General features: G+C 57.3%; 47 protein-coding genes (1 of these 47 running past the window's edge). 30 read left to right on the top strand and 17 right to left on the bottom strand.

The features are described from left to right. The 3 genes from ABLV17_RS03610 to ABLV17_RS03600 all read right to left on the bottom strand — a co-directional run. On the bottom strand, positions 1 to 17 hold the 5' end (the start) of the coding sequence (locus ABLV17_RS03610) for a hypothetical protein (RefSeq protein WP_087859854.1). The gene continues 280 nt to the left of window position 1, outside the view; 17 of the gene's 297 nt are visible here — the first part of the coding sequence; its start codon is at positions 15 to 17; the stop codon falls past the left edge of the window. A gap of 229 nt (positions 18 to 246) precedes the next feature. Next, the gene (locus ABLV17_RS03605) at positions 247 to 615 is read right to left on the bottom strand and encodes a hypothetical protein (RefSeq protein WP_308957746.1); all 369 of its coding nucleotides are present in this window, start codon (positions 613 to 615) and stop codon (positions 247 to 249) included. Positions 616 to 948: 333 nt separating this feature from the next. Further along, positions 949 to 1,641: a helix-turn-helix domain-containing protein gene (locus ABLV17_RS03600; RefSeq protein WP_308957747.1), complete on the bottom strand. Its 693-nt coding sequence runs from the start codon at positions 1,639 to 1,641 to the stop codon at positions 949 to 951. Positions 1,642 to 1,959: 318 nt separating this feature from the next. Between ABLV17_RS03600 and ABLV17_RS03595 the strand changes: the two genes are divergently transcribed. From ABLV17_RS03595 to ABLV17_RS03560, 8 genes are all read left to right on the top strand, one after another. Next, positions 1,960 to 3,528: an arylsulfatase gene (locus tag ABLV17_RS03595; RefSeq protein WP_087859857.1), complete on the top strand. Its 1,569-nt coding sequence runs from the start codon at positions 1,960 to 1,962 to the stop codon at positions 3,526 to 3,528. Between the two features lie 82 nt (positions 3,529 to 3,610). Beyond that, positions 3,611 to 4,906: an anaerobic sulfatase maturase gene (locus tag ABLV17_RS03590; protein WP_308957748.1), complete on the top strand. Its 1,296-nt coding sequence runs from the start codon at positions 3,611 to 3,613 to the stop codon at positions 4,904 to 4,906. Beyond that, positions 4,903 to 5,901, top strand: a complete 999-nt coding sequence (locus ABLV17_RS03585) for a MoxR family ATPase (RefSeq protein ID WP_308957749.1) — start codon at positions 4,903 to 4,905, stop codon at positions 5,899 to 5,901. The genes ABLV17_RS03590 and ABLV17_RS03585 overlap by 4 nt, the downstream gene beginning before the upstream one ends. After that, positions 5,901 to 6,803: a DUF58 domain-containing protein gene (locus ABLV17_RS03580; protein WP_308957750.1), complete on the top strand. Its 903-nt coding sequence runs from the start codon at positions 5,901 to 5,903 to the stop codon at positions 6,801 to 6,803. Before ABLV17_RS03585 ends, ABLV17_RS03580 begins: the two co-directional genes overlap by 1 nt. Next, complete coding sequence (locus ABLV17_RS03575; RefSeq protein WP_308957751.1) at positions 6,804 to 7,244, top strand: DUF4381 family protein; 441 nt, start codon at positions 6,804 to 6,806, stop codon at positions 7,242 to 7,244. After that, positions 7,237 to 8,214 carry a VWA domain-containing protein gene (locus ABLV17_RS03570; protein WP_308957752.1) on the top strand — a complete coding sequence of 326 codons (978 nt, stop codon included), beginning with the start codon at positions 7,237 to 7,239 and terminating at the stop codon, positions 8,212 to 8,214. Before ABLV17_RS03575 ends, ABLV17_RS03570 begins: the two co-directional genes overlap by 8 nt. Beyond that, complete coding sequence (locus tag ABLV17_RS03565; protein ID WP_308957753.1) at positions 8,211 to 9,734, top strand: VWA domain-containing protein; 1,524 nt, start codon at positions 8,211 to 8,213, stop codon at positions 9,732 to 9,734. The genes ABLV17_RS03570 and ABLV17_RS03565 overlap by 4 nt, the downstream gene beginning before the upstream one ends. Then, positions 9,731 to 10,729 (top strand): oxygen tolerance domain protein, encoded by a 999-nt coding sequence (locus ABLV17_RS03560; protein ID WP_308957754.1) that lies wholly within the window; start codon positions 9,731 to 9,733, stop codon positions 10,727 to 10,729. Before ABLV17_RS03565 ends, ABLV17_RS03560 begins: the two co-directional genes overlap by 4 nt. Positions 10,730 to 10,843: 114 nt before the next feature. Here the strand turns inward: ABLV17_RS03560 and ABLV17_RS03555 are convergent, their stop codons facing one another. From ABLV17_RS03555 to ABLV17_RS03545, 3 genes are all read right to left on the bottom strand, one after another. Next, entirely contained in the window at positions 10,844 to 11,839 is a 996-nt protein-coding gene (locus ABLV17_RS03555; protein ID WP_348854086.1) for an HAD family hydrolase, read from the bottom strand. A 36-nt stretch (positions 11,840 to 11,875) separates the two neighbouring features. Beyond that, positions 11,876 to 13,138 (bottom strand): anaerobic sulfatase maturase, encoded by a 1,263-nt coding sequence (locus tag ABLV17_RS03550; RefSeq protein ID WP_113373101.1) that lies wholly within the window; start codon positions 13,136 to 13,138, stop codon positions 11,876 to 11,878. A 71-nt stretch (positions 13,139 to 13,209) separates the two neighbouring features. After that, complete coding sequence (locus tag ABLV17_RS03545; RefSeq protein WP_308958057.1) at positions 13,210 to 14,898, bottom strand: arylsulfatase; 1,689 nt, start codon at positions 14,896 to 14,898, stop codon at positions 13,210 to 13,212. Between the two features lie 516 nt (positions 14,899 to 15,414). Between ABLV17_RS03545 and ABLV17_RS03540 the strand changes: the two genes are divergently transcribed. Then, positions 15,415 to 16,110: a helix-turn-helix domain-containing protein gene (locus ABLV17_RS03540; RefSeq protein WP_271032089.1), complete on the top strand. Its 696-nt coding sequence runs from the start codon at positions 15,415 to 15,417 to the stop codon at positions 16,108 to 16,110. 10 nt (positions 16,111 to 16,120) lie between these two features. Here ABLV17_RS03540 and dhaR read toward each other — a convergent pair whose 3' ends face one another. Both dhaR and ABLV17_RS03530 read right to left on the bottom strand, forming a co-directional pair. Next, positions 16,121 to 18,052, bottom strand: a complete 1,932-nt coding sequence (gene dhaR / locus ABLV17_RS03535; protein WP_087859867.1) for a dihydroxyacetone kinase operon transcriptional regulator DhaR — start codon at positions 18,050 to 18,052, stop codon at positions 16,121 to 16,123. A 116-nt stretch (positions 18,053 to 18,168) separates the two neighbouring features. Beyond that, a complete protein-coding gene (locus tag ABLV17_RS03530; RefSeq protein WP_007372182.1) occupies positions 18,169 to 19,266 on the bottom strand; it encodes a glycerol dehydrogenase in 1,098 nt (365 codons plus the stop codon). A gap of 556 nt (positions 19,267 to 19,822) precedes the next feature. Between ABLV17_RS03530 and dhaK the strand changes: the two genes are divergently transcribed. The 4 genes from dhaK to ABLV17_RS03510 all read left to right on the top strand — a co-directional run bounded on the left by dhaK (position 19,823) and on the right by ABLV17_RS03510 (position 24,689). Beyond that, positions 19,823 to 20,893 carry a dihydroxyacetone kinase subunit DhaK gene (dhaK, locus tag ABLV17_RS03525; RefSeq protein ID WP_020077889.1) on the top strand — a complete coding sequence of 357 codons (1,071 nt, stop codon included), beginning with the start codon at positions 19,823 to 19,825 and terminating at the stop codon, positions 20,891 to 20,893. 10 nt (positions 20,894 to 20,903) lie between these two features. Then, positions 20,904 to 21,536, top strand: a complete 633-nt coding sequence (gene dhaL, locus ABLV17_RS03520) for a dihydroxyacetone kinase subunit DhaL (RefSeq protein ID WP_007372179.1) — start codon at positions 20,904 to 20,906, stop codon at positions 21,534 to 21,536. Between the two features lie 10 nt (positions 21,537 to 21,546). Further along, on the top strand, positions 21,547 to 22,965 hold the full coding sequence (gene dhaM / locus ABLV17_RS03515; protein ID WP_271032085.1) for a dihydroxyacetone kinase phosphoryl donor subunit DhaM: 1,419 nt from the start codon (positions 21,547 to 21,549) through the stop codon (positions 22,963 to 22,965). A 74-nt stretch (positions 22,966 to 23,039) separates the two neighbouring features. Further along, positions 23,040 to 24,689, top strand: a complete 1,650-nt coding sequence (locus tag ABLV17_RS03510) for a glycerone kinase (protein WP_308958056.1) — start codon at positions 23,040 to 23,042, stop codon at positions 24,687 to 24,689. Positions 24,690 to 24,792: 103 nt separating this feature from the next. Here ABLV17_RS03510 and ABLV17_RS03505 read toward each other — a convergent pair whose 3' ends face one another. Continuing rightward, positions 24,793 to 25,566: a siderophore-interacting protein gene (locus ABLV17_RS03505; RefSeq protein ID WP_308958055.1), complete on the bottom strand. Its 774-nt coding sequence runs from the start codon at positions 25,564 to 25,566 to the stop codon at positions 24,793 to 24,795. A 229-nt stretch (positions 25,567 to 25,795) separates the two neighbouring features. On the opposite strand from ABLV17_RS03505, the gene ABLV17_RS03500 reads away from it, so the two are divergent. Continuing rightward, entirely contained in the window at positions 25,796 to 26,314 is a 519-nt protein-coding gene (locus ABLV17_RS03500) for a PadR family transcriptional regulator (protein ID WP_271032082.1), read from the top strand. A 263-nt stretch (positions 26,315 to 26,577) separates the two neighbouring features. Further along, complete coding sequence (gene ygjG, locus ABLV17_RS03495) at positions 26,578 to 27,957, top strand: putrescine aminotransferase (protein ID WP_113373108.1); 1,380 nt, start codon at positions 26,578 to 26,580, stop codon at positions 27,955 to 27,957. 42 nt (positions 27,958 to 27,999) lie between these two features. Here ygjG and ABLV17_RS03490 read toward each other — a convergent pair whose 3' ends face one another. Continuing rightward, positions 28,000 to 28,332, bottom strand: a complete 333-nt coding sequence (locus ABLV17_RS03490; RefSeq protein ID WP_015369597.1) for a tRNA-binding protein — start codon at positions 28,330 to 28,332, stop codon at positions 28,000 to 28,002. A gap of 207 nt (positions 28,333 to 28,539) precedes the next feature. On the opposite strand from ABLV17_RS03490, the gene ebgR reads away from it, so the two are divergent. The 7 genes from ebgR (at position 28,540) to ygjK (ending at position 40,221) form a co-directional block, all read left to right on the top strand. Beyond that, positions 28,540 to 29,523 carry a transcriptional regulator EbgR gene (ebgR, locus tag ABLV17_RS03485; protein WP_113373109.1) on the top strand — a complete coding sequence of 328 codons (984 nt, stop codon included), beginning with the start codon at positions 28,540 to 28,542 and terminating at the stop codon, positions 29,521 to 29,523. A gap of 528 nt (positions 29,524 to 30,051) precedes the next feature. Then, positions 30,052 to 33,144 (top strand): beta-galactosidase subunit alpha, encoded by a 3,093-nt coding sequence (gene ebgA / locus ABLV17_RS03480; RefSeq protein ID WP_308958054.1) that lies wholly within the window; start codon positions 30,052 to 30,054, stop codon positions 33,142 to 33,144. Further along, on the top strand, positions 33,141 to 33,590 hold the full coding sequence (locus ABLV17_RS03475) for a beta-galactosidase subunit beta (RefSeq protein WP_271032080.1): 450 nt from the start codon (positions 33,141 to 33,143) through the stop codon (positions 33,588 to 33,590). The genes ebgA and ABLV17_RS03475 overlap by 4 nt, the downstream gene beginning before the upstream one ends. A gap of 94 nt (positions 33,591 to 33,684) precedes the next feature. Beyond that, a complete protein-coding gene (locus ABLV17_RS03470; protein WP_009485171.1) occupies positions 33,685 to 35,118 on the top strand; it encodes an amino acid permease in 1,434 nt (477 codons plus the stop codon). Positions 35,119 to 35,347: 229 nt separating this feature from the next. Beyond that, positions 35,348 to 36,781, top strand: a complete 1,434-nt coding sequence (locus tag ABLV17_RS03465; protein WP_308958053.1) for an amino acid permease — start codon at positions 35,348 to 35,350, stop codon at positions 36,779 to 36,781. A gap of 12 nt (positions 36,782 to 36,793) precedes the next feature. After that, positions 36,794 to 37,852 (top strand): protein YgjJ, encoded by a 1,059-nt coding sequence (ygjJ, locus tag ABLV17_RS03460; RefSeq protein WP_045392273.1) that lies wholly within the window; start codon positions 36,794 to 36,796, stop codon positions 37,850 to 37,852. 17 nt (positions 37,853 to 37,869) lie between these two features. Further along, positions 37,870 to 40,221, top strand: coding sequence for an alpha-glucosidase (gene ygjK / locus ABLV17_RS03455; protein ID WP_348854085.1), 2,352 nt, complete (start codon positions 37,870 to 37,872; stop codon positions 40,219 to 40,221). A 101-nt stretch (positions 40,222 to 40,322) separates the two neighbouring features. Here the strand turns inward: ygjK and lsrG are convergent, their stop codons facing one another. The 6 genes from lsrG to lsrA are packed head-to-tail and all read right to left on the bottom strand — an operon-like array spanning position 40,323 to position 46,035. Further along, complete coding sequence (gene lsrG, locus ABLV17_RS03450) at positions 40,323 to 40,619, bottom strand: (4S)-4-hydroxy-5-phosphonooxypentane-2,3-dione isomerase (protein WP_004181386.1); 297 nt, start codon at positions 40,617 to 40,619, stop codon at positions 40,323 to 40,325. Further along, positions 40,616 to 41,503 (bottom strand): 3-hydroxy-5-phosphonooxypentane-2,4-dione thiolase, encoded by an 888-nt coding sequence (gene lsrF / locus ABLV17_RS03445; RefSeq protein ID WP_002917724.1) that lies wholly within the window; start codon positions 41,501 to 41,503, stop codon positions 40,616 to 40,618. The genes lsrG and lsrF overlap by 4 nt, the downstream gene beginning before the upstream one ends. 11 nt (positions 41,504 to 41,514) lie before the next feature. Beyond that, positions 41,515 to 42,516 (bottom strand): autoinducer 2 ABC transporter substrate-binding protein LsrB, encoded by a 1,002-nt coding sequence (lsrB, locus tag ABLV17_RS03440; RefSeq protein WP_004144833.1) that lies wholly within the window; start codon positions 42,514 to 42,516, stop codon positions 41,515 to 41,517. A 1-nt stretch (position 42,517) separates the two neighbouring features. Further along, positions 42,518 to 43,516, bottom strand: a complete 999-nt coding sequence (gene lsrD / locus ABLV17_RS03435) for an autoinducer 2 ABC transporter permease LsrD (protein ID WP_047039109.1) — start codon at positions 43,514 to 43,516, stop codon at positions 42,518 to 42,520. Further along, entirely contained in the window at positions 43,517 to 44,551 is a 1,035-nt protein-coding gene (gene lsrC, locus ABLV17_RS03430) for an autoinducer 2 ABC transporter permease LsrC (protein WP_348854084.1), read from the bottom strand. Further along, positions 44,548 to 46,035, bottom strand: a complete 1,488-nt coding sequence (gene lsrA / locus ABLV17_RS03425; RefSeq protein WP_348854083.1) for an autoinducer 2 ABC transporter ATP-binding protein LsrA — start codon at positions 46,033 to 46,035, stop codon at positions 44,548 to 44,550. Before lsrA ends, lsrC begins: the two co-directional genes overlap by 4 nt. A gap of 218 nt (positions 46,036 to 46,253) precedes the next feature. Between lsrA and lsrR the strand changes: the two genes are divergently transcribed. The 3 genes from lsrR to ABLV17_RS03410 all read left to right on the top strand — a co-directional run bounded on the left by lsrR (position 46,254) and on the right by ABLV17_RS03410 (position 51,064). Next, on the top strand, positions 46,254 to 47,225 hold the full coding sequence (gene lsrR, locus ABLV17_RS03420) for a transcriptional regulator LsrR (protein WP_100680615.1): 972 nt from the start codon (positions 46,254 to 46,256) through the stop codon (positions 47,223 to 47,225). Between the two features lie 37 nt (positions 47,226 to 47,262). Continuing rightward, entirely contained in the window at positions 47,263 to 48,861 is a 1,599-nt protein-coding gene (gene lsrK, locus ABLV17_RS03415) for an autoinducer-2 kinase (RefSeq protein WP_348854082.1), read from the top strand. Between the two features lie 181 nt (positions 48,862 to 49,042). Further along, on the top strand, positions 49,043 to 51,064 hold the full coding sequence (locus ABLV17_RS03410; protein ID WP_348854081.1) for an NADPH-dependent 2,4-dienoyl-CoA reductase: 2,022 nt from the start codon (positions 49,043 to 49,045) through the stop codon (positions 51,062 to 51,064). A 197-nt stretch (positions 51,065 to 51,261) separates the two neighbouring features. On the opposite strand, the gene rlmG is transcribed toward ABLV17_RS03410, so the two are convergent. After that, positions 51,262 to 52,392 (bottom strand): 23S rRNA (guanine(1835)-N(2))-methyltransferase RlmG, encoded by a 1,131-nt coding sequence (gene rlmG, locus ABLV17_RS03405; protein ID WP_348854080.1) that lies wholly within the window; start codon positions 52,390 to 52,392, stop codon positions 51,262 to 51,264. A gap of 70 nt (positions 52,393 to 52,462) precedes the next feature. On the opposite strand from rlmG, the gene ABLV17_RS03400 reads away from it, so the two are divergent. The 5 genes from ABLV17_RS03400 (at position 52,463) to sstT (ending at position 57,612) form a co-directional block, all read left to right on the top strand. Continuing rightward, entirely contained in the window at positions 52,463 to 52,954 is a 492-nt protein-coding gene (locus ABLV17_RS03400; protein ID WP_308958046.1) for a M48 family metallopeptidase, read from the top strand. Between the two features lie 199 nt (positions 52,955 to 53,153). Further along, positions 53,154 to 53,777 carry an ElyC/SanA/YdcF family protein gene (locus ABLV17_RS03395; RefSeq protein ID WP_308958059.1) on the top strand — a complete coding sequence of 208 codons (624 nt, stop codon included), beginning with the start codon at positions 53,154 to 53,156 and terminating at the stop codon, positions 53,775 to 53,777. 93 nt (positions 53,778 to 53,870) lie between these two features. After that, positions 53,871 to 54,860, top strand: coding sequence for a Gfo/Idh/MocA family oxidoreductase (locus ABLV17_RS03390; protein WP_271032076.1), 990 nt, complete (start codon positions 53,871 to 53,873; stop codon positions 54,858 to 54,860). Between the two features lie 268 nt (positions 54,861 to 55,128). Next, the gene (locus ABLV17_RS03385) at positions 55,129 to 56,097 is read left to right on the top strand and encodes a TerC family protein (protein ID WP_020077873.1); all 969 of its coding nucleotides are present in this window, start codon (positions 55,129 to 55,131) and stop codon (positions 56,095 to 56,097) included. 267 nt (positions 56,098 to 56,364) lie between these two features. Then, complete coding sequence (sstT, locus tag ABLV17_RS03380) at positions 56,365 to 57,612, top strand: serine/threonine transporter SstT (RefSeq protein WP_348854079.1); 1,248 nt, start codon at positions 56,365 to 56,367, stop codon at positions 57,610 to 57,612. Positions 57,613 to 57,671: the final 59 nt, after the last annotated feature.

The raw sequence follows: 57,671 nt of genomic DNA, 5'->3' as shown, positions 1-57,671 counted from the left end.
CTGAGTAAATGTTCCATTAATTATCGCTTCCTTTTATTGAGTCTCTATTTTCCCTTAATTATTGCAAAGATATCATTGGAAATAACTATTATTTAATAGGGTTTAATGGTGCTTATTTACTTAAAAATAAATTTTTAATACGAAACTATAATGACTCGCATTTATATCTTATTGATATAAAAAAGCCATTATCCGCTATCTCCGTATCAACATAGCTGAATAATGGCTAATTTCCACAATAACGTCTTATGCGCAATTGGCCGTGAACTCTACCGGCAAGTCGCCATAAAACCAGCCATCGTCCTGTTGGGTGAGATCGACGCGGATAGTCTTCTTCTCGCCAAACAGAAACTGCTTCACCAGTACCTTACGGGTAAAAACGCCGCCGACGTTAATACGCACGCCGTTGTGCTCAACCTTCTTAACCCGAATGGTTCTGCTGGAATAATCTATTTGAATATCAACATGTTCTCCGTGACGAGCAATAAAAGCCGCGATCCTGACATGCCCCCCATTTTTGGAGAAAGAGATAAACGGCTGACTCTTTCTACCGCGCCTTCCCTTTTCTATATTAATGAAGTTGTTTACGTCAGAGCGCGCTGCACCATTGAACACAAAGAAGCCTCCCTTCTCAGCAAAATCGTATCCCTTAAAACGAAAAAACAATGGTTTATTTCACTAGCAGGATGAATTTATGACAGAATAATTGACTGCATTTTAGAGATTTACACAGACAAAATCAAACCCGCTAAATGCCATTGCAGGGCAACTATCTCCCCATTCTCATCGCGGTAAAAGAAACACGACGGGCAAGATCCCGCACGGTAACTGGCTTCGGCGAGACCTTTTCCCCGCCCAGCGTCCAAGCGTAATGAAGAGTAAAGTAATCCCTGGATCTGTTAGACGGTCTCTGCGACCCTGAAATGAAGTTCGTGCAACAACAGAAGGTTAAAATTTCTCCGGCAGATCGTGCACAATATCGACCAGTTCGCCGTTTTCCATTTTGATATATCCTCCCTCCTTTAGCTCGGCAAGGATTTTAAAAAGGTAGCTGCGCGACATTTTGGTTCTTTTCAGAATAAAGCTAGCCAGGCTTCTATCATGCAATACTCCTTCATCCTGCTGTTTTTTGTAACGGTAGATCATCGATTTAATCGTATCGTAGCGTGAAGGTAAATTCTTTTCGTGATGTGCATCAATAATCAACGATAGCTGAAATGCCATGATTTCCATCAGATAAGCAAACCGTTCGCGTTGAATAAAATAGTGTTCAAACGCTTCTTTATCGCAGGTCACTATTTTGACATTTTTCTTTGCGGTATATTTTAGCGATAGCGCCGGACCATAGTTTTCAATAATCCCCAAGATCATACCGCGTATCCCTTTGCCAACCTGCAGCATATCTCGCGTTTTACTCAGGACACCGCGTTTACTCGCGGAGCCAAAGCCCACGTTGTATTCCACTTCTATCGCAATAATGCCTTCCACTACAATGACGACTTCGCCAGGCTCAATTCTGAAAACGCCATTGTCTTTGATGATTCGCGGCTGGTTTGCCGAGATCAGAGGTTGAATCAACTCAAGGTCGCTGGCGACAACATGGTTATATTGATCAATAACGTCGGCATAAGTCGTTTTCATGTTGCCTCATTAATTAGCATTTATTTAATGCATGCAAAAATAGTCTGATAAAGTTAACCCTGTCAATTAAAGATAGCATTTTTAGTTCATCCCGCCATTTATTTCAGTCCGTTTAGAGACTCCTCTCTCGTATCAATCTGGATGCCTGAATAAAATACCAACACCGACGAGAACCCTAACCCGGTTTCGCCCACTGAAGCGTCTAATTTATTTTTAATAATAAACACCCTTGTAATTTAAAAATAAATTAGACGCTTCGTTAACAATCTATTTTTCCAAACCATTTAGAAAGCCGGAAAAATAAAAGGATAGCGAGCTATGTTTAAAAATATTCCCTTTAAGAGAACAATGTTGGCCAGTATGCTGACATTAGCTTCCGGCGCGGTGACCGTTGCTCACGCAGCCGACGCAACAGCGCAGAAGCAGGATGCTAAAAAGCCTAACATCGTAGTTATCTTTGGCGATGATATCGGCTACCTGAACCTGAGCACCTACAATCAGGGTCTGATGGGCTACCAGACGCCAAACATTGACAGCATCGCCGCCCAGGGCGCGAAGTTTACCTCCTACTACGCCGAGCAGAGTTCCACCGCCGGTCGTTCCGCGTTTATTACCGGCCAGATGCCGTTCCGCACCGGGATGAGTAAAGTCGGTATGCCGGGAGCACCACAGGGTCTGCAGAAAGAAGATCCGACCATCGCCAACGTCCTCAAGCAGCTGGGCTACGCCACCGGCCAGTTCGGTAAAAACCACCTTGGCGATCGCGATGAATTCCTGCCGACCGCGCACGGTTTCGATGAATTCCTCGGTAACCTGTATCACCTGAATGCCGAAGAAGAGCCGGAAAACCCGGATTACCCGAAAGATCCCAACTTCCGCAAACAGTTTGGCCCGCGCGGCGTGATTAAGAGCACCGCTGACGGCAAGATCGAAGATACCGGACCGCTGACCGTGAAGCGTATGGGCACCGTAGATGAAGAGACTCTGGCCGCCAACAACGACTTTATGGCGCGCCAGGTGAAAGCCGGTAAGCCATTCTTTACCTGGTTCAACACCACCCGCATGCACAACAAAACCCACCTCAAAGACGACAGCGTTGGCGTCACCGGGCTGGGAACCTATGCCGACGGCATGGTTGAGCACGATAAAATCGTCGGCCAGGTACTACAGAAGATTAAAGACCTCGGTATCGAAGATAACACTATCGTTATCTACACCACCGACAACGGTCCGATGACCGCCACCTGGCCAGACGCAGGCGAAACTCCGTTCCGCGGTGAGAAAAACACCGGCTGGGAAGGCGGCTTCCGCGTACCGGCGATGATCAAGTGGCCAGGCCACATCAAACCGGGCACCGTGGTGAACGATATGTTCGCCAGCTATGACTGGTTCCCGACGCTGGTTGCCGCCGCCGGCGACAGCAACATCAAACAGGAAATGCTGAAAGGGTATAAAACGCCGTCCATCACCTACAAGGTTCACCTTGATGGCTATAACCAGCTCGACTTCCTGCAGGGTAAAGGAAAAGACCAGCGTAATGAATTCTTCTACTGGAGCGATGACGGCGATCTGCTGGCGATGCGTCAGGGCCGCTGGAAGATCCACTTTATGATCCAGGAACACACCGGTCTCGATCTGTGGCGCTATCCGTTCACCAAACTGCGTGCGCCGATGATCTTTGACCTTGCCGTCGATCCACTGGAGAAAGGCGACCAGGGGATGGGCTACCAATCATGGTTCTACGATCGCATGTTCCTGATGGGCGGCGCGCAGAAGTCGGCAAAAGAAATGCTGGCGACGTTTAAAGAATTCCCGCCGCGTCAGAAGCCGGGCTCCTTCACCGTCTCCGATGTCAGCGCGATGCTTGACCAGGGCGCGCACAAATAACCCTGTTATCAACTCCAGGGCGGTCCGCCGCCCTGTTTTTCTCCTCGCTTTACCCTCGACCTGACTAACCCGGGAGTTATTTATGAAACACAGCACTACCGTGCCTGTTAACGCATTACCTTCGGCAGAAAAGTACGCGGGTAACGGCCCCGCCTACCAACGTCGCTTTCATGTGATGGCGAAACCCACCGGCTCCGCCTGTAATCTCGATTGTAGCTACTGCTTTTACCTGCACAAAGAACACTTACTCCAGCAGGAAAAACGCCGCTACATGAGCGATGAAACGCTGGAAAACTTTATCCGCCAGTACATCGACGGACAGGATGGCGAACAGGTGGTCTTCTCCTGGCAGGGCGGCGAACCGACCCTGATGGGGCTGGAGTTTTTCCATAAAATAGTGAAATTCCAGCAGCAATATAAAAAGCCCGGCCAGCGGATCGAAAACGATCTGCAGACCAACGGTATTCTGATTAACGATGCCTGGGCTGAATTCCTCAAAGCGAATCATTTCCTTGTCGGCCTGTCGATTGACGGCCCGCGAGAGTTGCACGACCGTTATCGCATCACCCGCAGCGGCAAACCGACATTTGATAAAGTGATGGCCGGCGTCGACGCCCTGAAACGCCATGGCGTTCCATTCAATGCGCTGGTCACCGTCAACCGCACCAACGCCCGCTTCCCGTTAGAGGTTTACCGCTTTGTTACCCGCGAACTGGGGGCGACCTACGTGCAGTTTAACCCCTGCGTCGAACCGGTGGACTTTACCCAGACCGCGCCTCATTTCTGGCGTGATGACAGTATCCCCACCGTCGGCAGCCGCCGCGCGCGCCCCGGCGATTTAGACGCTATCGTCACCGACTGGTCGGTCGACCCGGACGATTGGGGACGCTTTTTGATAGCAACCTTCGAAGAGTGGGTGAACAACGACCTTGGCCGCGTCCAGGTCAATCTATTCGAAACTGCCGTCGCCCAGATGATGGGTCTGCCGGCGCAAATTTGCACCACCGCGGAGTTTTGCGGCAAAGGGCTCGCGGTCGAGAAAAACGGCGACGTTTTCTCCTGCGACCACTACGTCTATCCGGAGTATCAAATCGGCAATATCGCCGATAACAGCCTGGCGCGAATGGCTTTCTCCGAACGTCAGCAGGCTTTCGGTATGGGTAAATGCGACACGCTGCCCCAGCAGTGCAAGCAGTGCCCTTACCTGAAGCTTTGCCACGGCGAATGCCCGAAAAACCGTCTGGTGCTCACCACCGACGGCGAAGCCGGCTTGAACTATCTCTGCCCGGGCATTAAGGCCTTTTTCAACTATGCCGAGCCGATTCTGGCGGGCATCGTCACGCTGGTGAAACGCGATTTTAAAGGAGTTAGCCGATGAATCTTCGCGATAAAATGCTACGGCTGGAGCAGCGCATGAATGCGCAGGTGCTCGGCCAGGAAAACGTCGTGCGAATGCTGATCATCGCCCTGCTCTGCGATGGGCATATCCTGCTCGAAGGGCTGCCGGGGCTGGCGAAAACCCGCGCCGTCCGCGAGCTGGCGCGGCATATCCTCGGCGAGTTTCGCCGTATCCAGTTCACTCCGGATCTGCTGCCCTCGGATATCACCGGCAGCGAGATTTATCAGCAAAATGCCAGCCGCGAAGAGGAGCAGTTTCGTTTTCGCCCGGGGCCGGTATTCGGCAACGTGATTCTGGCGGACGAAATCAACCGCGCCTCGGCCCGCGTGCAGTCGGCGCTGCTGGAGGCGATGGAAGAGCGCCACGTCACCGTGGCGGGCAAAAGCTGGCCGCTGCCGGGCGTGTTTATGGTGCTGGCGACGCAGAACCCCGTCGACCAGGAAGGAACCTGGCCGCTACCGGAAGCCCAGCTCGACCGCTTTCTGATGAAGGTACAGGTCGACTATCCATCGAAAGAGCATGAGCAGCAGGTGATGCAGCTGGTTCGCGCCGAGCAACAGGCGAAATATGGCGTAGCGGCAAAAACCGCCCCCGCGCCAGAAGTGGAATCGCTGCTATTCAGCCAACAGGAGATCGCCTCCTGCTGGCAGGAGATAAGCGCCATCCACGTCGCGCCGATTATCGAAACCTGGATAGTCGAACTGGTCAACGCCAGCCGCCAGCCGCAGCACATCAGCGAACAATTAGCCAGTTATCTGGCTTACGGCCTGAGCCCGCGCGGCACCTTAGCGCTGGAGCGCTGCGCCCGCGCGCAGGCCTGGCTCGCGGGACGTGACGCGGTTCGCCCGGAAGACGTGCGCTTTATCGCGCCGGCGGTGATGCGCCACCGCTTGATGCTAAGCTATCAGGCCAGCGCCGATGGTTGCAGCGCCGACGATGTGATTACCATGCTGCTCAACGCCGTGGTGATCTGATGAGCGACCTCTGCGTGAATCGCCAGATGCTGCTCGACCTCGCGCCGCAGGCGCGGTTGATGGTTAACCCACCGGGACAGATCCCGCCGGGGGCGTTGTCCGGCGAACGCGCCTCCCGCCAGCAGGGGCGTGGGCTCAACTTCGACAGCCTGCGTCGTTATCAACCCGGCGACGACATACGCATGATCGACTGGCAGACGACCGCCCGTCTACGTACGCCGTGGGTGCGCCAGTACAATGAAGAGCGTGAACGCCCGGTCTTTTTGCTGGTCGACCAGCGATTAGATATGCATTTCGCCACCCGCGGGCAAACTAAAGCCAGCGCCGCGGCCAAAACCGCCGCGCTGCTGGCCTGGCGTAGCCATCACGATGGCGATCGCCTCGGCAGCCTGGTATTTAACGATATCACGTTGGCGCTACACCCGTGCCGCGCCCCGCGTAGCTCTCTACCCGCGCTGCTGGACGATCTGACGCATTACAACCAGTTGCTGGCGCAGCAATATCCTCTCGAGCCGGAGCGTACGCAGACGCTTTCGCAGGCGCTACAGCGCGCGGTCAGCACGATTCCGCGCGGCGCCTGGGTCGCTATCCTCAGCGATTTTCACGATCTCGACGCCCCAGCTCAGGCCATGCTGGCGCATCTGCGCCGTCGCTGCGAGGTCAGCGCATTTGTGCTGTTCGACGACTTACATCTTCGCCTGCCGCGCTCCGGCACGCTGGCCGCCTGCTACGGCGGGCGCAGCGCCAGCGTCACCCTCACCTCCGCGCTCAGCACCGATATTCGTCAACACATCATCGGTCGGCTGGCGCGTCAGCAGCAGCAACTCAACCAGTTGGGTATTCGGGTTAATCATCTGACGGTAACTCAGGACCTGCTGCGCCAGTTACAAAAAGGGCTTTAAATGTTTGAGAAAGGCTATGCGGTGCCGGAGCTACTAACGCCCGCGCTGCCCCCCGCCCCCAGCTGGTTTCCGCTACCAATCGGCTGGCTGATTCTGCTCGCGATTGCCGTAGGCCTGGCGGGGCTGTTCCTGCTTATCCGCTACGCCCGCTGGCGGCGCAACCGCTGGCGACGAGAAGCGCTGCTGGCGCTCAATCATCCGCATACCGTCGATAGCTGGATGCAGCTGATTAAACGCGTGCAGATGGTCCACCAGCCGCGCCAGATGGTTAGCCAAACGCTGGCACCGGAAGCCGTGCTGGCGTCGTTGACGCTGGATGCTGACCTGCGCGACCAGCTCATCGCCCGCTACTGCCGGGCCGACAACGCCCTGAACGACCAGAAGACGGCGCGGCTTCGCGCTCAGTTGGCGCAGTGGCTAAAGGAGCTTCCACATGTCTGAATGGCTCGCCCACATTGATTTCGCCTGGCCCTGGGCCGCGCTACTGCTGGCGCTGCCGCTGCTCACTCGTTTTCTCCCGCTACCGGCAAAAACCACCGACGAGCGCGTGCGGGTACCGTTTTTACCCTCGCTCATTGACGCGCTACAGCTCGATACCCGGCCAAAACGCGGAAATGGGGCCAGCGCCGTGCTGTTCTGGCTTATCTGGTCGCTGCTGGTTTGCGCGCTGGCGCGGCCGGAATACCTGACGCCGCCACAATATATTACCAGGCCGATGCGCGACATCGTGCTGATCCTCGATGTCTCCGGGTCAATGGCGAAAAATGACGTCCAGGGCGGTAATACGCGCCTGCAGGCGGTACAGCAATCGGTGCGCAAGTTTATCGCCGCCCGCCAATCCGACCGCATCGGCATGGTCATCTTCGCCAGCAAAGCATGGCCCTTCGCCCCGATAAGCGAAGATAAACAGGTGCTGCAAACGCGCATCAATCAGCTAGCGCCGGGCATGATTGGCCAGCAAACGGCTATTGGCGATGCGCTGGGCGTGGCGGTTAAGGTGCTGGATAATGGCCCCGATAAGCAGGCCGACAAGCTGGCGATTTTACTCACCGACGGCAATGATACCGCTTCGCAGCTGTCGCCTGAACTGGCGGCAAAGCTTGCCGCCGACCACCACGTCCGGGTACATACCATCGCCTTCGGCGACCTCAGCGATACCAGCGAAGACAAAGTCGATTTGCCGCTACTGCAACGCATCGCGAAAACCACCGGCGGCCAGAGCTGGACCGCCGCGCATTCCGGCAGCGCGCTGGATAGCGTCTGGCAACAAATCGACGCCCTCACTCCGGCGCAGGTCAAAAGCCTCGGCTGGTCCTGGCATCAGGCGCTCTATCCGTGGCCGCTCGCCGTCGCGCTGCTATTGCTACTGCTGGCCGCCTGCGGCCGTGTCCTCAGGGAGAAAATGGCATGAGCGATTTTCACTTTCTCTATCCGTGGCGCTTAACCGCGCTGCTGCTGTGTCTGCTGGTGGCCTGGCTTCCTGGCTACGGCGCCTCCGCCTGGTCCACGCTAATGGATAAACCCTTTCGTGCGTTGATTATTCAACGCCGTCGCAGGCTAACCCGGCTGCTGCCGTGGCTACTCACACTCGGCGTCGTGGCATTGGCGGGCCCGAGCTGGCAGCGTGAACTACCGGCGGCGCTCACCCCGCAAAGCAACGTGATGGTAATACTGCAGCAGGATCTGGCGATGTATGCCCAGGATCTTCCCCCCTCGCGCCATCAGCGCATGCAGCATAAAATCGCCGCGCTGATGCAACGGCAGCCCGGTTCACATTATGGTCTGGTGGTTTACAGTAGCCAGGCCTTTCTCACGACGCCACTGACGCAGGATCCGCAGTTTTATCAGCTGTTTCTCAACGCCCAGTCGCCCTCTTTGCTGCCGGAAGGTAGCGGTTCCGCCCTGCCGCAGGCCGTCGCACTGGCGTTAAAAAATCTGCCTACAGCCAAAGACAGCCCGCGTAGCCTAATCCTCGTTGCCGATACCCTGTCGCCTGCCGATATCACCTGGCTGAAAGGGCAACATCTACCGCTGCAAATTTGGGTCCCCGGCACCGCCGCGGGCGGCACGCTGCCGGATAAGTACGCCAGCCTCGGCATCGATACCCGACTAAACGTCAATCGTTTCCGTCAGCTGCGCGACGCCGGGATCCCGGTGACGCTGGCCAGCGATGATGGCGACGATCTGCCGATCATCGCCAGCCACATTCAACAATCGGTGACTCAGCAAAATAATGCCCGCCAGGATCTGCACTGGAAAAACAGCGGCTACCTGCTGATCGCGCCGATGCTGTTCCTGCTGCTGTTCTGGCGACGCCAGTTACTGATGGTAGCGCTTCTATTTCCCGCGCTGCTGTGGTCGCCGCACAGCGATGCCGCCTGGCTCGATGCCTGGGTTCGCCCGGATATCCTGGGACAGCACGCCTTTAACCGCGGCGACTACGCCGCTGCCGCCGGGCACTATCGCGATCCGTTATGGCAAGGTATCGCCTGGTATCGGGCCGGCGACTATCCTGCCGCCGCCAGCGCGTTTCGCGCCGCGCCGCCAAGCGCGGAAACCTTGCTGTGGCTGGGTAACAGCTATGCTCAGCAAAAGCAGTGGCAACAGGCGCTCGACAGCTACGATCGCGCCCTTTACCTACACCCTGACTGGCCCATGGCGCTGCAAAATCGCGACAAAATCTCGCAGATCGTAATGCGCATTCGTCAGCAGGAGCGAGAGCGCCAACAGGCGCAGGGCGATGCGATGGACGATGGCCCGGATAAGCTGGTCCACGATCTGCAGAAAAATCAGGGCATCAATCAGCAGCAAATCGGCGCTATCGCCGGGGAGAGTCCGCAGGTTAATCAATGGTTTGATGCACTGGAGGTTTCGCCTACCGGGCTACTGAAAAGCCTGTATCGCAACGGCTCAGGAGATACCACGCCATGAACAAAGCGCTACTTTTTCTGCTGGTTGCCGCGCTTCCCGCGCATGCGGCGATGGACATCACCCGTGAACTGGAAGCGCCGACGCAGATCGTCCCCGGCCAGCCGGTTCGGGTGGCGATCACCTGGTGGACCGATAGCTGGTTTAACCCGCCGCCGCAGTGGCCCGAGTTTGCCGTCAAAAACGGCGAACTCCTGAATACTGCGTTGCCTTCACAGCTGGTGACGCGCAAAAAGAACGGGATCGTCTGGAGCGGCATTCGCCTTGAACGTCAGGTCAGCGCCTGGCAGCAAGGCGTGCTACGCCTGCCGGCAATCGACATTACCGCGTCATCCGCCAATCAGGCGCCGGTCACGGTGCATCTTCCGGCGCTGGAACGCCCGGTACACTGGCCTGCCAATACCACTCAGGCGGACCATTTTTTACCGGCCAGCCAGCTGACGCTCAGCCAGCAAATTCAACAGTACCACGCGGGGAAAGACGCCACGCTGCGGGTCGGCGATGCCGTTGACCGTATCGTGACCGTCGAGGCGCGGGATGCGCTGCCGGGGCAAATTCCACCGCTGCTGTACGCCATTAGCGGTAGCGAGAGCCAGCGTCTGGCGCCGGTCAGTGAACCATTAAAAAGCGAGCGCGGCGATGTTATCGGCGCCCACCGGGTGGAGCGACTGCGCTATTTGCCCAGCCATAGCGGCACACTGACGCTACCGCCGATTAGCTTGCGCTGGTGGGATACCATTAATCATCAATGGCGAACGGCGAAGCTGACGGGAGAAACGTTGAACGTCGCCGCGGCGCGACAAGGCGGCGCGGAGCAAGCGCTGCGCGGTACCACGGGAATGGTCTCCTGGCAGAGCCTGATGTGGATAATGATTGCTGCCGCGGCGGCCGGTGGGGGATGGTTTGGCCGCCGCTGGTTTTATCGAACGCTTCTCGGCATCAATCGGCGCTGGCGGCGTTTCTGGCAGCCGCAGCCGTTGCCGCCGCTGGCCCCTTAGGCAATTATCCGTGGCGCCGGGAGCGCACAGAGGGCGGCCCATCGCCACCAGGGATTTTCCCGGAGGCGGCGCGTTGCGCCTTATCCGGGCTACCAGACTGCCCTCCGGCGTTTTTTATTTCGCCTTACACTGCGCCGGGTCGTATACCGTCTTCCAGTCCTGCTGCATATCGACAACCGTCCAGCCCTTCTGTTTCGCCTCGGCCAATCCTTTCACCAGCTTGCCGCTGGCGGAAGGATGGCTGTCGTAGGCATACTCCCGCGCCGCATCGGTATGGTGTACCAGCAGCTCGAAGGTTTTATAGTTTGGGTTGGCGGCGGTGTACTGCAGCATCGCCAGATCGCCATCGCTGTTGCCGAAAGCCGCAACCGGGCGCTGCCCCATAAACAGGTGGATCGCCACCGGCTTGGCCGCGGCGTCATCATTAAATGCGCCTTTCATCGTTTTGCGAAGCTGGGTGCCATTCTCCGTCAGACTAAACTCGCTGAGCGCGAACGAACCGATAACCTGCTCCGGCGGAATACCGTACATTTTCGCCGACACTACGCGCATGAAGTCAATTCCGCCGCCGGAAACGATCCACGTTTTAAAACCATTGGCGCGCAGATAGTCCAGCAACTGGCGCATCGGCTGATATCCCAACTGGTCGTAGCGACAGCCGGTACGTTTATCCTGATGGCTGTCAAACCATGCGCTGACTCGCTGACTAAACTCTTCGGTGGTCATGCCGCTATGGGTTAACGCCAGCAGCTTGAGTAGCCCTTTTTCACCGCCCGCCGCTACCGTTTTCAAATCATTGTTCAGTACCGCCGCCACCAGCGGATCTTTTTGCCACTCCGGATGTTCCGGCGCCAGTCTTTTCACTTCATCCACCGCGAACTGTAGTTGGAAAGTCAGCGGCGCTTCCGGCCACAGGGTGCCGTCGTTATCGAAAACCACATAGCGCTTATCCAGCGGAATAAAGTCCGCCCCGCCTTCACGCGTCGCCCCCTGCACCCATTGCTCAATCGCCTGTTTAGCAGGGGTATCTTTCCATGCCGGCAGCATATCGGTGGCTGCCGCGCTGGTGAAGCTCAATAGCAGCATGCTGAGCAGTACTGTTTTTTTCATTGTTTTTCCTTCTTATTCCACCGCCAAAAACCAGACCTACTTCAGCATGGCGGCAATCTTCTCAAGCGTAGGTTTAACCGTCGCGTAAAAATGGCGAAAGCCAGGACACAAATAATTGAGCCCCTCTTCGCCGTCCGGGGCGCGCACGATGCGGTTTTTCGGGCATTCGCCCCAGCATAAATTCAGATGCGGGCAGCTTTTGCAGTAGGCGGGCAGCGTCTCTTTCTTGCCCATCCCAAACACTTTCTGCCGCTCGGAAAAGACCATATGCGCCAGCTTATGCGCCTTAATATTGCCAAGCTTATATTCCGGGTAGACGTAGTGATCGCAGGAGTAGACGTCGCCGTTTTTCTCAATCGCCAGCGCCTTACCGCAAAACGGCGCGGTGATGCATAACTGGGATGGAAGCCCCATAGTCTGTACCACGGCGGTTTCGAACAAATTCACCTGCACGCGGCCCAGATCGTAGGTCACCCACTCATCAAAAGCTTCGGTCAGAAAATGTCCCCAATCGTCCGGATCCACCGACCAGTCGGTGACGATAGAATCCAGATCGCCCGGTTTCGCCCGGCGGCTGCCGGTGATGGGGATCGTCTCTTCGCGCCAGAACTGCGGCGCGGTAGTTTTAAACTCGGCGGCCTCTACGCAAGGCGTAAACTGGATATAGGTGGCGCCGAGTTCGCGGGTAAGAAAACGATATACCTCGCGCGGGAAACGGGCATTCACCCGGTTAACGACTGCCAGCGCGTTGAACGGCACGCCGTGGCGCTTCAGCGCCGCGACCCCTTCCATGACCTTATCGAAGGTCGGCTTGCCGCTGCGCGTCACGCGGAAGCGATCGTGGATCTCGCGCGGGCCATCGATCGATACCCCGACCAGGAAGTTATGCGCCTTTAAGAAGGCCGCCCATTTATCGTTAATCAGCACGCCATTGGTCTGCAGATCGTTCTCAATGCGCTGGTGCTTCGGCTGATATTTCTTTTGCAGCTCAACGACCTTTTCGAAAAACTCCAGCCCCATCAGGGTTGGCTCGCCGCCCTGCCAGGAGAAAATAATCTCTTCGCCGTCCTGGCTTTGAATGTACTGACGAATGAAATTCTCCAGTACCTCGTCGCTCATTCCTTTGTCGTGCGGCTGATGCAGAAGCTGCTCTTTATGCAGATAAAAACAGTATTGACAGTCCAGGTTGCAGGTGGAGCCGCTGGGTTTCGCCATCATGTGATAGCGACGTTTATAGGCGGGCAGATAGCGCCCCTGGTTCTGTAATGGCGTTAATGGAATGGTGGTGCTTTTTTTCATCGACCAGAACCTATCTCTAGAATGCTCACAACAGCAAAAGGCCCGGACATCTCGCCCGGGCCAACGTCATTTTAATTACCGGTCGGCATCGCCAACTGGAACCCTTCTTTTTGTAACTGCTCGCGGATATTACTAAAGCGTTGGTACTGCGACAGGGTAATCGGCCCACTGTAGGCTTCGCTCTGCGGCTTACGCGGCGGATACTCGACGTAGGTTTTCATCAACTTAGTGATGGCTTCATTGAAGGTCACCAGCGTCCAGGTATGCTCGGTATAGTTGTTCATAAAGATATCGTAGCGTTCCTGCGGATCCTGCCAGAGGTCGAAAATCTGCGGCACCGTTGCGACATAGGACTCCGGCCCTTTCCAGCCGAGGTTGGAATCCACCGCCAGGCCGCCGGTTTTCGCGCCGTTATCGCCGCGCAGGTTAAACACCGCCTTATAGTGGCCGACGCGTGCCGCCCCCGGGGTCAACTCATTTTCAGTGAAGTAGAACCAGGAGGTACGCGGATCTTTACCCGTGCCAAACAGTACCGGTGAAATATCGTAGCTATCGAAGATAATCGGCTGCCCGGCGCGGTCTTTGGTCGGTAATTTAACGCCGGCCACCGAAGCAAAAGTCGCCATCAGATCGAGGCCGCCAACGATATCGTGGTTACGGCTGTGCTCTTTAATCTTGCCCGGCCACCAGGCGATAGCCGGAACGCGGCTGCCGCCTTCGCGGTCAGTGCCTTTGGTACCGCGGAATGGCGTATAGCCAGCATCCGGATAAACGTCCTGCCAGGCGCCGTTATCGGTGGTCCATACCACAAGGGTGTTTTTATCGATCCCCAACTCGCGCAGCTTATCCATGATATGGCCTACGCGAGCATCCATTTCCACCATCGAGTCGGCGTATTTGCTCTTCGACATCGACTTGCCGACGTAATCCGGATCCGGCATGTTCGGCTGGTGGTTCTTCATAAAGTTGATGCTCATGAAGAACGGTTCGGAAGATTTTGCGTTTGCTTCGAGATAGTCCAGCGAGGCCTTCTCGACGTAGCGGTCGAAGAATGGGATCCCGACCACGCCCTCTTTGCCATCAACGACCGGGGTATTCACATACTGGCCGTTAATTTTGAACTCTTCCTTCGGCGCTTCGCCCGCCTTGCCGGAGAGCGCGCCGCGGGTGACGCGGGCAAACATTTCACGCAGTTGCGGATCCATATCCGGGAACCAGGTCGGGTCGGCATAGGTATAGGCGTTCAGGTGATAGAGGCCGACGTATTTCATTTCGTCGTAGCCCTGCGCGTTTGGTAACGCGTAATCGGCTTCGCCGAGGTGCCACTTACCGGTAAAGAAGGTTTTATAGCCGCCGGTTTTCAGTACCGAGGCCAGCGTCCACTCTTCTTTCGGTAAACCGCCGCCTTGCCCCTGGAAAGCCACGGTGGTCATACCGCTACGGTTGGGAATGCGCCCGGTCTGCATCGCCGCGCGGCCCGGCGTGCTGCTCGGCTGGCCGTAGAAGTCGAAAAAGGTCATCCCCTCATCGGCCATTCTGTCGAGGTTTGGCGTCGGCATACCGCGGCCTTCGCCGCCGCCGTAGACGCCGAGGTCGCCATAGCCGGTATCGTCAGAGACGATCAGGATAATATTGGGCTTCTTTGCCGCACCATCGCTGGAGCCAGCCGCATTTTGATCGGCGGCATTGGCCGTCGCGCCGGGTAATAACGAACCGGCGGCAAATGCCAGCACGCCGATACCCTTGTATTTTTTATTCATCTTCAAACCTCATTGCTCAGAATGCGCCTGATTTAACTTACGATTTAGCTAAAGTCAGGCAGGCGTTGTCAGATTAGATAAGTCTCAATATGAGATGAGCGACATCGGCAAATATTCTTGTCGCTACTGAGGCGATTGCGCTTAAGTGAAGTAGAGAAAGCAATAAAAATCCACAGGTTCTGGTTTTATTTTTTAATTTATGCAAAGCGCATCACTATCACCGTTTCGCTAAAGAAACCCGCCGCAAAAGCAATATTATCATTCAATATTTAAGTGGATTCTTAGTTACTAAAAATAGAAGCCCAACTACCCACTAAAACAGTCTAAGTGAGTGTTTTAAAAAGAGCGATAGATCAGTCCGTTAACGGACTCTAAAAGTGTCGTCTGCTATCTGGCGCCAGCTTTTAAATTTAGATATTTTGTATCAGGCGTAATTCCGCGCCGTTAAAATATAAAGTATCGCCACTGCAAAATAGCAAAGAGTAATTAAGCGGTAGAATTGAGTCTGGAGAGAAGATGAGTCGTATTCAAACGCCCTATTCCCACATCATCGATGAATATAATAAGATGATTTCAAAGAATATAAAGGCGATACACTCGTTAGCTCTCAGCAATAATATCCGCAAGATTGCCGATGAAACACATTTCACTCTGAGTACAGGCGAGATTATTATTGTTCTTGAAGGCGTTATTGCCGTTGAGATGCAGGAGCACAACTTTATTGTCGCCCCAGGAAAAGCAAAAACCCAGCCGAAAAAGTTGTTTCAGATCGGTAAAGGCATCAAAGGGATGTTTTTCGGTATCGTCGAGAATTATGGTCCGGGCATTCAGTTGCACTATACCGCCAAAAAAAATGTCAAAGTGTTCAGCTGTAATCTCGAATACTTTGAGAAACATTTTACCCAGCCCGATAAATTTACCTTTCTGATGAACATGATGGCCATCACGTTGGCGTTTTTGCTCGATGCGCATGACGAAAGAGCTATTGGCACCCGCTATTTTGTCATTCGCTCCATGATTTATCGTTATCTCAAACAGAAAAATGAAGGCGTATTACACGATCCGAGCCTGGCGAACTTTATCCTGCGACGCACCAAAATGTCGCGTAGCTATCTGTTTCAGGTACTTTCCGATCTGAAAAACGGCGGCTATATCACGATGAAAAACGGCGAGCTCGTCGATATTGTCAACGAGCTGCCGGAAAAATATTAACGCCGTTGGCTTAGCTCTTATCCTGCCCCCGGCGCTTAAACTGCCCGGCGTCGATGTCGTACTGCTTCATCTTGCGCCACAGCGTGGTACGGCCAATATTCAGCAACTGCGACATCTCCTGTACCCGGCCGCTGGTGACTCGCGCCGCCTGGATAATCGCCTCTTTCTCGATGGCGCTGAAAGACAGGCTTGATGGTAGTAATGAGGACGCCGTTTCGCTGCCCGGCCGGGTAGAGAAGAGATGCTCGGGGAGATTGCTTAAGCGGATATGACCGTTATCGCTACTCATCGCGATATTCTCAATAATGCTATTAAGCTCAAAATCGTTGCCTGGCCACGGGTAGGCCACCAGTTGCGCCAGCGCGTCGTCATCCACCTTCAGGCGCGATGAAAAGCGTTTTTCCAGCCGACGCAGACGGCTATGCACTAACGAAGGAATACTGCCGCGCCGCGCCCGCAGCGGCGGAATGACGATTTCAAACGAATGTAGCGCATAGTAAAGCTGGCGGCTAAAGCGGTTCTGCTCCACCAGGTTGGCGAGGTCGACGGTGGTGGTGGCGATCACTTTCACATCCACCGGAATCAGCCGCCGGGCATCAAGACGCGTCAGCACGCCCTGTTTTATCACCTGCAGCAGCGCTGATTGCAACTCGGGGGCCAGATACTCTATTTTTTCCAGGAAAAGCGTGCCGCCGTTGGCCAGTTCGAGTCGGCTGAGGCGGCCATTTTCATCGTCGGTTGGCGCGCTGCCCATAAAATCCTGGCCCAGTACGCTGTCGGCGTACAGCTGGCAGTTAACCGAAATATACGGGCCCGGCGCCCGTTCGCTTTCGTTATGGATCGCCTGGCTCAGTAATTCTTTACCCACCCCTTCCTCGCCGCACAGCAGCACCGGGAAAGCGCCGCGCGCCGCCTGACGGCCAAAGTGGATCAGCCTGCGGGTTTCCGGGTCATCCGCCGACATCTGTTCGAAGGTATGGCTCACTTTGCCCAATTGGCTGGTCATTAATTGACGCATCTGCTCCACCGGGTGGAGCAGTAAAATGAAGCTATTGCCCTGCTCCTCCACGATAGGCTTCAGGGTGATCACCGCGTCGATAAATTGATGCTGGCTCTCAAAGGTCACTTCCACATGATTAAGGCCGCGGGCCTGTTTAATCGCGCGGCGCAGCAACGCCGGCAGGGTCAGCAGCTCATTGATATTTCGCCCCTGGCTGGCCTGGGTATCGAGATGGAGCAGCGTGGCCGCCTGCACGTTGAGAAACTGCAGCACTCCCTGCTCGTTCCACGCCATCACCCCGTCGTCCATACTTTCCAGCAGGCCGTACATTTGATTAAGGTGGCGGTTAGATTCCGCCAGCAGGCTGTCGGTAAGCAGCGAGTTACCCACTTCGCGGGCGATGGCCAACGTCAGCGACAGATCCGCCGGGGCCCACTCTTCGCGCAGGCAGCATAGCGAAATCGATCCAAACAGACGGCCATGGTTATCGAACACCGGCGTCGAACTGAACGACCAGCGCCGCAGCGCCTGCTTAAAGTGCTCGTCCCCCGCGGTGTTGACCGGCTGTCCGAGCATCGAAGCCAACGACAGCGCGCAGGTGCCGATAATGCTTTCCGCACAGTAGCTGCCGTCGCGAAATCCCAGCTCCGCCAGTTGTTCCAGGGTCTGAGGATTGCCACAGCGGCTCAGAATACAGGCCGACTCATCAAGGATGAACAGCGCGCAGGGGCGGTTGGCCATAAACTCCCACGCATCTTCCAGCGCCGCCTGGCCGATGGTAAGCAGCGCGGTTTTGCGACGGCAGATCGATTCAAAGGTCAGCCCCTGCGCCTGATGCGGCGCCTGCCAGGTTTCCCGCTGCATAAATTTGCTGCAGCGATGCCACGACTGGCTGATAACGGCTGAAACTTCATTTTCCGCGCCCTGAGTCTGAGCTGTCATATCCCTTTTCCGCTGGAGTTAACACAGTTAAAACGACAAAACCCTCCGGCAGCGGGTGCCGGAGGGGAAAGTTCATGCCGCATTATGCTGCGGCGTCTCGGTCAGGCGAAAACGAATTAACGCGCCAGCCACTGCTGCCCAAGCAGGTCAGCGGTAAGGATGGCGGCATAGACGCTATCCGCGGTGACCGGGAACGGCATATTGTGGATGGTTTCGCCTTCCGCGCAGGTGGCTTTCGCGACCGCGTGGATTTTGCTTTCGATACCCTCTTTCACGCCCATCTGCGCAAGGGTGATCGGCAGGCCGACTTTTTCACAGAAGCCCATCACGGTTTCGATCTCTTCCAGCGGGCTGTTTTGTAGTACCAGCTGCGCCAGGGTGCCGAAGGCGACTTTTTCGCCGTGATACAAATGGTGGCACTCTTCAAGAATGGTGAAACCGTTGTGAATCGCGTGCGCGCCGGCCAGGCCGCTGCTCTCAAAGCCGATACCGCTCAGATAGGTGTTGGCTTCGACAATGCGCTCCAGCGCATCGGTCACCACTCCAGCCTGAGCCGCCAGACGTGCTTTTTCGCCTTCCGCCAGCAGCGTATCATAGCACAGGCGCGCCAGGCTCAAGGCCGCCGCCGTGGACTGCCCGCCCGCCATGCTGGTGGCTCGCGCATCGAAGCAGGCCTTGGCTTCAAACCAGGTGGAGAGCGCATCGCCCATCCCGGCCACCAGCAAGCGTACCGGCGCTTTGGCGATAATCGCCGTGTCCATCACCACCATATCCGGGTTTTTCGGGTAGATCAGATACTCTTCAAACTCGCCCGCCTCGGTGTAGATAACCGACAGCGCGCTGGTCGGCGCATCGGTTGAGGCAATTGTCGGGATCACCACCACCGGCAGCTTCTGGTAATAGCCGATAGCCTTCGCGGTATCGAGGGTTTTCCCGCCGCCGATACCCACCACGCCGCGGCAGCCGTGCTGCTTAAGAATGGCGATCAGACGGTTGATTTCCGCATGGCTGCACTCGCCGTTAAACCGTTCCGCATGGCAGCTAATATTGTGGCTATGCAGGCCGTTCAATACTTTGTCGCCCGCCAGCTTCATCACGAAGTCATCGGCGATAACAAAAAAGCTGTCGGCCAGGTTTTTAGCGTATTCGCCAAACAGCATGGCGGCATCAGGTCCCTGGAGATATTTGGCTGGAGATTGAATAACTTTTAGCATTCCTTTCACCCTCAAATAAGTGCGTATGTTGACACGTGAGCCCAGGCCGTCATGCCGCGGCGCCTGATATCAATGGCGCTTACAGCCACGCTGCCGGAGCGATGCAACCACTGTAGGGCGAGCCACGGCGAAAAAAATTTTTCCCTTTTTTGTTCTCTTCTGAAACAGATAAAAAAATAATGCGTTTCACATTGAAACAATGTGACTGAGAAAGCGATGGGATTGCGATCGCGATCGGATCATTTTGGCAAAAAAGCCGCTATCGTCTCCCCTCTTTAACGCAGAAAATCGCCTCAATGCGGCACAATGGCGAAAAAAATCATCATTGTCCACGCTCTGATAGCAGAAAAAAACGGACAAATTATTAGCGCTGGCTCGCATTTCTGGTGTTTATCGGTGAATAACGTTCCATAAAGGAACAAAAATCATTTTCTACGTTCCGTTATGGAACCCATTTTGACGGCATTTTATTTTGCGCCCGCTCAGCCAGAATCACTACATCGCCGGGCTACCCTTATAGACAGGCGACCTCCCCCTACCCTACGGAGCATAAACAATGAAAAAACTGATTAACCGTGTGGAAGATGTACTGAGTGAACAGCTTATCGGCCTGGCGAAGGCGCATCCTGAATTGACGCTGCACCAGGACCCGGTCTATGTCACCCGCGCCGATGCGCCGGTCGCCGGCAAAGTGGCGCTGCTCTCCGGCGGTGGCAGCGGACACGAACCGATGCACTGCGGCTACATCGGCCAGGGCATGCTTTCCGGCGCCTGCCCGGGGGAAATTTTCACCTCGCCGACGCCGGACAAAATGTTCGAATGCGCGATGCAGATTGACGGCGGCGAAGGCGTCCTGCTGATTATCAAAAACTATACCGGCGACATCCTGAATTTTGAGACCGCTACCGAGCTGCTGCACGAAAGCGGCGTTAAGGTCACCACCGTCGTGGTGGATGACGACGTGGCGGTAAAAGATAGTCTCTATACCGCCGGACGCCGCGGCGTCGCCAATACCGTGCTGATTGAAAAACTGGTCGGCGCCGCCGCCGAACGCGGCGACTCGCTGGAAGCCTGCGCTGAACTGGGCCGCCGTTTAAATAACCTTGGCCACTCGATTGGCATCGCGCTGGGCGCCTGCACCGTACCGGCCGCCGGACAGCCCTCCTTTACCCTGAAAGACGATGAGATGGAGTTCGGCGTCGGCATCCATGGCGAGCCAGGTATCGACCGCCGCCGCTTCAGCTCGCTCGACCAAACCGTCGATGAAATGTTCGATACCCTGCTGGAAAACGGCGCATACAGCCGCACGCTGCGCCAGTGGGATAACGTCAAGGGAGCGTGGCAGGAAGTGAAACAGAGCAAAACCGCGCTGCAAAACGGCGATCGGGTTATCGCGCTGGTCAATAACCTCGGCGCCACCCCGCTTTCCGAACTATACGGCGTTTACAACCGCCTCGCCCAGCGCTGCGAAGCCTCCGGCATTGTGATTGAACGCAACCTCATCGGCAGCTACTGCACCTCGCTGGATATGGCGGGTTTCTCCATCACCCTGCTGAAAGCGGATGATGACACGCTGGCGTTATGGGACGCCCCGGTCCATACCCCGGCGCTGAACTGGGGAAAATAAGGAGCACGACATGTCACTGAACAGAACGCAAATCGTCGACTGGCTGTACCGCTGCGGCGACATTTTCACCAAACAGAGCGATTTTCTCACCGGCCTTGATAAAGAGATCGGTGATGCCGACCACGGCCTCAATATGCACCGCGGCTTCAGCAAAGTGGTCGAAAAGCTGCCGTCGATCGCCGATAAAGACATCGGTTTTATTCTCAAGAATACCGGGATGACGCTGCTTTCCAACGTCGGCGGCGCCAGCGGTCCGCTGTTCGGCACCTTCTTTATCCGCGCCGCCCAGGTCACCCAGGCGCATCAAAGCCTGACCCTCGACGAACTTTATCAGATGATCCGCGAAGGCGCGGACGGCGTCGTCAACCGTGGTAAAGCGGAGCCGGGCGATAAGACGATGTGCGACGTCTGGCTGCCGGTAGTGGAATCCCTGCGTCATTCCAGCGAGCAGCATTTGTCTATCCCTGCCGCGCTGGATGCCGCCTGTGAAGTGGCCGAGCGCGCCGCCCACGCCACCATCACCATGCAGGCGCGTAAAGGCCGCGCCAGCTATCTCGGCGAGCGCAGCATCGGGCATCAGGATCCCGGCGCGACCTCGGTGCTGTTTATGGTTCAGATGCTGGCTGCCGCCGCCAAAGAGTAAGGAAATCGCGATGGTAAACCTGGTTATTGTTTCTCATAGCGCCCGGCTGGGCGAAGGTGTCGGAGAACTGGCCCGGCAGATGTTAATGAACGATGGCTGTAAGCTTGCGATCGCCGCCGGGATCGACGATCCCGACAGCCCGATCGGCACCGATCCGATTAAAGTCATGGAGGCGATCGAGTCCGTCGCCGACACCGACCATGTACTGGTGATGATGGATATCGGCAGCGCCCTGCTCAGCGCCGAAACCGCCCTCGATCTACTCGATCCGGCGATGGCGGCAAAAGTGCGGCTGTGCGCCGCGCCGCTGGTCGAAGGGACGCTGGCGGCCACCGTCAGCGCCGCCTCCGGCGCCGGAATCGACAAAGTTATCGCCGATGCCATGAACGCCCTGGAAGCCAAGCGGGTTCAGCTGGGTTTACCTTCGCACACGCCTGACGCCGCCGCCCCAACGTTTGCTGACGACGGCGACGCTAAATCGGTTTCAGTCATTATTAACAATCACAACGGCCTGCACGTGCGTCCGGCATCAAAGCTGGTCGCCGCGCTGGCGGGTTTTAACGCCGACCTGGTACTGGAGAAAAACGGCAAATGCGTTACCCCGGACAGTCTGAATCAAATCGCTCTGCTGCAGGTGCGCCGCCACGATAAGCTGCGCCTGCTGGCTCGTGGTCCGGACGCCGATGCCGCGCTGGCGGCGTTTCAGGTGCTGGCCGCCGATAACTTCGGCGAGTCGCCGGAGGCGCAACCGACAACGGAACCCGCCATACCTGCGCGTGTTGAAGGCGCCGCCCTGCTTTATCCGCTGGCGGCGATCCAACCGGCGCTCCCCACCGCCGCCGACATCGCCCGCGAGCAGCAGCGCCTGCGCCAGGCGATCGACCAGACGCTGGCCGATCTCAATGCTCTCACCGAGCTGGCGGAAAACAAATTTAACGCCGATATCGCGGCGATCTTCGCCGGCCATCACACCTTGCTCGACGATGAAGATCTGTTTGATGCCGCCAACGATCGCCTGCTCACCGAACAGTGCTCGGCGGAATGGGCGTGGCATCAGGTGCTGATGGAGCTCAGCCAGCAGTATCGTCAGCTGGATGACGCCTACCTGCAGGCGCGCTATATCGATATCGAAGATATTCTGCAGCGCACGCTACGCCATCTGCAGGGTATTAAGGAAATACTGCCAACTCCCAGTGAGCCGACGATTATTATCGCCGACAATATTTATCCCTCGACCGTACTCCAACTGGATGCCAGCAAGATCACCGGCCTGTGCCTGCGCGACGGCAGCGAACAGGCCCACGGCGCGATTATCGCCCGCGCGGCGGGGATCGCCTGGCTATGCCAGCAGGGCGAAGCGCTGAATGATATTCAGCCTGGCGAAGCCATCGCGCTCGATATGCGTCAGCAACGTCTTATTCGTCGCTAAATCCACTTTGACCATTACCCCTCCGGAGGCCCGCCTCCGGAGGGTGAGTTTTCGCTTACTGATCAGGAACCACTATGTCTCAATTCTTTTTTAACCAGCGCGCCAGCCTCGTTAACGACGTTATCGAGGGAACCATTATTGCCAGCCCGTGGAACAACCTCGCCAGGCTGGAGAGCGACCCGGCGATCCGCGTGGTGGTGCGCCGCGATCTGAATAAAAACAACGTGGCGGTGATTTCCGGCGGCGGCTCCGGCCATGAACCGGCGCACGTCGGCTTTATTGGTAAAGGCATGCTGACCGCCGCGGTCTGCGGCGATCTGTTCGCCTCGCCGAGCGTCGACGCGGTACTCACCGCGATTCAGGCGGTGACCGGCGAGGCGGGCTGTCTGCTGATCGTTAAAAACTACACCGGCGATCGGCTTAACTTCGGCCTCGCGGCGGAGAAAGCGCGCCGTCTTGGCTACAACGTAGAGATGCTGATCGTCGGCGACGATATTTCGCTGCCGGATAACAAACAGCCGCGCGGCATCGCCGGGACCATTCTGGTGCATAAAGTGGCGGGTTATTTCGCCGAGCGCGGCTTCAACCTCGCCACCGTCCTGCGTGAAGCGCAATATGCCGCCAACCATACCGCCAGCATCGGGGTGGCGCTGGCCAGCTGTCACCTGCCGCAGGAAGCGGAAAGCGCGCCGCGCCATCAGCCCGGCCACGCCGAGCTGGGGATGGGCATCCACGGCGAGCCGGGAGCTTCGACGATCGCGACCCATAACAGCGCGGAAATCATGCAGATTATGGTAGAGAAGCTGACCGCCGCCCTACCCGAAACCGGCCGCCTGGCGGTGATGCTCAATAATCTCGGCGGCGTGTCGGTGGCCGAGATGGCGATTCTGACCCGCGAGCTGGCCAACACCCCACTCCATGCGCGCGTTGACTGGTTGATTGGCCCGGCTTCGCTGGTAACGGCGCTGGATATGAAAGGCTTCTCGCTGACCACTATCGTGCTGGAAGAGAGCATCGAAAAGGCGCTGCTGTCGGATGTCGAAACCGCCAGTTGGCAGAAGCCGGTGCAGCCGAGGGCCGTTAATATCATGCCGTCCGCGCTCGCCAGCGCACGCGTCGCCTTTACGCCATCGGCCAACCCGCAGGTGGGCGATTACGTGGCGCAGGTGACCAGCACGCTCTCCGGCCTCGAAACCCATCTCAACGCGCTGGACGCCAAAGTGGGCGACGGCGATACCGGCTCCACCTTCGCCGCCGGCGCGCGCGAGATTGCCGCTCTGCTGCAACGCCAGCAATTGCCGCTCAATGATTTACCCACGCTGTTCGCGCTAATCGGCGAACGCCTGACGGTGGTAATGGGCGGCTCCAGCGGCGTATTGATGTCGATTTTCTTCACCGCCGCCGGGCAGAAGCTGGAGCAAGGCGCCAGCGTGGCCGAAGCGCTGAATGCGGGTCTGAGGCAGATGAAATTTTACGGCGGCGCCGATGAGGGCGACCGGACGATGATTGATGCTCTACAGCCGGCGCTGGCGGCGCTGCTGGCCGAACCGGATAATCTGCAGGCCGCTTTCGCCGCGGCGCAGGCCGGCGCGGATCGCACCTGCCAGTCGAGCAAAGCCGGCGCCGGGCGTGCATCCTATCTCAATAGCGAGAGCCTGCTCGGCAATATGGACCCCGGCGCCCACGCGGTAGCGATGGTGTTTAAGGCGCTGGCTGAACGCTAAGCCTCACCCGGTAGCGTTGCGCTTACCGGGGCGACATAACATCACTGAAAGGTAGCCCGGATAAGGCGCAACGCGCCGCTATCCGGGTTTACCGTTCTATCTATTATTTGCTATGCCAGTACGCCTGCGAGCGCACCAGTTGCTGATCGATACTCGGCTCCTCAAAGCGCGCCAGCAGTGATTTCACCACTGCGCCTTCTCCGGTCAGCCAGATAAAATAATCGTCTGACGGCACCTTAACCTGTGCCAGACGCTCGGCAACGAACCCCGGGTTGTGGCCCACCACCCATTCGATATTAAAGCCGTCGAGATCCGCCAGATAATCTTTATACGAAGCATCCGCGACGGTGACGATGGCCGTCACCTGCGGCGTCACCGGCAGCTGACGTAATCCCAGCAGGCGACGGCGCAGCGCCGGCATGCCCGACTCGTCACAGACATAAAGCTGCCAGGCGTAATCTTCCGGCACCACCAGCGAACCGCGCGGCCCGCCGATCACCAGCTTATCGCCGACGTTGGCTTCCAGCGCCCAGCGGCTGGCAATACCGCCATCGTGGATATAAAAATCGTAAGCCAGCTCATGGCGTTCGGCATCGTACAGCGGCGTGTAGTCGCGGGTCGCCGGGCGCACGCCCTCGCCCCAGTTAATGCCTTCGTCGGTCACTTCCGGCGGCGTGAATACGCTGCCCGCCTGCGGGAAAAACAGTTTGGTGTGGTCGTCAAAACCTTGTGAAACAAAGCCATCCAGCGCCTCGCCCCCCAGCACGATCCGCTGGAACGCCTGGCCGATACGCTCAATGCGCAGCACGGTTAATTCGCGAAAACGTAGTTCGTTACGCACGCGCTGCGGGTATTTAGTTTGATTGATTATTGTCATCCGTCATCGCCTTGGTGAAGGGTAAATAGATATATCTAAACTCAGTGCAAATGATAATGATTGCCATTAATGAAAATGGCAAGTTTTTTTTGATATAAATTACAGGAAAGCTTCATCAAAGCTAAAAACAACAATAAACCAATTAATATCAAACAATTATAAATTATACATTGTCTTTTTTTACTATTTAGATATAAATTAGATATATCAAAAATATGCAGGAGAACTGATGCGACATCATCACGAAGAGGGCCACGGCGAACAGGGCCGTCGCGGCGGCGGACGCCGCCAGCGTTTCTTTGGCCACGGCGAATTGCGCCTGGTGATCCTCGATATCCTTTCGCGCAACGCCAGCCACGGCTATGAGCTGATTAAAGAGATTGAGGCGCTGACGCAGGGCAATTACAGCCCCAGCCCCGGCGTTATCTATCCGACGCTCGACCTGCTGCAGGATCAGGGATTGATTAGCGTAGAAGAGGAAAATGGGCGTAAAAAAATCGCTATCACCGAAGAGGGACGCCGCCTGTGCGCCGAAAGCGGCGCACAGTTAAGCCAAATTCAGACGCGCCTGCAGGAACGCATGGTCGGCTGCGAATTGCGCAAAAATCCGCAGATGAAACGCGCGCTGGAAAACTTTAAAGCGGTGCTGGACCTGAAGGTCAACCAGCAGAGCATCAACGACGCGCAGTTAAAACAGATTATCGGCGTGATTGACCGCGCGGCGATGGAAATTTCCCAGCTCGATTAACCTCTCGCACCACAATAGTTCCCAGGCTGCTCCATCACGCGGCAGCCTGCACCACCCCAATTCATATCGCTTCACACCCTAACGGCAGTTTATCTTGCGGCCTCAGGAATAAAACGTGCCAATAATTAAGTTATGAGATTAAATTTTGCACATTTGCGCCTTAACTTTGCGTTTATCCCGATTTTCATCGTCGCTGCCAGGCTGGCGTAATCCCTGCAATACTTAATTCAGTATCATGTGATACGCCCCCCCAGGAGCACATTTTGAACAGGTTACCTTCCAGCGCATCGGCTCTGGCCTGCAGCGCGCACGCACTGAATCTCATTGAGAAGCAATCGCTCTCCCATGATGAAATGAAAGCACTGAACCAGGAGGTAAGAGAATACTTTAAAGAACATGTGAACCCGGGGTTTCTGGAGTATAGAAAATCGGTCACAGCCGGCGGGGATTACGGAGCCGTAGAGTGGCAAGCGGGAGGGTTAAATACGCTTGTCGACACCCAGGGACAGGAGTTTATCGACTGCCTTGGTGGGTTTGGCATCTTCAATGTAGGGCACCGTAATCCAGTTGTGGTATCCGCCGTCGAAAATCAACTCGCGAAACAACCGCTTCACAGCCAGGAGCTGCTGGACCCGCTGCGGGCGATGCTGGCGAAAACGCTGGCGGCCTTAACGCCCGGTAAGCTCAAATACAGTTTCTTCTGCAACAGCGGCACGGAATCCGTGGAAGCGGCGCTGAAGCTGGCAAAAGCCTATCAGTCTCCGCGCGGCAAATTTACCTTCGTCGCCACCAGCGGCGCGTTCCACGGTAAATCGCTCGGCGCGCTGTCGGCCACCGCGAAATCGACCTTCCGTAAACCGTTTATGCCGCTACTGCCGGGCTTCCGTCACGTGCCGTTCGGCGATATTAACGCCATGCGTTCCATTCTGAGCGAATGCAAGAAAACCGGTGATGACGTCGCGGCGGTGATCCTTGAGCCTATCCAGGGCGAAGGCGGCGTGATCCTGCCGCCGACGGGTTACTTACCGGCGGTCCGTAAACTGTGCGACGAGTTTGGCGCGTTGCTGATCCTCGACGAGGTACAGACCGGCATGGGCCGCACCGGCAAAATGTTCGCCTGCGAGCATGAAAACGTGCAGCCGGATATTCTGTGTCTGGCTAAAGCGCTCGGCGGCGGCGTAATGCCGATCGGCGCGACGGTAGCGACGGAAGAGGTCTTCTCGGTGCTGTTCGATAACCCATTCCTGCACACCACCACATTCGGCGGCAACCCGCTGGCCTGCGCGGCGGCGCTGGCGACGATCAACGTCTTGCTCTCACAGAACCTGCCGGCGCAGGCTGAGCAGAAAGGCGATCTGTTGCTGGACGGCTTCCGTCAACTGGCGCGCGAATATCCGGATCTGGTGAATGAAGTCCGTGGCAAAGGCATGCTGATGGCCATTGAGTTTGTCGATAACGAGATTGGCTATAACTTTGCCAGCGAGATGTTCAGACAGCGGGTGCTGGTCGCCGGGACGTTAAACAACGCCAAGACGATCCGCGTTGAACCGCCGCTGACGCTCACCCTCGAGCAGTGCGAGCAGGTACTGAAGGCAGCGCGCAAGGCGCTGGCGGCACTGCGCGTTTCGGTCGAAGAGACATAATTCACACCCGACCCTCTCCCGTCGGGAGAGGGTATTTTCGCGTTATACCACCCGCACGCCCGCCGGCATGACGCGTTCCGGCGTCAACAGCACGCTTTCGCTTTCATCCTCGGTTTCCGCGCATAGCAGCATGCACTCAGATGTTTCGCCACGCATTTTGGCTTTCGCCAGATTACACAGCACCACCACCGTTTTCCCCAGCAGTTCCTCTTCGCTATAGTAGGGCACCAGGCTGGTGACCGTCTGCAGCGTGCGGTCGCCGACATCAATCCGCGCGATATACAGCTTGTCGGCATTGTCATGGCGTTTCACCTCGACAATCTTGCCGACGCGCATCTCCAGTTTGGCAAAATCAGCGTAAGCTACGGTATCCATCTCTCACCTCCAGTAAATTTTTACTAAAAGATAGCAATTTTTTGCCGTTCGTCTGCATAATGCTGATAATAATGCTACTTCTGTCACGCTATCGCCGGGGAAAACGGCCCTCGCGCGCTGGCGTTTTTTACTGAAATAAGGTGCAGGACGCGACGCTTGCTTTACAATAGATGAGCAAACATGGGCAACGTCCGATAAAGGAAAAAGATGGCAACGCTAAAAGACATTGCGACCGAAGCGGGTGTTTCGCTGGCGACGGTTTCCCGGGTGTTAAACGACGATCCCACCCTGAACGTAAAAGAAGAGACCAAGCATCGCATTCTCGAGATTGCGGAGAAGCTGGAGTATAAAAGCAGCAGCGCGCGTAAAACGCAGGTCCTTCCCGTCGGCCATCATCATATCCTGGCGCTGTACAGCTACCAGCAAGAGCTGGAAATTAACGACCCTTACTATCTCGCCATTCGCCACGGTATTGAAACACAGTGCGAAAAGCTCGCTATCGAACTCACCAACTGCTATCTCAATAACACCCTGCCAGAGCTGAAAAAGGTCACTGGCGTATTGATTATCGGCCAGCCGACGCGCGAGCTCCGCGAGACCGCCAGCGCGCTGACCGACAATATCTGCTTTATTGATTTCCACGAAGCCGGCAGCCCGTACGATGCGGTGGATATCGACCTGGTACGTATCGCTAAAGAGGTGGTCGACTTCTTTATCCAGCAGGGCGCGTCGCGTATTGGATTTATCGGCGGCCAGGACCAGCCCGGCAAGGCCGATATTCGCGAAGTGGCGTTTGTGGAGTACGGTCAGTTGAAGGGCGTGGTTTCAGCCGATGATATCTGGCGCGGCGGTTTTTCCAGTTCTTCCGGTTATGAGCTGGCGAAGCAGATGCTGGCGCAAACGGAGTTTCCGCGGGCGCTGTTTGTCGCCTCGGACTCCATCGCCATCGGCGTGCTGCGCGCCATTCACGAACGCGGGCTGGCGATCCCGGAAGATATTTCGCTGATTAGCGTCAACGATATCCCCACCGCGCGCTTTACCTTCCCGCCGCTGTCGACGGTGCGGATCCACTCCGAAATGATGGGCAGCCAGGGGGTGAACCTGCTGATCGAGAAGGCCCGCGATGGCCGCGCCCTGCCGCTTAACGTTTTTGTTCCCAGCGTGTTGAAGCTGCGCGGCACCACCCGTTAATCCAACCCCATCCCGGCGGCGCTGCGCTTGGCCGGGCTACCGGTCCTGGCCAGAATGCCATTCTGTAGGCCGAATAAGGCGCAGCCGCTACCCGCATCCTGTTACCCGGCGGCGCTACGCTTGGCCGGGCTACCAGTCCTGTCCAGAACATCATTCTGTAGGTCGGGTAAGGCGAAGCCGCCACCCGACACAAAAGCGGCTCCCTGCCCGCAGCCTGTTACCCAGCGGCGCTACGCTTAGCCGGCCTACCAGTCCTGTCCAGAACGTCATTCTGTAGGTCGGGTAAGGCGAAGCCGCCACCCGGCACAAAAGCGGCTCCATACCCGCATCCTGTTACCCGGCGGCGCTACGCCTGGCTACCGGTCCTGGCCGGAACGCCATTCTGTAGGTCGGGTAAGGCGAAGCCGCCACCCGACACAAAGCGGTTCATTTTGTGATCGAGTTAAAGTAAATCATCCCTGGCGATTTTATTTAGTAAAAGTTTTACTAAAATGAGTTTTATCTTATTAAGCCGTTCAGGGAGGCGATATGAATCGCTGGGAAAACCTTCAACTCACTCATGAAAACAGGCTGCCGCCGCGGGCGTATTTCTTCTCTTACGACTCACTGGCCCAGGCGCGGACCTTCGCCCGCGAAACCAGCAGCCGCTTCCTGTCCCTCAGCGGGCAGTGGAACTTCCGCTTCTTCACCAACCCGCTGCTGGTACCGGAGAGCTTTACCTCATGCTATCAGAACGAGTGGGGGCCGATTACCGTACCGGGCATGTGGCAGATGGAAGGCCATGGCCAGTTACAGTACACCGACGAAGGTTTCCCCTTCCCCATCGACGTGCCCTATGTCCCGACCGATAACCCGACCGGCGCCTACCAGCGCCTGTTCACCCTCGGCGACGGCTGGCAGGGCAAACAAACCATCATCAAATTCGATGGCGTCGAAACCTATTTCGAAGTTTACGTTAACGGCCAGTACATCGGCTTTAGCAAAGGCAGCCGCCTGACCGCCGAGTTCGATATCAGCGCGGTGGTGCAAACCGGCGACAACCTGCTGTGCGTGCGCGTGATGCAGTGGGCGGACTCCACCTATATTGAAGATCAGGACATGTGGTGGTCGGCAGGCATTTTCCGCGACGTCTATCTGGTGGGGAAAAATCCGCTGCACGTGCAGGATTTCACCGTGCGCACCGATTTTAACGATGACTACATCGACGCGACCCTTTCCTGCCAGCTGACGCTGGAAAACCTGGCTCCGCAGACGGCGGCGGCGACGCTGGAATATACCCTGTTCGACGGCGAAAAGGCGCTTTATTCGGGCAACGTTGGTCAACTGCAGGTCAGCCAGCAGCTGAACACCGGCTTCACGATTGATGTGAGCGCGCCGCAGCAGTGGTCGGCGGAAAGCCCGTATCTCTATCATCTGGTGCTGACGTTAAAGAACGCCGCCGGCGAGGTGCTGGAAATCATTCCGCAGCGCGTCGGTTTCCGCGATATCAAAGTGCGTGACGGCTTGTTCTACATCAACAACCGCTACGTAATGCTGCACGGCGTAAACCGCCACGATAACGACCATCTGAAAGGCCGCGCGGTCGGCATGGATCGCGTGGAAAAAGATCTGCTGTTGATGAAGCAGCACAACATCAACTCGGTGCGCACCGCTCACTATCCGAACGACCCGCGTTTCTATGAAATGTGCGACATTTATGGGTTGTTCGTGATGGCGGAAACCGATGTGGAATCCCACGGTTTCGCCAACGTCGGCAACCTCAGCGCCATCACCGACGATCCGGCCTGGGAACATATCTACGTTGAGCGCATCGTGCGCCACGTTCACGCACAGAAAAACCATCCGTCTATCATCATCTGGTCACTGGGTAATGAATCCGGCTACGGCTGCAACATCCGCGCTATGTACCACGCCACCAAAGCGCTGGATGATACCCGGCTGGTGCACTACGAAGAGGACCGCGATGCCGAAGTAGTGGATATTATCTCCACGATGTATACCCGCGTACCGCTGATGAACGAATTCGGCGAGCATCCGCATGAAAAACCACGCATTATTTGCGAATACGCCCATGCGATGGGCAACGGTCCCGGCGGATTAACTGAATATCAGAATGTTTTTTACCAGCACGACTGTATCCAGGGCCACTACGTGTGGGAATGGTGCGACCACGGGATTCAGGCCAGCGACGATAACGGCGCGGTGTGGTACAAATTCGGCGGCGATTATGGCGACTACCCGAACAACTACAACTTCTGTCTCGATGGTCTGATTTTCTCCGACCAGACGCCGGGGCCGGGCCTGCGCGAATACAAGCAGGTCATCGCCCCGGTAAAAGTACAGGCGCGGGATATCTGCCGCGGCGAATTGCGGGTGGAAAACAAACTGTGGTTCTCCACTCTCGATGACTACACCCTGCGCGTAGAAGTCCGCGCCGAGGGCGAAACGCTCTCCAGCCAGTTGCTGAAAGTGAAAGACCTGGCGCCGAACAGCGGCCGCGACCTGCAAATCGCCCTGCCGCAACTCGACGAGCGTGAAGCTTTCGTCAACATCATGGTGACCAAAGATTCGCGCACCCCGTATAGCGAAGCCAATCACGATATCGCCGTCTATCAGTTCCCGCTTAAGGCGCGGACCGCCGCGCGAACTCCGCTGTTAAACGCCAGCGCCACCCCGCTGCAGATTGCCGATGAACGCCTGAACTACACCATCAGCGGCCATAACTTCCGCGTGGTATTCAGCAAGGTCAGCGGCAAACTCAGTGAATGGCAGGTCAACGGCGTCGATCAGGTAACCCGCGAGCCGAAGATTAACTTCTTCAAGCCAATGATTGATAACCATACACAGGAATACGAAGGGCTGTGGCAGCCGGCCCACCTGCAGATAATGCAGGAGCATCTGCGCGAATTCAGCGCTGAAATAGAGGGCGAAACGGTGGTGATCACCACCCGCAGCGTGATTGCGCCGCCGGTGTTCGACTTCGGTATGCGCTGTACCTATCGCTGGCAGATTACCCCGCAGGGCCACATCAACGTTGAGCTGGCCGGCGAGCGCTACGGCGACTATCCACACATTGTCCCGTGCATCGGCTTTATGCTGGGCATTAACGGTGAGTTCGACCAGGTGAACTACTACGGCCGCGGGCCGGGCGAGAACTACGCCGACAGCCAGCAAAGCAACATCATTGATATCTGGCATACCACCGTCGACGATATGTTCGTCAATTATCCATTCCCGCAGAACAACGCTAATCGTCAGCACGTGCGCTGGGCATCGTTCAGCGACCGCCACGGCAGCGGTCTGCTGGTCGTTCCGCGCAATCCGCTCAACGTCAGCGCATGGCACTTTACGGCAGAAAACCTGCACGCCGCCCAGCACTGCAACGAACTGCAGCGCAGCGATGACATCACCCTGAATATCGATGCACAACTGCTCGGCCTCGGCTCCAACTCCTGGGGCAGTGAAGTGCTGGATAGCTGGCGCGTCTGGCTCAACACCTTTAACTATGGCTTTACGCTGCTGCCGCTGGAGGGCGGATGCGGCACCTCGCAGGTACTGGCGAACCATAGCTTCGGCGCCGGTTTCTTTTCCCCCGTTGCACACAGCGAGGCTGAACAATGAGAATTCTCGATAATTTAGAACAGTTTAAGCAGGTTTATCATAGCGGCCGCAAATGGCAGCGCTGCGTGGAAGCCATCAATAACATCGACAACATCCGCCCGGGCGTGGCGCATTCCATTGGCGATTCGCTCTCCTATCGGGTGGAAACCGATAGTACGACCGATGCGCTATTTGTCGGCAACCGCCGCTACTTTGAGGTGCACTATTACCTGCAAGGGCAGCAGAAAATCGAGTTTGCCACCAAAGAAAATCTGCAAACCGTCGCCTGCTACCGCGACGAAACCGATCGCGAATACCTGAAAGGGATCGGTGAAACGGTGAAGGTTCACGAAGGGCAGATGGTGATTTGCGATATCGACGAAGCCTACCGCTTTATCTGCGATGCGCCGGTAAAAAAAGTGGTGCTGCGAGTCACGGTTGAAGACGGATACTTCCTCAATAAGTAAACCCGCGTTAAGCGACAAGGGAGGTCAACGGGTACGCCCGTTGGCCTTTCGGTTCCAGCCCGCTAAAGCGGGTAGATGAATGATTGGAGGACGTATGTCCGAGTCTGTACGTGCCAAAATCGGCAAGTTCGCGCTGCTATCGATGGCCTTTACCGCCGTCTTTAACGTGCGAAATATCGTCAATAATAACATCGAGTTAGGTCTCAGTTCCGCGCCTATCTTCTTATTCGCCACTATCGTTTACTTTATCCCGTTCGTGTTTATCATCGCCGAATTCGTCTCGGCCAATAAACACTCCGAATCCGGGATGTACGCGTGGCTGAAGCAGCCGCTGGGTACCCGCGCCGCCTATCTTGGTTCCTTCCTCTACTGGTTTGTGAACCTGTTCTTTTTCCTCTCGCTGTTGCCGAACGTAGTGGCCTACGCCTCATACGCGATCACCGGTTACGCGATCCCCTTCTCGCCGATGGTGACCTCGCTTATCTCCATCGTGCTGTTCGCCATGGCCACCCATATATCCACCAAAGGGGCGACCTGGCTGGGTAAAATTTCCGAATGCGTGGCCTACGGCGTGTTCGCTTTGTTCGCGATTTACGTCGTCGGCGCGCTGACCGCACTGGGTTCCGGTCACGTCCCGGCGCAGCCGATTACCCTGGCGGCGATGGAGCCGACCATCAACTGGGCGACGCTCGGTATCATGTGCTGGATTTTCCAGGCCGCGGGCGGCGCGGAAACCGTTGCCGCCTACCTCAACGACACCAAGGGCGGGCAGAAATCCTTTATTAAAGTCATCATCACCGCCGGGGTGCTGATTGGCGGCATGTACGCCTTAGGTTCGCTGCTGGTTAACGTCTTTGTCGCCCGTGAAAACCTGACCTACGCTGGCGGAATGGTGGAAATCTTTACCGGTCTCGGCGCCTACTTCCACATTTCTGAAGCGCTGATGGGCCGCTTCGTCGGCATCATTCTGTTTATCGCCATCTTCGGCAGCATGATGATGTGGACCGCCGCGCCGGTCAAAATCCACTTCTCGGAAATCCCGAAAGGTATCTACGGCCAGAAAACCACCGAGCTAAACGCTCACGGCGTGCCGGTACGCGCCGCCTGGTGGCAGTTCCTGTTCGTCTTCCTGATGCTGATTGTTAACGGCTTCGGTTCCGCCAGCGTGCAGCAGATGATGAACACCGCCATTAATCTCACCGCCGGTACCGCCATGCTGCCGCCGCTGTTCATCATGGCCGCCTACTTCGTCTTCCGCTGGAAACACGATGACACGCCGCGCGACTTCCGTATGGGCTCAAGAAAAGTGGGCATGAGCGTGGTATCGATGCTGATAGTGATTTTCGTGGTTAGCATGACCGCTTCCGCCTTCCCGCCGGGCGTCGATCTGGTTAACGCTTTCTTTATCAACGTCTTTATGACCGCGGTCTTCTCCGGCCTGGCGTGGTGGTGGATCACCCGCTTTGAAAAAAAGCAGCAACGTCTGCGCGCCGCGGCGCCGGTTAACGCTGCCGCCGCCGGTAAATAACGTTCCTGTCGTCCCGTCAGCCCCTCGTCGGCTGGCGGGATTTTTTTATCCCTCGCCTGATTACGTATTACTCAACCTTTTTCGTGATCGAGTTAAAGCTATTCGGTTTCTTTACTTCTATTTACTAAAAGTTTTACTAAAATCGACATTAATTCTTAACTACCTCTACCCTACAAACAACACAACCCCCTTCAGCGACCCTCTGAAGGACAATGTGTGGAGATGTGTTATGTCTGATACTAAACGTAATACCATCGGCAAGTTCGGCCTGTTATCGCTGACCTTTGCCGCCGTTTACAGTTTCAATAACGTCATCAACAACAATATCGAACTGGGGCTGGCGTCGGCGCCGATGTTCTTCCTCGCTACCCTGTTCTACTTCATTCCGTTTTGCCTGATTATCGCCGAGTTCGTGTCACTGAATAAAAACTCCGAGGCCGGGGTTTACGCCTGGGTGAAGAGTTCGCTCGGCGGCCGTTGGGCGTTTATCACCGCCTATACCTACTGGTTCGTAAACCTGTTTTTCTTCACCTCGCTGCTGCCGCGCGTGATCGCCTATGCCTCTTACGCCTTCCTCGGCTACGAATACATTCTGACGCCGTTTGCCACCACCGTGCTGAGCATGGCGCTGTTCGCTTTCTCCACCTGGATCTCCACCAACGGCGCGAAAATGCTGGGGCCTATCACCTCCGTTACCTCATCGCTGATGCTGCTGCTGACGCTCTCCTATATTTTGCTGGCCGGTACCGCGCTGGTGGGCGGCGTACAGCCAGCGGATCCGATCACCGTCGAGGCGATGATCCCTGACTTCAACTGGGCGTTCCTTGGTATTACCACGTGGATCTTTATGGCGGCGGGCGGCGCGGAATCGGTGGCGGTGTACGTCAACGATGTGAAAGGCGGCTCTAAATCCTTCGTCAAAGTGATCATTCTTGCCGGGATCTTCATCGGCGTGCTGTACTCGATCTCCTCCGTACTGATCAACGTCTTCGTCAGCAGCAAAGAGCTGAAGTTTACCGGCGGATCGGTGCAGGTGTTCCACGGCCTGGCGGCTTATTTTGGCCTGCCGGAAATTCTGATGAACCGCTTCGTCGGCCTCGTTTCGTTTACCGCGATGTTTGGCTCGCTGCTGATGTGGACCGCCACCCCGGTTAAAATCTTCTTCTCGGAAATCCCCTCCGGCATCTTTGGTAAAAAGACCGTCGAGCTTAATGAGAACGGTGTCCCGGCACGCGCTGCCTGGATCCAGTATCTGATCGTCATTCCGCTGATGATCATCCCGACGTTGGGATCCAACACCGTGCAGGATCTGATGAACACCATCATCAACATGACCGCCGCCGCTTCCATGCTGCCGCCGCTGTTCATCATGCTGGCCTACCTCAACCTGCGCCGCAAGCTCGACCATCTGCCGCGCGATTTTCGCATGGGCTCGCGTACTACCGGCATCGTGGTGGTATCCATGCTGATTGTGATTTTCGCCATCGGTTTCGTCGCCTCAACCTTCCCAACCGGTGGCAACATCCTGACCATCATTTTCTACAACGTCGGCGGGATCGTGATTTTCCTTGGCTTCGCGTGGTGGAAATACAGCAAATACGTCAAAGGATTAACCCAGGAACAACAACAAATAGAAGCGGCTCCGGCTTCCCATACCTCTTAAAAACCTTAAAAAATGAAAACTAACCCTTACTTATACGGGGCACTCGTTGCCCTGGCTTTTTGCGCCCCTGCGGCGGCCGCTGAGACCGTCCATCCGGCCGAGCACGACGATACCAAAACGCCGGAATTAACCACCACCTCCTACCGCTTTTACGGCGAATTGGGGGTTGGCGGTTACATGGATTTAGAAGGCGAGGATAAACATAAATACAGCGATGGCACCTATATCGAGGGCGGGCTGGAGGTCAAAAACGGCCACTGGTTCGGGCTGATCTACGGCGAAGCCTGGACGGTACAGGCCGATAGCCAGGGCAATGCCTGGACGCCCGGCCACAGCTGGGGCGGCGTGGAAGGCGGCCTTAACCGCCTCTATGGCGGCTATAAAACCGATAACAACACCGAGATCATGCTCAGCCTGCGCCAGGACTCGTCGCTGGACGACCTGCAGTGGTGGGGCGACTTTACCCCCGATCTGGGTTATGTGATCCCCAATACCCGCGACATCATGTACGCGCTGAAGGTACAAAACCGCAGCGGCGATTTCCGCTATAGCGTCACCGCCACGCCGGCCGGGCATCACGATGAAAGCAAGGCCTGGCTGCACTTCGGCAAATATGATCGCTATGACGATAAGTACACCTACCCGGCAATGGTCAACGGCTACGTGCAGTACGACATCGTCAAAGATGTCACCTGGATGAACGGCCTTGAAGTGACCGACGGCACCGGACAGCTATTCCTGACCGGCGTTCTGTCGCCCAATCTGGCCTTCCGCGCCTGGCACCATACCGGCCGCGCCAAAGGGCTGGATGTTCCCGGCAGTGAAACCGGCTTTATGGCCAGCGCCATGTATGAAGCCTTAAGCGGGCTCTACTTCTCCACCGCATACAGCTACGCCAAACACCGCCCGGACCACGCCGCTGATGAAACCACCGCATTTATGCAATTTGGCATCTGGTACGAATACGGCGGCGGGCGTTTCGCCACCGCCGCCGACAGCCGTTTCTATACCAGCAACGCCAGCGGCGACCCGAGCGACAAAATTTTCCTGATGCAATACTTCTACTGGTAACAAGGAGCCGAGATACCATGAACCTCACCACTACGCTGACGCCGCTGGCCTGCGCGCTGATGCTGAGTTTTTCCGCCCATGCCGTCACCGCGCAGGCGTTTAAAAACGTCATCGACCGCAGCGGCGCGCCGCAGTATATGCAGGATTTCGACGCCGATGACCACCAGCGCTTCAACCCCTTTTTCGACCTCGGGGCGTGGCACGGCCACCTGCTGCCCGACGGCCCGGCGACCATGGGCGGTTTCCCCGGCCCGGCACTGCTGACCGAAGAGTACATCAACTTTATGGCCACCAACTTCGATCGCCTGACGGTGTATCAGAACGGCAAAAAGGTCGATTTCACCCTGCAGGCCTGGAGCCTGCCCGGCGCGCTGAAACAAACCCTCACCGCCCCCGGCGTGAAGGTGGAGATGACGCTGCGCTTCGCCAGCGCCCACACTTCACTGCTGGAGACCAAAATCACCAGCAACACTCCGCTGAAGCTGGTATGGAATGGCGAACTACTGGAAAAACTGGCCGCCAAAGAGGGTAAAGCGCTATCGGGCAAAACCATCGATGAAGCCTTCCCGGACTATCAGCGCCGTCTGAGCGCCACGCCCGACGGCCTGACGATCAGCTTTGGCAAAGTTCGCGCCGCCTCTGACCTGATGACTTCCGGCGAATCGCAGTATCAGATCCACCGTTCTCTGGCAACCGAGACCCGTATCGACGGTCACCGCTTCACCAGCAGCGTGGAGATCCGCGGCTCCACCACCCTCTACACCACTTATTCGCACCTGCTCACCGCGGAGCAAGCGCGGCGGGAAAAAGCGCAGATCCGCGATATTCTGGCGCGCCCGGCTTACTATCTCACCGCCTCCGAACAGCGCTGGGACGGCTATCTGCAAAAAGGGCTCAGCAACCCCGACGCTACCGCCGAACAGACCCGTGTTGCGGTGAAAGCCATTGAGACGCTCAACGGCAACTGGCGCGCGCCGGGCGGCGCGGTGCATTACCACACCGTCACCCCATCCGTGACCGGCCGCTGGTTCTCCGGCAACCAGACCTGGCCGTGGGATACCTGGAAACAGGCCTACGCCATGGCCCACTTCAACCCGGATATCGCCAAAGAGAATATCCGCGCCGTCTTCTCCTGGCAGATTAAAGCCAATGATAAGGTGCGCCCGCAGGATGCCGGATTTGTGCCCGACCTGATTGCCTGGAACCTGAGCCCCGAGCGCGGCGGCGACGGCGGCAACTGGAACGAACGCAACACCAAGCCAAGCCTCGCGGCCTGGTCGGTAATGGAGGTGTATAACGTCACCAAAGATAAAGCGTGGCTGGAAGAGATGTATCCGAAGCTGGTGGCCTATCACGACTGGTGGTTGCGCAATCGCGACCATAACGGTAACGGCGTGCCGGAATATGGCGCGACCCGCGATAAGGCACACAACACCGCCGACGGCGCCATGCTGTTCACGGTGAAAAAAGGGCAAACCGAGCAGACGCTTTCCGGCCTTAGCGCCTACGAACAGGTGACGGCCAAAGGCGATTACGACAGCCTCGAAATTCCGGCGCAGGTAGCGGCGTCGTGGGAGTCCGGGCGCGACGATGCGGCGGTATTTGGTTTTATCGATAAAGAACAGCTGGATAAATACGTCGCCAACGGCGGCAAACGCAGCGACTGGACGGTGAAATTCGCCGAAAACCGCGACCGTGACGGCAACCTGCTGGGGTATTCGCTGCTCCAGGAATCGGTCGATCAGGCCAGCTATATGTACAGCGATAACCACTATCTGGCGCAGATGGCGACGATTCTTGGCAAAGCGGAAGAGGCAAAACGCTATCAGGCGCTGGCGGCGAAGCTGGCGGATTATATCAATACCTGCATGTTCGACCCGCAGACTCGTTTCTATTACGACATTCGTATCGAAGAACTACCGCTGGCCAACGGCTGCGCCGGTAAACCGATCGTCGAGCGCGGCAAAGGGCCGGAAGGCTGGTCGCCGCTGTTTAACGGCGCGGCGACGCAGCAACATGCTGACGATGTGGTTTCAGTGATGCTCGACCCGAAAGAGTTCAACACCTTTGTGCCGCTGGGTACCGCCGCGCTGACCAACCCGGCCTTTGGCGCCGATATTTACTGGCGCGGACGAGTGTGGGTGGATCAGTTCTGGTTCGGCCTGAAGGGAATGGAGCGCTACGGTCATCGCGATGAGGCGCTGAAGCTGGCGGACGCCTTCTTCCAGCACGCCAAAGGATTAACCGCCGATGGCCCGATTCAGGAGAACTACAATCCGCTGACTGGCGCCCAGCAGGGCGCGCCCAACTTCTCATGGAGCGCGGCGCATTTATATATGTTGTATAACGAGTTTTTCCGTAAGCCGTAGCGTTTTCCCCTCACCCTAACCCTCTCCCACAGGGAGAGGGAACCGTTCGAAGCCGCTTTTCTCCCTCTCCCCTGGGGAGAGGGTCGGGGTGAGGGCTCGTCTCACACCTGCGGTAACAGGCCGATAAAGCTGCGCTTCTGCCGCGGCTGCGACATCATCTCCTCCAGCTTTTCGACGCAGGCTAAATAGTGCGGCGTCTTCTTATGCGCCAGCACCGCCTCATCGTCTTTATAGGCTTCGTAGATAAAAAAGCGAGTTTTCACCTCTGGATCCTGCAGGACATCAAAGCGCAGGTTGCCCGGTTCCCGCAGCGCGCCTTCGTGGTTGGCACGAAACACCTCGAGAAATTCATCCACCCGCTCGGGTTTAATATTGATCTCCACCAGCGTGACGTTCATTTCAGCTCTCCCTGTTTTTCTTCCTGCCAGAACTGATACGCTTCGCGGGCGTTCAGATTCTCATGCACCACCTTTTTCACCGCCTTCAGCATCGCGCGCGGGGCGCTGGACTGGAAGATATTGCGCCCCATATCCACCCCGGACGCCCCCTGGTCGATCGCCCGCCAGCACATCTCCAGCGCCTCATGCTCCGGCAGTTTTTTACCGCCGGCGATGACGATCGGCACCGGACAGCTGGCGGTTACTTTTTCAAATCCTTCCTCAACGAAATAGGTCTTCACAAACTGCGCCCCCATTTCGGCGGCAATCCGGCTGGCCAGCGAGAAGTAGCGCGCGTCGCGGGTCATCTCTTTACCGACGCCGGTAACCGCCAGGACCGGCATACCGTAGCGATTGCCGGCATCCACCAGTTTGATGATGTTATTGATCGACTGATGTTCGTATTCGCTGCCGATATAGACCTGCGCCGCCACCGCGCAAACGTTGAGACGCAGCGCGTCTTCCATCGCCACCGCCACGCATTCGTTGGAGAGTTCGCTCAAAATCGAATTACCGCCGGAGGCGCGCAGCACCACCGGCTTATTGGTGGCCGCCGGTACCTGGCTGCGCAATACGCCGCGGGTGCACATCAGCACGTCGGTGTCGGCAAACAGCGGCGCAATCGACAGGTCGATACGCTCAAGCCCGGTCGTTGGCCCCTGGAAGTAGCCGTGATCGAAGGCCAGCATCACCGTGCGATTGCTGTGCGGATTAAAGATGCGCGCCAGCCGCGACTGCATGCCCCAATCTAGCGAGCCGCAGCCTTTCAGGGTATACAGCGTGTTCTGCTGCGGGCGGTCGATACCGAAGTCCTTACCCTCTTTGATGTCGTCTAAATCAGCCATCTTTTCCTCCGTCAGAAGTCGTAGTTGTTGATGTTCTCTTTGCTGAACACCACGCGCTCCGGCAGCAGCACGATACCGTTGCCCTTCGCCTCATATTGGTAGCCCTGCACGCTATTCGGTTCGACCTTCAGCGAGCCGATATCTTTCACCTCAACGCTGTCGCCGACGTTAAGATCGCCCTTTTTCAACAATCGATCGGCGACGTTAACCGCAATTTTGCCCTGCTGAACCACATCCCACAGGCCGAACGCTTTCACCGTGCCGCGCTCAACGTACGGGCGCATCACGTTCGGTGTACTAAAGCCGACGATCGCCACGCCCTGACGCTTGAGGTTCTCCGCCGCCTGCGCCGCCGCCGGCAGCGCATTGGCATCCGGCGCGATAATGGCGTCGAGATCCGGATACGCTTTTAAGATCCCCTCGGCGGTTTGCAGCGATTTGGTGGCATCGTTATAGCCAAACTGGGTGGTGACGATTTGCCACTGCGGATGCTCTTTTTCGATTTTGGCTTTGGCTTCCTTCACCCACTGGTTCTGGTCGGTCACCGTCGGGCTGGAGTAGAAAAACGCGACTTTGGCGGCAGGTTTGCTGACCTGCTTTTCCGCCATCTCGACCAGCAGGCCGCCGAGCTGCTGCGGCGTGCCCTGGTTGATATAGATGCTGCGGCACTCCGGCTTGGTATCGGAATCCCAGGTCAGGACTTTCACCCCGCGCTGCATCGCCCGCTTCAGCGCCGGACACAGGCCGTCCGGCGAGACGGCGGAGACGATAATCGCGTTGTAGCCCTGGTTGACGAAGTTGTTGATAAGCTGCACCTGGCCGGAGACGCTGGGCTCGGTGGGACCGTCATAGGTGACATCCACGCCCAGCGCTTTCCCCGCCTCTTTCGCGCCGTTGCCGCCGCTGGTAAAGAAGCCGACGCCGACCAGCTTAGGAATAAAGGCGATGCGGTCCGCCGCCTGTGCGGTGACTACGCTCATCGCCAGCGCCAGCACGATCAGTTTTAATTTCATTTTATGCTCCGATTGTTTTATGCGAGAAAAGACGCCGCCAGGTCGCGCGCACCCATTCACGGTGCAGGCTCAGCGAACGCCCCATCACCACCACAACCAACAGCGCCCCTGACAGCGCGCTCGACACCTGGTTGGGGATGCCGACCATCTGTAAACCCTGTTGCAGATACCCCACCAGCAACGCTGCCAGCGCGGTACCCAGTATCGATCCCGAGCCGCCGTAAATATTGGCCCCGCCAAGCACCGCCGCGGTCAGCGCCGGCATCAGCAGGTCGCGACCTAAATCCGAACGCGCCGAGCCGAAATAGGAGACCATCACCAGCGCCGCGACCGCCGAGGCGACGCCAACCAGGCCATACAGCACGTACGGGATGCCGTTCACCGACAGCGCGGCATAGCGCGCGGCGCGCGGGTTTTGCCCGAGTAAAAAGAGGTGGCGGCCAAAGCGCCCACGATGGGCCAATAGCCAGAAGAAAAAGGTGATAATCGCGAACAGCACCAGCGGCAGCGGCAGTCCGCCGAGGGTTAAATTGGCGAAGGCGGTGAAGCTATCGGGAAAACCGCCAATCCCCTCGTAACCGGTCGCGCCGGCCATCCCGGAAAGCAGCAGCGCGCCGCCGCCGTACAGATACAGCGTGCCAAGCGTGATCACCAGCGGGTTGATGCCGGTGTAGTGAATCAGCGCGGCGTTGAATAACCCGCACAGCAGCCCCAAGAGCAACGTCAGCGATACCGCGAGCCACAGCGGCCAGCCCGCCTGGGTCATCACCCCGAGGGCGATGGCGCACAGGCCGATGGTCGAGCCCAGCGAAATATCGATCCCGCCGCTAATGATCACCAGCGTCAGCGGCAGCGCGACGATGCCGATGCAGATAAAGTCGCTGGTGCTAAAGAGCAGCATATTGAGATCCAGCATGCGCGGATTCAACGCGCCGAATAGCAGGATTTCCGCGATCAGCAACGCCAGCAGCGCACTTTCCCAGTTAAGCTTCAGCTTCATTTAAGCCACCTCTTTGCTTTTGCGTTCGGGAAAGCGGGCAACCTGTTTGCCCCCTTTATTACCGGGCTGGAAACGGCTGTACTTTAGCGCCCGCTGATGGCGGGCCAGCGCCTGGCGCAGGCGGCCATCGAGCACCAGCACGCCGAGCAGCACCAGGCCGGCGATAAAGTCATTCCACCAGGCGGGAATGCGGAACAGCACCAGTACGGTGTCAATTTGGGTGAGGAAAAAGGCGCCGAGAAACGCGCCAAGCAACGTGCCGGTACCGCCGAGCAGCGAGATCCCGCCCAATACGCAGGCGGCGATGGCTTTCATCTCCAGGCCGCTGCCGGTCTGATTAGGCACAAAACCAATCTGCGCGGCGAAGACGATCCCGGCGCAGGCCGCCAGCATACCGTTGAGAGTAAAGGCCAGCATCCGCGTGCGGTTGACCGCCACCCCCAGCTGACGCGCGGCGGCGAGATTATCGCCAACGGCGTAAAAATCACGACCAAAGGCGGTGCGCGACAGCAGCCAGCCGCCCGCCAGCAGCAGCGCCAGCACCAGCCAGCCCAGCGGCGACACGCCAATAAACGCGGGCTCCGAGAGCGATTTCAGGCTGTCGGGCAAGCCCTCGATCCATTTCCCGCCGGTCCACAGCAACATCACTCCGCGATACAACCCCAGCGTACCGAGCGTCGCGACGATCGCCGGAATGCGCAGCCCCACGACCAGCAGGCCGTTAAAAGCCCCGGCCAGCGCGCCAATCATCAGCGCGAAGGCGATAGCCGTCGCCAGCCCGTAACCGTTGTTCAGCGCCACGCCGACGGCGATGGCGCACAGCCCAACGGTCGAGCCTACCGACACATCAATATTGCGGGTCAGCATCACCAGCGTCGCGCCCAATGCCAGCAGGCAGAGGATCTGCGAGCTGGCGAAAATCATCGCCAGGGTCTGCAGGCTGAAATAGGCTGGATTGAGCGCCACCAGCACGACAAAGAGCGCCACGATGGCAAAGAAGGCGCTCAGTTCGCGATTCTTCAGTAACGTTTTCATGCCTGTCCTCCGAAGGCCAGGGTCATCATGCGATCGACGGTCACCGCCTGCCGCGCCAGCTCACCGCTGTAGCGGCCCTGATGCATCACCAACACCCGGTCGGCAAGGCCAACGAACTCATCCAGATCGCTGGAGATCATCAGCACCGCCACGTTTTGCGCGGCAACGCTTTTTAGCAGTTGATAGATATCGGCGCGGGCTGAGACATCCACGCCGCGCGTCGGCTCATCGACAATCAGCAGCAACGGATTAGCTTCCAGACAGCGAGCCAGCAGTACCTTCTGCTGGTTGCCGCCAGAGAGCGTGCGCACCGGCTGATCGTCATCGGCCAGCTTGATCCCCAGCGCCCGGTGATAGCGCTCAACCACCGCCGCCTCCCGTTTCCCCTGCTGCCACCATGACGGCTGATTGAACATCACGGTGTTCCAGCGCACCGGCGCATCAAGAAACAGCCCCGAGACCTGACGGTCTTCCGGCAGATAAACCAGTCCGCTGGCCAACCTGGCGCGGGTGCTGTCGCGGCTAATCTCGCGGTTCTCCAGCCAGATCCGCCCGGCGCGCGGTGGGCGCAGGCCGTATAGGGTTTCGGCAAATTCGGTGCGCCCGGATCCCACCAGCCCGGCCAGACCGACGATCTCTCCGGCGCGGATCTCCAGATTGAGATCGATAAAACCTTCTCCGGTGAGATCTTCCACCCGCAGCACGGGAAAGTCCTGCGGTTGCGTACGGCGGTTACCCGGTAGCGACAGCCACAGCTTTTGCGTGTCGCTCAGCGTATGGTCGCGGCTGACCGGCGTCATCGCGTTAATCAGTTGCTCATCGCGGTATGCCGCGGTCTCGCCGCTCAGCACCACCGCGCCGTCGCGCATCACCGAAATATGGCTGGCAAGCTGGCGGATTTCGGGCAATTTGTGTGAGATAAAGACGATCCCAACGTCCAGCGCCTGTAACGCGCGGATCTGGCTAAACAGTCTCTCGGTTTCACCCGGCGTTAAAGAGGCGGTGGGTTCATCAAGGATCAGGATCCTGGCCTCGCGCATCAGCCCGCGCAGGATCTCGACCATCTGTTGATCGGCCACCTCGAGCGTGCTGGCGCTGGCATCGAGGTTGATCTGGCAGTTCAGCTGCTGCAGTTTGTCCTGCAACCGCGCGGCGGTATCCGCCCGCTTCGGCAGGCGGAAGAGAATGTTCTCGCGCACGCTGAGGTTGGGAAACAGCATCGGCTCCTGCGGCACCAGATAGATGCCAAGCTGGTGCGCCAGCGCCGGGCTGAGGCGCGCAAACGCGCGGTCGCCGATCGTCAGTTCACCGCTGTCCGGCGTTTCAACACCGGCGATAATCTTCATCAACGTCGATTTACCCGCGCCGTTCCCCCCCATCAGCGCATGCACCTGGCCCGCGCCTAGCGTGAAATCGATGCCTTTCAGCACCGCAACGCCGGAGAACTGTTTGCAAATCTGGCGAGCTTCAAGCAGTGGCTTCATCGTCGCGCCTCGATTGAACAAATGATTTTTAGATTTAATAATGTTCAAAAGCGTAGACCGTGAACTATATTTACAACCGTGCGAAGATCACAGTTTGGCGCTTTAGATCGTCAGGAAAAAAGGCGCCAGCGATGAAAGATCCATTTTGCCAGTCGGCTCACACTTTCCGACCGCGCAATAGCGAACATATGATCTAAATTTTTATAAGAGTTCAATTTATGAGCGAAAAACGCATTACGGAAGAGAACCGCTACGCCGGGCTGGCGTTAGCCGAGGAAGAGCTGGTGGCGCGGGTGGCGTGGTGCTACTACCACGACGGCCTGACGCAAAATGACATCGGCGAGCGTTTAGGGTTGCCGCGACTGAAGATTTCTCGCCTGCTGGAGAAAGGCCGTCAGTCCGGGGTGATCCGCGTGCAGATCAACTCGCGCTATGAGGGCTGTCTGGCGCTGGAAAGTGAACTCCAGCAGCGTTTTGGCCTCAAGATTGCCCGCGTGCTGCCGGCGCTCAACACCCCGCCGATGAATACCCGGCTGGGTATCGGCGCGGCGCAGTCTCTGATGGGCATTCTGCAACCGGGGCAATTATTGGCAGTCGGCTTCGGCGAAGCCACCATGAGCTGCCTGCAGCACCTCAGCGGCTTTATTGGCTCGCAGCAGGTGCGGCTGGTGACCCTCTCCGGCGGCGTCGGCCCTTATATGACCGGCATCGGCCAGCTTGATGCCGCCTGTAGCGTCAGCATTATCCCGGCGCCGCTGCGGGTCTCTTCGGCGGATGTCGCCGAGATCCTGCGCCGCGAGTCGAGCGTGCGCGACGTGATGCTGGCGGCAACGGCGGCGGACGCGGCGGTGGTTGGCATTGGCGCCATCGATCAGCGGCGCGACGCCACCATTTTACGCTCCGGCTATATCAGCGAGGGTGAACAGCTGATGTACGCGCGCAAAGGCGCGGTCGGCGACATTTTAGGTTATTTCCTGCAGGCTGACGGCCGGCCGGTAGAAGGACTGGAGATCCATCGGGAACTCCTCGGCGTAACCCTCGATGAACTGGCGCAGCTGCCGACCATCGTTGGCGTCGCCGGGGGCGAACAAAAAGCGCAGGCGATTCATGCCGCTCTGATTGGCAAGCGCATTAATGGCCTGGTAACGGAAGAGACAACAGCACGCGCGGTGCTCGCACTGGCCTCCTGACGGCCTGGCGCCGCGCGACAACAGCGAGGCGCATGTCATGAGTTACCTGTTAGCGTTAGATGCCGGGACCGGCAGCATTCGGGCGGTCATTTTCGATCTTAATGGCCGCCAGCTGGCGGTAGGCCAGGCCGAATGGAAACACCTGAGCGTTGATAACGTCCCCGGCTCGATGGAGTTCGACCTTACCACCAACTGGCAGCTGGCCTGCCAGTGCATTCGCCAGGCGCTCGACGCCGCCCGGCTCTCTGCCGCCGATATTCAATCCGTCGCCTGCTGTTCGATGCGCGAAGGGATCGTCCTCTATGACCGCAACGGCGAGGCCATCTGGGCCTGCGCCAACGTCGATGCCCGCGCCAGCCGCGAAGTGGCGGAGCTTAAGGAGATCCACGACTATCGTTTTGAATCCGAGGTGTACGAGGTCTCGGGACAAACCCTGGCGCTAAGCGCCATGCCGCGCCTGCTGTGGCTGGCGCACCACCGCCCCGATATCTACCGCAAAGCGGCGACCATCACCATGATCAGCGACTGGCTGGCGGCGAAACTTTCCGGCGAGCTGGCGGTCGACCCGTCAAACGCCGGCACCACCGGCATGCTCGATCTGTTCAGCCGCGACTGGCGCCCGGCGCTGCTGGATATGGCCGGGCTGCGCGCCGATATGCTGTCGCCGGTCAAAGAGACCGGTACCCTGCTGGGCGTCGTCACCGAAGCGGCGGCGCAGCAGAGCGGCCTGCGCGCCGGGACGCCGGTAGTGATGGGCGGCGGCGACGTCCAGCTCGGCTGCCTGGGCCTTGGGGTGGTGCGCGCCGGGCAAACTGCGGTACTCGGCGGCACTTTCTGGCAGCAGGTGGTCAACCTGCCGCAGGTGCGTACCGATCCGCAGATGAATATTCGCGTTAATCCTCATGTCATTCCCGGCATGGCGCAGGCGGAATCGATCAGTTTCTTTACCGGGCTGACCATGCGCTGGTTTCGCGACGCCTTCTGCGCTGAAGAAAAACTGATTGCCGAGCGGCTCGGCGTCGATGCCTATTCGCTGCTGGAGGAGATGGCCAGCCGCGTGCCCGCCGGTTCCCACGGCGTGATGCCTATTTTTTCCGACGCCATGCACTTTAAGCAGTGGTACCACGCCGCGCCGTCGTTTATTAACCTCTCCATCGATCCGGAAAAGTGCAATAAAGCGACCCTGTTCCGCGCGCTGGAGGAGAACGCGGCGATTGTCTCCGCCTGCAATCTGGCCCAGATTTCGCAGTTCTCCGGGGTAACATTCGAGAGCCTGGTGTTTGCCGGCGGCGGCTCTAAAGGCGCGCTGTGGAGCCAGATCCTCAGCGACGTCACCGGCCTGCCGGTGCGGGTGCCGGTCGTCCGCGAAGCCACCGCTCTGGGCTGCGCCATCGCCGCCGGAACCGGCGCCGGACTGTATGACGATATGGCCAGTACAGGAGAACGGTTAGTGAGCTGGCACCGCGAGTTCACCCCAAATCCGCAGCATAGCGAGCTGTATCAGGAGATGATGAGCAAGTGGCAGACGGTGTACGCCGATCAGCTTGGCCTTGTCGATAGCGGCCTGACAACATCGATGTGGCAAGCACCGGGCCTGGAGCGCCGCCAGCGCGTAGCGTCTTCCCCGTCACCCTAACCACCGGTACCGATCCGCCTTTCCCCCTCTCCCTTTGGGAGAGGGCCGGGGTGAGGGACAACGTGTTCCGTTCTTTGAATCCCATCACAATCACCGCACTCCCCTTTTCCCTTTTTCTCCGCGACGGCTAAATTAGTAACTCATCCGACCACATAACAATAATTTTACATTGGAAGCCACTATGAGCCGCTATCCGTCGCTTTTCGCCCCGCTTGAGCTGGGCTTCACAACGCTCAAAAACCGCGTGTTGATGGGCTCAATGCACACCGGCCTGGAAGAGTTACCGGACGGCGCGCAGCGGCTGGCGGCCTTTTACGCCGAACGCGCCCGTCACGGCGTGGCGCTGATCGTCACCGGCGGCATCGCTCCGGCGCCTTCCGGGGTGACCATGGCCGGCGGCGCGGTACTCAACGATGCCAGCCATCTGGCGCACCATCGCCATATTACCGACGCGGTACATCAGGAAGGCGGCAAAATCGCCCTGCAGATCCTGCATACCGGGCGCTACAGCTACCAGCCCGCGCTAGTGGCCCCCTCGGCGCTACAGGCGCCGATTAACCGTTTTACGCCCCATGAACTGAGCCACGATGAGATCCTTACGCTGATTGATGATTTTGCCCACTGCGCCCAGCTGGCGCGCGAAGCGGGCTATGACGGCGTTGAAGTGATGGGCTCTGAGGGCTATCTGATTAACGAATTTCTCGCCGCGCGCACCAACCAGCGCGACGACCACTGGGGCGGCGATTATGCCAGGCGCATGCGTTTCGCCGTAGAGGTGGTTAAGGCGGTGCGCCAGCGCGCCGGCCACGATTTCATTATCATCTACCGCCTGTCGATGCTCGATCTGGTCAACGACGGCAGCACGCTGGCGGAAGTCACCGAACTGGCCAAAGCGATTGAAGCGGCGGGGGCGACAATTATCAACACCGGGATTGGCTGGCACGAAGCGCGCATTCCGACCATCGCCACGCCGGTACCGCGCGGAGCTTTCAGCTGGGTCACCCGCAAGCTAAAAGGTGCGGTGTCGATCCCGTTGATCACCACCAACCGCATCAACGATCCGCAGGTCGCGGAGGATATTCTCGCCCGCGGCGATGCCGATATGGTATCGATGGCCCGCCCGTTCCTCGCCGACGCCGAATTTATGTCGAAAGCGCAGCGCGATCGCGCCAGGGAAATCAATACCTGCATCGGTTGCAACCAGGCGTGTCTCGATCGGATCTTCGCCGGCAAAGTCACCTCTTGTCTGGTCAACCCGCGCGCCTGTCATGAAACCCTGATGCCGGTCCTGCCTGCTAACGCGCCTAAACGGCTGGCGGTGGTCGGCGCCGGGCCGGCCGGTCTGGCCTTCTCCGTTAACGCCGCCGCCCGCGGTCATCATGTCACGTTGTTCGATGCGCTCCCGGAGATCGGCGGCCAGTTTAATATCGCCAAACAGATCCCCGGCAAAGAGGAGTTTCACGAGACGTTGCGTTACTACCGCACCATGCTCGATCTTCATGGTGTTGATCTACGCCTGAACACCCGCGTCACGGCAGACGATCTGCTGGCGTTCGATGAGACGATCCTCGCCACCGGTATCGCCCCGCGCCTGCCGGCGATCGACGGGATCGAACATCCCAAAGTGCTGAGCTACCTGGATGTCTTGCGCGATAAAGCTCCGGTTGGCGCGAAGGTGGCGATTATCGGCTGCGGCGGCATCGGCTTCGACACCGCGATGTATTTAAGCCAGTCGGGTGCGGCCACCAGCCAGGATATCGGCGAGTTCTGCCGCGAATGGGGTATCGATACCAGCCTGCAAACGGCAGGAGGGCTGAGTGCTGAAGGCCCACAGCTGAGTAAAAGCCCGCGACAGATTGTGATGCTACAGCGCAAAGCCAGCAAACCGGGCGAAGGGCTCGGCAAAACCACCGGTTGGATCCACCGCGCGACGCTGCTGGCGCGCGGCGTGAAAATGATCCCGGCGGTCAGCTATGAAAAGATCGATGATGAAGGGTTACATGTCACTATCGGCGGCGAGCGCCAACTGTTGGCGGTCGATCAGGTGGTGATCTGCGCCGGTCAGGAACCGCGCCGCGAGCTGGCGGAACCGCTGCGCGCGGCGGGGAAAACGGTGCATCTCATCGGCGGTTGCGACGTGGCGGCGGAGCTGGATGCGCGTCGGGCGATTGCCCAGGGCACAAAACTGGCGCTGGCGATTTAGCCGTGTCCCGGGGGCGGCGCGATGCGCCTTCCCCGGGTTACCCGCGGTGTCGTTTTTTGTCGGGTGGCGGCTAACGCCTTACCCGACCTACGGTCCTTGCGACCTGCCTTTAATGTCTTCACCACGCTGGCTGAAACTACCAGTCGGTAGCCCGGCTAAGGCGACAGCCGCAAGCCGGGGGGAGACAACAACAAGAATCAGCGCTGCTTACGCACCTTCGTTGCTTTCAAAATGACAAACTTATTGTTCGTCGCAATGGTCGTGCAATTACCAAAAGCGCGCTTCAGCTTACGGAAGTAATCAAGGTGGCGGTTGCCGACGACGTACAGCTCGCCGCCATATTTCAGGCTGCGGCGGGCATCGTTAAACATCTGCCAGGCAATATGGTCGGTAATAGCGTGCTGCTGATGGAACGGCGGATTACACAGAATCGCCGTAAAGCGGTCGGGCTCAATGCCGGAAAGCGAATTGTTGACCATGAATTCACAGCGTTCGATATCGTCCGGCAGATTGCGCTCGACGTTCAAACGGCTGGAAGCCACCGCCATGTGCGACTCATCGGTGAACATCACCCTGGCGTTTGGATTTTGCGCCAGCGCCTGCAGGCCAATCACCCCATTGCCGCAGCCGAGATCGGCGATCTCGCCTTCTAAATCAGACGGTAAATGCTGTAGGAAGAAACGCGCGCCGATATCCAGGCCACTGCGGGCAAAAACGTTGGCATGGTTATGGATGGTCCACGGCGTGCCGTCCAGCTTCCAGTTGTAGGTTTGCGGCGCTTCGGCAAGCTTAGGGGCGGTGAAAACGCAGTGGATCAGACGCGCTTTTTTCCACGCCAGCGAAGTGGTGGTGGTACCGAGGATTTTTTCAAACAGCGCCAGCGTCGAGTTGTGCACATCTCGGGCTTTCGCCGCGGCGATAATGCGGGTTTCCGGCGTCACCACTTCGCGCAGCGCGCGCAGCTGCTGTTCCAGCAGCGCCAGCTGTTTTGGCACCTTAATCAGCACCAGCGCCGGCGCGACCGGCAGCGGGCTCAGGCTATCCTGAAAGCGCACGCTCTCTTCATCGATACCGTTCATCCGCAGGTTGTGGCGAGTCGCCAGCTCGGAAATAAAGGAGTCGTTGATGCTGACCGGGTTGCGCTCCGCCAGCGCGCAGGAGAGCGCGCCGAAGCCGTCGTTGAAGATGAGCGTCAGGCCGTCGACGTCATTCACCTGTTGCAGCAGATATTCATCCGCCGCTTCCCATGCCTGAAGCGCTTCTTCTTCAGCGTTAGGTGGGAACCGCTCTAATGTGAATAACTCACCGTTTAACTCTACCTGGCTCATCGCCCCTCCGAAATGCTAAAATTCGCGCGTGTTATCGCTCAATTCTCCGGAGAAGTAAACTTTTTTCACCATGAACACGCTACCTTACCTTCAGGGTTACCCCGAATCGCTGCTGTCGCAGGTGACGACTTTAATCGAGCAAGGTCGCCTCGGCGAGGTGCTGCAAAAGCGCTATCCGCAGGGGCATGATGTCAACAGCGATAAGGCGTTATATCAATATACCCAGGATCTGAAGGCCCGCTATCTGCGCGGGGCGGCGCCAATCAATAAGGTGATGTACGACAGTAAAATCCACGTGCTGAAGAACGCGCTTGGTCTGCATACCGCTATTTCCCGCGTTCAGGGCGGCAAACTAAAAGCTAAAGCGGAAATTCGCGTAGCGACGGTATTTCGCGACGCGCCGGAAGCGTTTCTGCGTATGATCGTGGTTCATGAACTGGCGCATTTAAAAGAGAAGGATCACAACAAAGCCTTCTATCAGTTGTGCTGTCATATGGAGCCGCAGTACCACCAGCTAGAGTTTGATACCCGCCTGTGGCTGACGCATCTTGCTTTACCCTGATTCTGAAAAATTTTTGTCCCGATAGTTTTTTTATACGCTTAAATTTAGAATCAATTAGTTAAAGGAGTTTTCGTTTAATTTCAGCACAGGGAATGTGTCAATGAACTGGATGTTCATAACAGAGTTATATAACAAAATAAGCGGTACTTTTACTATCAGGACGGCCCAACTTATCCGTCGATTTATTTTCGCCGCTTGCATGTTGCTTACCGCCTGCGTGACATTAATCTTTTACGCCGACACGCTCATTATCAAAACAACACAACATCTTATCTGGAACGATATCAACACGCTTCCCTACAATAATGTTGGATTAGTTCTCGGCGCCAAGCCTGGCAATAAATTCTTTGTTCGCCGTATTAATACCGCAGCCGCGCTGTACCATGCCGGAAAAGTAAAGTGGCTACTGGTCAGCGGCGACAATAGCAAAAAAAATTATGACGAACCCTCGGCGATGCAGCAGGCGCTCATCCATCAAGGGGTGCCTGAAGAAGCGATTTTCTGCGATTACGCAGGTTTTTCGACGCTAGACTCGGTAGTGCGCGCGCAAAAAGTTTTTGGCATAACCGATATGACTATTATTTCCCAGGGCTTCCATAACCCGCGGGCGCTGTGGCTGGCCAGAGAATATGGTATTCGCGCTATTGCCGTTAATGCTCCCGATATCCCCCAAAAAGCGCGAATATTCACGCATTTTAGAGAAAAACTAGCCCGAGTTAGCGCAGTTATTGATGCAAAGATATTACATCGACAACCTAAATATCTGGGTTCAGTAGTTAGCATAGCTCAAGAGGTTCAGCGAGGATGCCCCACCAAGAACTAGCAATTTACCAGAGTGCGTATTTGCGCACTCGTTTTGTCATCATGGCGTGCTAGAGTGACGAAAGGTCCCCTTTAACGGAGTTCGTCAACGTTTATGATACGTTTCGCAGTTGTTGGCACAAACTGGATTACTAAGCAGTTTGTCGATGCCGCCCATGAAACCGGTAAATTTAAACTCACCGCGATTTATTCCCGCAGCCTTGAACAGGCGCAAGCTTTCGCTAATGACTACCCGGTCGAGCATCTGTTTACTTCGCTCGATGAACTGGCGCAAAGTTCTGACGTTGACGCGGTCTATATTGCCAGTCCGAACTCGCTGCACTTCCCGCAAACCCGCCTGTTCCTGAGCCATAAAAAGCACGTGATTTGCGAAAAGCCGCTGGCATCAAACCTCCAGGAAGTCGAAGCGGCGATTGCCGTGGCTAAAGAAAACAACGTGGTGCTGTTTGAAGCCTTCAAAACCGCCAGCCTGCCCAACTTCCTGCTGCTGCGCGAAGCGCTCGATAAAGTGGGCAAATTACGTAAAGCCTTCATCAACTACTGTCAGTACTCTTCGCGTTACCAGCGCTATCTCGACGGCGAAAATCCAAATACCTTCAACCCGGCCTTTTCCAATGGCTCGATTATGGATATCGGTTTTTACTGCCTCGCCTCGGCGGTCGCGCTGTGGGGCGAACCGCAAGCGGTCCATGCCAGCGCCAGCCTGCTGGCGAGCGGCGTTGATGGCCAGGGTACGGTGGTGCTGAGCTACGGCGATTTCGATGTCACCTTGCACCACTCGAAGGTCAGCGACTCCACTATCCCTAGCGAAATCCAGGGTGAAGAAGGCGCGCTGGTGATTGAGAAAATCTCCGAATGCCAGAAGGTGGCCTTTATTCCACGCGGCGGAAAAGCGCAGGATCTCACCCAGCCTCAGCACATCAATACTATGTTGTATGAAGCGGAGGCGTTCGCGCGGCTGGTGGAAACCAACGACGTCGATCATCCCGGGCTTGAAGTCAGCCGTATTACGGCAAAACTGCTCAGCGAAATCCGTCGCCAGACCGGCGTGGTCTTCCCGGCGGATACTCAGCCTGTGGAGTAAAGGAGTGTAAATGGGCCCTCGACCTCCATTGACGCCCTTTATAACTTGTAATACTTTGTTACGTGCAAAGGGGAGTAACTTCCTGGCCGGTCGATCGTCATTACGATGCGTGCAAAACCGCATCCGGTCGCCGGGCAACAAGACCAAGGGTCCAGTTCCCGTCTTGTTGTAAGTGAGACCTTGCCGGAAGGCGAGGTCTATGCATAAAAGCGCAGCGGCTGCCGTCTTCCGACGACAGCCGTTTTGTTTTTATGTAAGGAATAACGCAATGAATAGTGTCGGCACGCCGTTGTTATGGGGCGGATTCGCTGTAGTCGTGGTTATCATGCTGGCGATCGATTTACTGCTTCAGGGAAGGCGCGGTGCGCATACCATGACCATGAAGCAGGCCGCCGGTTGGTCCATCCTGTGGGTCACCCTCTCCCTGCTGTTTAACGCCGCTTTCTGGTGGTATTTGGTGCAAACGCAGGGCCGCGCCGTCGCCGATCCGCAGGCGTTAGCCTTCCTCACCGGTTATCTGATTGAAAAATCACTGGCGGTCGATAACGTCTTCGTCTGGTTAATGCTCTTTAGCTACTTTGCCGTGCCGCCTGCGCTACAGCGCCGGGTACTGGTGTATGGCGTCCTCGGGGCGATTGTCCTGCGTACCATTATGATCTTCACCGGCAGCTGGCTGATTTCGCAGTTCGAATGGCTACTGTACGTGTTCGGCGCGTTCCTGCTGTTTACCGGGGTGAAAATGGCGCTGGCGAAAGAAGATGATTCCGGGATCGGCGATAAGCCGCTGGTGCGTTGGATCCGCAGCCATCTGCGTATGACGGATAAAATCGAGAGCGAGCGCTTCTTCACCCGTAAAAACGGCGTACTGTTCGCCACACCGCTGCTGCTGGTGCTGATTCTGGTTGAGCTGAGCGACGTGATTTTCGCCGTTGATAGCATCCCGGCGATTTTCGCGGTGACCACCGACCCGTTTATCGTGCTGACCTCTAACCTGTTTGCGATTCTCGGTCTGCGTGCGATGTATTTCCTGCTGGCGGGCGTGGCCGAACGCTTCTCGATGCTGAAGTATGGCCTGTCGGTGATCCTGGTGTTTATCGGTATCAAGATGCTGATCGTCGATTTCTACCACATTCCGATCGCCGTTTCCCTCGGCGTGGTGGGCGGCATTCTGGCGGCGACGCTGCTGATTAACGCCTGGGTGAACAAACAGAACGATAAGAAGAAACAGCTGCAATAACTCCCTGCTCCCGGTCAGATATCGCGTATCTGGCCGGGATACGCATCACTGCTTCAGGCTTCCCGCGCATAATCTTTATCTATGTCACAAAAACGTTAATACATAGTTAAAAAACAAGATCGGCGCGTAAGAAACAGTAGATTACGCTTCCTCCCTCGCGTTCTTTCCGTATACTCGACCATGCAAACATTCATTTACATCCGGACATAAACGTAACAAATAATACGTCGCCGGGATGGACTGCTACATCACTGGAAGGAATGATTTATGACAACACAAACCCGCCCGTCGGGGCTGCTGCAGCGCCTGGCGCATGGCAGTCTGGTGAAACAAATCCTGTTGGGACTGGTACTTGGCGTGATACTGGCGCTGGTCTCGAAACCGGCCGCTATCGCGGTCGGGCTGCTGGGAACGCTGTTCGTCGGCGCGCTAAAAGCCGTCGCGCCGGTACTGGTATTAATGCTGGTGATGGCGTCGATCGCTAACCATCAGCACGGACAAAAAACCAGTATCCGCCCGATTCTGTTTCTCTATCTGCTGGGCACCTTCAGCGCGGCGCTCACCGCGGTGCTGTTTAGCTTTGTTTTCCCTTCTACGCTGCATCTGACCAGCGCGGCGGACAGCATCACCCCGCCGTCGGGGATTGTAGAGGTGCTGCGCGGACTGCTGATGAGTATGGTGGCTAATCCTATCGACGCGCTGCTGAACGCCAACTACATCGGTATTCTGGTGTGGGCGGTGGGCCTGGGCTTCGCGCTGCGCCACGGTAACGACAGCACTAAAAACCTGATTAACGACGTCTCGCACGCCGTGACTTTTATCGTCAAGATGGTCATCCGTTTTGCGCCGCTGGGTATTTTTGGCCTGGTCGCCTCGACGCTGGCGACGACCGGTTTCGACACATTGTGGGGCTACGCCCAGCTGCTGCTGGTGCTGGTCGGCTGCATGCTGCTGGTGGCGCTGGTGATTAACCCGCTGCTGGTATTCTGGAAAATCCGCCGTAACCCGTATCCGCTGGTGCTGACCTGCCTGCGTGAAAGCGGTGTCTACGCCTTCTTTACCCGCAGCTCCGCCGCCAACATTCCGGTAAATATGGCGCTGTGCGAGAAGCTGAATCTGGATCGCGATACCTATTCGGTATCTATTCCGCTGGGCGCGACCATCAATATGGCGGGCGCGGCGATGACTATCACCGTGCTAACGCTGGCGGCGGTGCATACGTTGAATATTCCGGTGGACCTGCCGACAGCGCTGCTGCTGAGCGTTGTGGCTTCACTGTGCGCCTGCGGCGCTTCCGGAGTGGCGGGCGGTTCACTGCTGCTGATCCCGCTGGCCTGTAACATGTTCGGTATTCCGAACGATGTCGCCATGCAGGTCGTCGCCGTCGGCTTTATTATCGGCGTGCTGCAGGATTCCTGCGAAACGGCGCTCAACTCGTCAACCGATGCGCTGTTCACCGCCGCGGCCTGTATGGCCGAAGACGAACAGCTGGCGAAAAACGCCCTGCGTAGTTAGCGTATTGTCGGATGGCGCTACGCTTATCCGACCTACGGTCCGGTATTCGGCTGGTAGCC

The sequence above is a fragment of the Klebsiella sp. CN_Kp091 genome (assembly GCF_040065095.1).
GTDB lineage: Bacteria > Pseudomonadota > Gammaproteobacteria > Enterobacterales > Enterobacteriaceae > Klebsiella > Klebsiella aerogenes.
Note: the sequence above shows the minus strand (reverse complement) of the source record. Positions and strands in the feature narration are given on the sequence as shown.

What these genes read in the sequence shown, in the direction of transcription:
- ABLV17_RS03600 (WP_308957747.1), bottom strand. Translation starts at nt 1,641, where the DNA reads ATGAAAACGACTTATGCCGACGTTATTGATCAATATAACCATGTTGTC.
- ABLV17_RS03595 (WP_087859857.1), top strand. Translation starts at nt 1,960, where the DNA reads ATGTTTAAAAATATTCCCTTTAAGAGAACAATGTTGGCCAGTATGCTG.
- ABLV17_RS03590 (WP_308957748.1), top strand. Translation starts at nt 3,611, where the DNA reads ATGAAACACAGCACTACCGTGCCTGTTAACGCATTACCTTCGGCAGAA.
- ABLV17_RS03585 (WP_308957749.1), top strand. Translation starts at nt 4,903, where the DNA reads ATGAATCTTCGCGATAAAATGCTACGGCTGGAGCAGCGCATGAATGCG.
- ABLV17_RS03580 (WP_308957750.1), top strand. Translation starts at nt 5,901, where the DNA reads ATGAGCGACCTCTGCGTGAATCGCCAGATGCTGCTCGACCTCGCGCCG.
- ABLV17_RS03575 (WP_308957751.1), top strand. Translation starts at nt 6,804, where the DNA reads ATGTTTGAGAAAGGCTATGCGGTGCCGGAGCTACTAACGCCCGCGCTG.
- ABLV17_RS03570 (WP_308957752.1), top strand. Translation starts at nt 7,237, where the DNA reads ATGTCTGAATGGCTCGCCCACATTGATTTCGCCTGGCCCTGGGCCGCG.
- ABLV17_RS03565 (WP_308957753.1), top strand. Translation starts at nt 8,211, where the DNA reads ATGAGCGATTTTCACTTTCTCTATCCGTGGCGCTTAACCGCGCTGCTG.
- ABLV17_RS03560 (WP_308957754.1), top strand. Translation starts at nt 9,731, where the DNA reads ATGAACAAAGCGCTACTTTTTCTGCTGGTTGCCGCGCTTCCCGCGCAT.
- ABLV17_RS03555 (WP_348854086.1), bottom strand. Translation starts at nt 11,839, where the DNA reads ATGAAAAAAACAGTACTGCTCAGCATGCTGCTATTGAGCTTCACCAGC.
- ABLV17_RS03550 (WP_113373101.1), bottom strand. Translation starts at nt 13,138, where the DNA reads ATGAAAAAAAGCACCACCATTCCATTAACGCCATTACAGAACCAGGGG.
- ABLV17_RS03545 (WP_308958057.1), bottom strand. Translation starts at nt 14,898, where the DNA reads ATGAATAAAAAATACAAGGGTATCGGCGTGCTGGCATTTGCCGCCGGT.
- ABLV17_RS03540 (WP_271032089.1), top strand. Translation starts at nt 15,415, where the DNA reads ATGAGTCGTATTCAAACGCCCTATTCCCACATCATCGATGAATATAAT.
- dhaR (WP_087859867.1), bottom strand. Translation starts at nt 18,052, where the DNA reads ATGACAGCTCAGACTCAGGGCGCGGAAAATGAAGTTTCAGCCGTTATC.
- ABLV17_RS03530 (WP_007372182.1), bottom strand. Translation starts at nt 19,266, where the DNA reads ATGCTAAAAGTTATTCAATCTCCAGCCAAATATCTCCAGGGACCTGAT.
- dhaK (WP_020077889.1), top strand. Translation starts at nt 19,823, where the DNA reads ATGAAAAAACTGATTAACCGTGTGGAAGATGTACTGAGTGAACAGCTT.
- dhaL (WP_007372179.1), top strand. Translation starts at nt 20,904, where the DNA reads ATGTCACTGAACAGAACGCAAATCGTCGACTGGCTGTACCGCTGCGGC.
- dhaM (WP_271032085.1), top strand. Translation starts at nt 21,547, where the DNA reads ATGGTAAACCTGGTTATTGTTTCTCATAGCGCCCGGCTGGGCGAAGGT.
- ABLV17_RS03510 (WP_308958056.1), top strand. Translation starts at nt 23,040, where the DNA reads ATGTCTCAATTCTTTTTTAACCAGCGCGCCAGCCTCGTTAACGACGTT.
- ABLV17_RS03505 (WP_308958055.1), bottom strand. Translation starts at nt 25,566, where the DNA reads ATGACAATAATCAATCAAACTAAATACCCGCAGCGCGTGCGTAACGAA.
- ABLV17_RS03500 (WP_271032082.1), top strand. Translation starts at nt 25,796, where the DNA reads ATGCGACATCATCACGAAGAGGGCCACGGCGAACAGGGCCGTCGCGGC.
- ABLV17_RS03490 (WP_015369597.1), bottom strand. Translation starts at nt 28,332, where the DNA reads ATGGATACCGTAGCTTACGCTGATTTTGCCAAACTGGAGATGCGCGTC.
- ebgR (WP_113373109.1), top strand. Translation starts at nt 28,540, where the DNA reads ATGGCAACGCTAAAAGACATTGCGACCGAAGCGGGTGTTTCGCTGGCG.
- ebgA (WP_308958054.1), top strand. Translation starts at nt 30,052, where the DNA reads ATGAATCGCTGGGAAAACCTTCAACTCACTCATGAAAACAGGCTGCCG.
- ABLV17_RS03475 (WP_271032080.1), top strand. Translation starts at nt 33,141, where the DNA reads ATGAGAATTCTCGATAATTTAGAACAGTTTAAGCAGGTTTATCATAGC.
- ABLV17_RS03470 (WP_009485171.1), top strand. Translation starts at nt 33,685, where the DNA reads ATGTCCGAGTCTGTACGTGCCAAAATCGGCAAGTTCGCGCTGCTATCG.
- ABLV17_RS03465 (WP_308958053.1), top strand. Translation starts at nt 35,348, where the DNA reads ATGTCTGATACTAAACGTAATACCATCGGCAAGTTCGGCCTGTTATCG.
- ygjJ (WP_045392273.1), top strand. Translation starts at nt 36,794, where the DNA reads ATGAAAACTAACCCTTACTTATACGGGGCACTCGTTGCCCTGGCTTTT.
- ygjK (WP_348854085.1), top strand. Translation starts at nt 37,870, where the DNA reads ATGAACCTCACCACTACGCTGACGCCGCTGGCCTGCGCGCTGATGCTG.
- lsrG (WP_004181386.1), bottom strand. Translation starts at nt 40,619, where the DNA reads ATGAACGTCACGCTGGTGGAGATCAATATTAAACCCGAGCGGGTGGAT.
- lsrF (WP_002917724.1), bottom strand. Translation starts at nt 41,503, where the DNA reads ATGGCTGATTTAGACGACATCAAAGAGGGTAAGGACTTCGGTATCGAC.
- lsrB (WP_004144833.1), bottom strand. Translation starts at nt 42,516, where the DNA reads ATGAAATTAAAACTGATCGTGCTGGCGCTGGCGATGAGCGTAGTCACC.
- lsrD (WP_047039109.1), bottom strand. Translation starts at nt 43,516, where the DNA reads ATGAAGCTGAAGCTTAACTGGGAAAGTGCGCTGCTGGCGTTGCTGATC.
- lsrC (WP_348854084.1), bottom strand. Translation starts at nt 44,551, where the DNA reads ATGAAAACGTTACTGAAGAATCGCGAACTGAGCGCCTTCTTTGCCATC.
- lsrA (WP_348854083.1), bottom strand. Translation starts at nt 46,035, where the DNA reads ATGAAGCCACTGCTTGAAGCTCGCCAGATTTGCAAACAGTTCTCCGGC.
- lsrR (WP_100680615.1), top strand. Translation starts at nt 46,254, where the DNA reads ATGAGCGAAAAACGCATTACGGAAGAGAACCGCTACGCCGGGCTGGCG.
- lsrK (WP_348854082.1), top strand. Translation starts at nt 47,263, where the DNA reads ATGAGTTACCTGTTAGCGTTAGATGCCGGGACCGGCAGCATTCGGGCG.
- ABLV17_RS03410 (WP_348854081.1), top strand. Translation starts at nt 49,043, where the DNA reads ATGAGCCGCTATCCGTCGCTTTTCGCCCCGCTTGAGCTGGGCTTCACA.
- rlmG (WP_348854080.1), bottom strand. Translation starts at nt 52,392, where the DNA reads ATGAGCCAGGTAGAGTTAAACGGTGAGTTATTCACATTAGAGCGGTTC.
- ABLV17_RS03400 (WP_308958046.1), top strand. Translation starts at nt 52,463, where the DNA reads ATGAACACGCTACCTTACCTTCAGGGTTACCCCGAATCGCTGCTGTCG.
- ABLV17_RS03395 (WP_308958059.1), top strand. Translation starts at nt 53,154, where the DNA reads ATGTTGCTTACCGCCTGCGTGACATTAATCTTTTACGCCGACACGCTC.
- ABLV17_RS03390 (WP_271032076.1), top strand. Translation starts at nt 53,871, where the DNA reads ATGATACGTTTCGCAGTTGTTGGCACAAACTGGATTACTAAGCAGTTT.
- ABLV17_RS03385 (WP_020077873.1), top strand. Translation starts at nt 55,129, where the DNA reads ATGAATAGTGTCGGCACGCCGTTGTTATGGGGCGGATTCGCTGTAGTC.
- sstT (WP_348854079.1), top strand. Translation starts at nt 56,365, where the DNA reads ATGACAACACAAACCCGCCCGTCGGGGCTGCTGCAGCGCCTGGCGCAT.